The organism is Mesobacillus harenae (assembly GCF_013343715.1).
In the GTDB taxonomy this organism is placed as follows: domain Bacteria; phylum Bacillota; class Bacilli; order Bacillales; family Cytobacillaceae; genus Mesobacillus_A; species Mesobacillus_A harenae.
In genome coordinates this window covers 113,727-171,397 of the sequence record NZ_JABUNR010000002.1, presented here as the reverse complement: position 1 = coordinate 171,397, position 57,671 = coordinate 113,727, and the positions used below count along the sequence as shown (strand labels likewise).

The following is a 57,671-nucleotide window of genomic DNA, read 5'->3' as shown; positions in this document are numbered from 1 at the left end:
GGAGTTTGCCGCAACAGGGAAACCATTGCTGGGAATTTGCCTGGGCATGCAGCTTTTATTTGAAGAAAGTGAAGAAAATGGCCCAACAAAAGGGCTCGGTTTATTATCGGGAAGCTGTCATATGTTTCCTGGCCGGTCAGCTGACGGCAATACGTACAAAGTCCCCCATATGGGCTGGAACAACCTCTCATTTGTCCGTTCGTCCGATATTTTAACAAATATTGAAGAGGATTATGTTTATTTTGTTCATTCCTTTTATGTAAAAACGAACGAACAGGATGTGCTAATTGCTGCAGCCGAGTATGATGTAGTGGTGCCGGCTGTAGTTGGAAAAGGAAATATATATGGTATGCAGTTCCACCCAGAAAAAAGCGGCAGCCTTGGGATGGAACTTTTACGGAATTTTACAAGGCTGGCTGAGGAAAGGAAGGCAGTCCAATGAGTTTTACAATCTACCCGGCAATTGATATGAGGGGCGGAAACTGCGTCCGCCTCCTTCAAGGCGATTACGATAAAGAAACAGTGTATGGAGATTCTCCCTTTGATATGGCAAAAAAGTTTGCAGATGAGGGTGCAGGATGGATTCATATGGTCGATTTGGATGGCGCTAAGGATGGAAAGCGTGTTAACGATGAATATGTGATTCAGGCAGCACGCGAACTAAAAGCCAAAGTGCAAATTGGCGGCGGGATTCGCAGTGAGGAAGATATTCTCCATTATCTTAATAATGGCGTGGCCCGCGTGATTATTGGAAGTATTGCCGTATCGGATCCGGAATTTGCTGAAGAAATGGTCCGGAAGTACTCAGGCCAGATTGCCATTGGCATTGATGCGAAAGATGGCTATGTAGCAACCCATGGCTGGATGAGCACATCAGAGGTAAAAGCCGTCGAGCTTGGCAAACGATTTGCGCAAGCCGGGGCTGAGACGTTTATCTTTACCGATATTGCAACAGATGGGACGCTGGCGGGCCCGAATCTAGAGGCGGTCAAGCAAATGGCTTTGGAAACAGGCAAAAGTGTCATAGCCTCCGGAGGGGTAAGTGAGCTTGCCGATCTTACTGCTTTAAAAAATTTAAGTGCCACCGGAGTGAATGGTGCCATTATCGGTAAGGCGATTTATGAGGGCCGCTTTACTGTAAAACAGGCTTTGGAAACGGGGAAAGAATAAATGCTGACAAAACGAATTATTCCTTGTCTTGATGTAAAAGAAGGAAGAGTTGTTAAAGGAATTCAGTTTGTACAGCTTCGCGATGCAGGTGATCCAGTTGAGCTTGCGCGCTTTTATGATAAGCAAGGCGCTGATGAGCTTGTGTTCCTGGATATTTCGGCGTCCCATGAAGGCCGTAAAACAATGGTTGAAGTGGTTCAGGCTGTTGCCTCCGAGCTGGCGATACCTTTTACTGTCGGCGGCGGAATTAATTCTTTGGAAGACATGAAGCGAATTTTACGTTCTGGAGCTGATAAGGTTAGTTTGAATACAGCAGCGGTACTGAATCCGGAATTGATTTCCGAGGGCGCAGATTTCTTTGGAACACAGTGCATCGTTGTTGCGATTGATGCAAAATATGATAGTGAGCTTGGGTCATGGCGCGTTTACACACATGGCGGACGCAAGCCAACTGAGTGGGAAGTAATTGATTGGGCGAAAGAAGCAGTATTGCGCGGTGCTGGTGAAATTTTGCTGACAAGCATGGACAGTGATGGCGAAAAAAACGGCTTTGATCTTGCCCTGACAAAGGCAGTAAGCGATGCTGTCAGCGTACCGGTTATTGCATCAGGCGGAGCAGGAAATGCTTCTCATTTTGCGGAAGCTTTTACAAAAGGTAAAGCGGATGCGGCCTTAGCTGCATCAATTTTTCATTATAAAGAAACATCGATCGAGGAAGTGAAAGCAGATTTGAAGGAGAAAGGAGTGGCTGTAAGATGAGTTTGCAGGAATTAAAATATGATGCAAATGGACTGATCCCGGCGATTGTTCAGGATGCCAGTTCAAAAGAAGTTTTAACGCTTGCTTATATGAACGAGGAATCATTGCAAAAGTCGCTCGAAACTGGTGAAACCTGGTTCTACAGCCGTTCACGACAAGAGCTGTGGCATAAGGGAGTGACAAGCGGAAACACGCAAACAATTGTAGAGATCAAACTTGATTGTGACAAGGATGCGCTCGTGGTGCTAGTGAAGCCAACTGGGCCTGCCTGCCATACCGGTGCTATAAGCTGCTTCTCTGAAGAGTTGTATAAAGCAGAAGATACACAGGGGATTGCAGAAACAGGAAAAGCTGCTGATTCGGATGTTGCTATTCTGATTGAGCTTGAAAGGCTGATTGCCGACCGTGAGAAGGAACGTCCAGAAGGGGCCTACACTACATATTTATTTGAAAAAGGCGTCGATAAGATTCTGAAAAAGGTCGGGGAAGAAGCATCGGAAGTTATTATCGCTGCCAAAAACCGCGATGCAGAGGAACTTAAGTGGGAAAGTGCCGACCTCCTGTATCATTTATTGGTTTTATTGCAGGAGCAGAAGCTTCCGCTCAAAGAAGTGCTCGGCGTTCTAAGAGAAAGACACAATAAATAAGTGACCTGACCGGCCTGAAAACGAGGCCGGTTTTTATTTAAAAACAAGAAAGTATATAATTTTGAACATTGATTTTACCCATTCTGCGACAAAACTACAGCTCTGGAAATACACTACGCTTTCCGCGGGCTCGAGCTGAGCCTCCTCGTTCGTCCCTCACTGCGGGGTCTCAACTTCTTCGCTATCCCGCAGGAGTCTTCGTGTATTTCCTCCGCTAGTGTTGCATCTATAAATGAGTAGGCATCATGATTGAAGCGAAGGGCAGTCGACTCCAGCGGGAAAAGCAACAACTGAAGATCCCGCAGGAAGCGGTTTTCTTCCGAGGAAGCTGAAGTGTTGCCCGCGGAAAGCGACTGCCTGAAGCGGAAAAGGATAGTACCTGCAGTGTAGAAGTTTATGTCTGCATTCTATAATATAATTTTAATCAAGTATTTGCCTGGTTTGTCTTATCCCATGCCTCAAGCATTGTGCCCCTATTCGCATTGACAGAAAACTCCATGCTCTCCAAATTAAAACTGCCTCCTATCCAAAAGACTTTCTCACATACCCTTCCTGAACAGGCTCTACCTGTGATATACTACGTTAGTTAATAATCATTTACGGAGGGCTCAATGGGAAAAGACAATAAAGCACTAAAACCAAAGGCGCAGGTCGTTTCGTTTGTTCCAACTGGTGAATATTACTTCACAAAGGGGATCAAGGCATTTCATAGGCGGGATCTGAAAAAAGCCAGCAAGTATTTTCAACGTGCTATGCAGCTTGAGCCCGGGGAGCCGATGATTGTCTGTCAGCTGGCGATTGTTTACACGGAGCTGGGCGATTACCAGCAATCGATTCGTCTTTTGCACATGATCCTTGAGGAATTGGACCAAGAAATGACGGAATGTCATTATTTTTTAGCAAATAACTATGCCCATATGGGATTATTTAAAGATGCTTATCATCATGCCAATATGTATATCGAGCATAATACAGATGGCGAGTTTTTAGAAGAAACAGAGGACCTGATGGATCTGCTTGCTGTTGAGGCAGAGGAACTTGATGAACTCCTCTATGAAGAAGATGATTTAATTGTTAAGCAGGATCAGGCTAGAGGGCTGCTTGAAAACGGCGAATTCCCAGAAGCCATTAAAATATTTGAGCAAATCATTGAGGAATATCCAGAATACTGGTCAGCCTACAATAATCTTGCGTTAGCTTATTTTTACCTCGGCGAAACAGTTAAAGCCAAAAAAATTCTTGAAGATGTGCTGACACGAAATCAAGGCAATCTTCATGCGCTTTGTAATGGACTTGTGTTTGCTTTTTACGAGAATGAGATTAGCAGTGTAATAGAATTAAAGAATATGTTAAGCAAAGTTAATCCAATGCTGTCAGAACACCAGTTCAAGCTTGGAGCAACGTTTGCTTTAATCGGTGAGCATGATCTTGCATACAAGTGGCTGAAAAAGCTTCATAAGTCTGGTTATGATGGTGACGGTCCGTTCTATTACTGGCTGGCGCATTCAGCGTATCACACAGGAAAACAACAGACTGCAAAATGGGCTTGGAAGCAAGTGATTGATTTTAATCCTGAAAAAGCCGGACTCGAGCCGTGGTCTGATGAAATATCTGCTGGGGATTCGTTTGAGAGCGAAATTCTAACCCGCCTGAAAAGTGAGTATTCCGAAGAACGGTTATTTGCTCTGTTTCTTACTTCATTATCAGAGAAAAAAAGAGAAATTATCGAAACGATTAAGAAGGTAAAACTGACTTCCACAGAAAAGGATTATTTTGAGTTTGTCCAGACCGGTTCCAACAAGCGGGGGGCAAGCAAGCTATTGATGAACGCTCATGAAACAGCTAAGTTGCTGTATGAGTATCATTATCCGGCCGATTCAGAGGAAGCGGGCATTTACTTATTATGGTTTTCCGTTTTTGAAGAAGCGGTGGGGGCCGGCTATGATTTTAAAAATCAAAAAGCCTGGGCTGCTGCGGTTGAGTATGTTTGGGAACAGCTGCGCCACAACAAAGCCTCGAAGCAGAAGGTAGCGACTAAATATGGTCTTTCAGCTGCTACGGTCACAAAGTATGTCAAAATGGTGAATAACTGTTTAAACTAAGCATATCTTTGGACTCTTCCTCCTTTGTTTTATAGGATATGAATAGAAGGGAAATACTATTTCCGATGGAAACAGAATCCTTGATCTATTGGCATATTAAAGGAGTTGATTCACCGTGTCTGAAGAAAAAATCTATGACGTCATAATTGTCGGTGCCGGACCAGCTGGGATGACTGCGGCTGTCTATACATCGCGTGCCAACTTATCGACGCTGATGTTAGAGCGAGGCGTACCGGGCGGACAAATGGCAAATACCGAGGAAGTTGAAAACTATCCGGGCTTTGATCATATTTTAGGCCCTGACCTTTCTACTAAAATGTTCGATCATGCGAAGAAATTCGGTGCTGAATATGCATACGGCGATGTAAAAGAAATCATCGACGGCAAAGAGTATAAAACTATTGTCGCGGGTTCTAAACAATACAAAGCTCGTGCGATTATCATCTCTGCTGGTGCAGAATATAAAAAGATCGGTGTACCTGGTGAAAAAGAGCTTGGCGGACGCGGAGTTTCTTATTGCGCTGTCTGTGACGGAGCTTTCTTTAAAGGCAAGGAACTTGTCGTTGTTGGCGGCGGTGACTCAGCGGTCGAAGAGGGAGTCTATTTAACTCGCTTCGCCTCTAAAGTAACAATCGTCCATCGCCGTGATGAGCTTCGTGCCCAGAAAATCCTTCAGGACCGCGCGTTTGCTAACGAAAAAATTGATTTCATTTGGAATCATACAGTAAAAGAAATCAACGAAGACGGCGGCAAGGTTGGCAGTGTAACTCTTGTTTCAACTGAGAATGGTGAAGAGCAGGAATTTAAAACTGATGGTGTTTTCATTTACATCGGTATGCTTCCGCTGACAAAACCATTTGTAAGCCTAGGCATCACAAATGAAAATGGCTATATTGAAACAAATGAGCAAATGGAAACGAAGATCCCTGGCATTTATGCTGCTGGAGATATTCGCGAAAAGACGTTGCGCCAGATTGTCACAGCTACTGGCGACGGCAGTATTGCCGCCCAGGCTGCTCAGCATTATGTAGAGGAACTGGCTGAAGAATTAAAGGCTAACAAAGCATAATTATGAAACCGTTCGAGCTTGAAGCTTGAACGGCTTATTTTTTTCCTTATCGTGCTTAAATAGGCTGAAAATGAGATGCTTGCGGATAAGTAGTCGGTTTCCAAGCGACAGTAATGTGCCAGGGAACGACAATTCGGGCCGCCTTTAGGGCATACATTTAACTAAATCTGTTGAGGGGTTTTCCTTTAGACTTTTTATCTTAATAAACCGTCATTACGTTTTAACTTTCCTGTAACAGTAGTGAAATAAAGATGGGGTATTATAAAAGTAGAAATTGACCCCCTTTTAAAAATATAATCCTTTTACAGCGCAGGTTCGCCTGTGCTCTTTTTTTGTCCAAAAAGAGTATTACAGGCTGTCTTGGGCGAATATAACAACACATACAGGTTAAAAAAACATACCTCACAGAATTATCAATTTTGATTCATTGTGACTGGTTTGCAAAAATAGTATAATGAAAAGAATCAAATAACGGCCGGGCGAATTTTCTATTAGTCCTCTTATAGTTAATGGAAGTTCGTTAAAGATGGCTGGATGAGCCATTCTACAATTAAAAGAAGTCAACGAGGTGACTGCTATGCAGCGGGTCGCAAACTGTGTCCTGGTAAAAGATAATAAGATTTTGCTATTACAAAAGCCCCGTCGAAATTGGTGGGTAGCTCCTGGCGGAAAAATGGAACCGTCGGAAACAATCAAAGATTCCTGTGTTCGTGAATTTAGAGAAGAAACTGGTATTTATTTGCTTAATCCAAAAATTAAAGGGATTTTCTCTTTTATTATGAAGGATGGGAACCAGGTCGTAGATGAGTGGATGATGTTCACATTTTATGCGACTGAGTCGGATGGATTGCAAGTTGATGAGTGTGAAGAAGGAATACTAGCATGGCATGAATTAGATGAAATAGCTAATCTTCCTATGGCAGCGGGGGACCATCATATTCTTGAATATATGGTTCATGGCCAAGGCGTCATATATGGTACGTTCACATACACACCTGATTTTGAATTGCTTCAATATCGATTAGATCCAAATTAATTTTTTTCGGGGGGAAGAAAACATGAGTATCGGTTCGGCAAATGATACCCAAATGGTGATTATTACCGGGATGTCAGGGGCGGGAAAGACGGTTGCGATCCAAAGTTTTGAAGATCTCGGCTTTTTCTGTGTAGATAACCTTCCGCCTACACTGCTTCCCAAGTTTCTTGAGCTTATGAAAGAATCAGGTCACAAAATGAATAAGGTTGCGCTGGTCATGGATCTGCGCGGCCGAGAGTTCTTCGATTCCCTTTTCAAGGCACTGGACGATCTAGCTGAGACGTCCTGGGTGGCTCCGCAAGTTCTTTTTTTGGAAGCGAATGACTCGACGCTTGTTCGCCGCTATAAGGAGACTAGACGCTCACATCCGCTGGCACCGTCAGGGCTTCCGCTTGAGGGAATCGCGATGGAACGAGACTTGCTTGAAGAGCTGAAGGGCAGAGCCCAGCTTATTTACAATACTTCAGAGTTAAAGCCTAGGGAGCTGCGTGAAAAAATTCTGAATGAGTTTTCAGCGAATAAAAAAATCCCGTTTACTGTTAATCTTGTATCATTCGGCTTTAAACATGGCATTCCGATAGATGCTGATTTAGTATTTGATGTGAGATTTCTTCCGAACCCACACTATATTGAACATATGCGTCCAAAAACAGGTTTGGATGAGGATGTATCCAGTTATGTTTTAAAATGGAATGAAACAAACAAGTTTCTGGAAAAAGTAACCGAACTGCTGAGCTTTATGCTTCCGCATTATAAGCGTGAAGGGAAGTCCCAGCTTGTGATTGCAATTGGCTGTACAGGCGGCCAGCACCGATCTGTTGCACTTTCTGAGCATATCGCCGCACACTTTGCGAGCGATTACCGAACCGTTGTCACACATCGTGATATCGAAAAGAGGAAGGAAAAAGTTACATGAATCCAGACGAACAACCAAGAATAGTCATTATAGGAGGGGGAACCGGGCTGCCTGTCCTGCTGCGCGGGCTGAAAAATTTTCCCGTTGATATTACGGCAATAGTAACAGTAGCGGATGACGGGGGAAGTTCAGGCCGAATTAGAAATGAAATGCATATTCCGCCCCCGGGAGATATTCGAAATGTGCTGGCTGCTTTATCGGACGTGGAGCCACTTGTTGAAGAGATGTTTCAGCATCGCTTTAAAACATCCAATGAATTATCAGGGCACTCACTTGGGAATCTAATTCTGGCTGCAATGACTTCCATCACAGGAGACTTTGTGCACGCGATCCAGGAGATGAGCAAGGTGCTCAATGTCCGCGGGAAGGTGCTGCCAGCTGCCAATCAAAGTGTTGTTTTAAACGCCGAGATGGAAGACGGTACGATAGTCAGCGGAGAATCAAAGATCCCCTATTCAGGAAAACGAATAAAACGTGTCTATCTGACTCCTGATAATGTCTTGCCCCTTCAGGAAACGGTTCAGGAGATTAAGCTGGCAGACTTAATTATCATCGGACCTGGCAGCCTATACACTAGTATCCTGCCGAATTTAATGGTACCTGGGTTGGGTAATGAAGTTTGCCAGGCAAAGGCGAGGAAAGTGTATATAAGCAACCTAATGACTCAGGCTGGGGAAACACACGATTTCACGGCAAGTGATCATGTAAAAGCAATCTATGATCATATGGATTGCCCTTTTATAGATACAGTCCTTGTGAACAACGAAGCGATACCTTCAGAGGTTCGAAACCGATACAGTGAAGAACTGGCTAAGCCAGTTCATTTTGATATAGAACGCTTGGAAGAGATGGGCATTGAAGTGGTTCAAGCTCAAATTGCCAACTTAGATGGAGACGTGATCCGTCATGATACAAAAAAAGTAGCAGAAATTTTATATTCTTTACTATCAGATGAAACCAAATCGACATATAACGCGTAAATACTACAGCAAGCGTTTGTCTGAACAGGAGGTGGGAGGATGTCTTTCGCTTCGGAAACAAAAAAGGAACTAACAAACTTGGAAGTAAAAGACTGTTGCGGAAAAGCAGAACTCTCAGCCTTAATCAGGATGAATGGAGCACTTTCCTTTTCCAACAAGAAATTAATCGTAGATGTTCAAACGGAGAATGCTGCGATTGCACGGAGAATTTATATCCTGATTAAAAGAAATTATCCAATCCAAGTCGAGCTGTTAGTCCGGAAAAAGATGAGGCTGAAGAAGAATAATGTCTATATTGTCCGCTTAAAAGAATCTGCCCGTAATATATTAGAAGATCTTAAAATCCTGGGTACGGACTTTACTATTATTCATCAAATCTCAGAGGAACTTGTAAAAAAGAAATGTTGTAAGCGTTCTTACTTGAGAGGAGCATTCCTCGCTGGAGGATCGGTTAACAACCCTGAGACATCTTCCTATCATCTGGAGATTTTTTCATTATATCAGGAACATAACGACTCACTTTGTGAATTAATGAATATGTTTGGACTAAACAGCAAGGCACTGGAGCGTAAAAAGGGGTTTATTACTTACTTGAAAGAAGCAGAAAAAATTACTGAGTATTTGAATATCATTGGTGCTCATAATGCTTTGCTTCGCTTTGAGGATATCCGGATTGTCCGTGACATGCGAAATTCCGTTAACCGTCTTGTCAATTGCGAAACGGCCAATTTAAATAAAACCATCGGTGCTGCCCTTAGACAGGTGGAAAATATCCGCTATATTCAGGAAACGATTGGCCTGCAAATATTACCCGATCGGTTGCGTGAAATTGCGGAGCTTCGTGTTGAATACCAGGATGTCACGCTTAAAGAACTGGGAGAAATGGTATCTGGCAGCACGATCAGTAAGTCAGGAATAAATCATCGCCTAAGAAAAATTGATGAAATTGCCGATAAACTGCGAGCCGGAGACCCGATTAGATAAGTGAAAAAGCTAAAGTAGTGACCTTGTAAACAAAAAATACATAAAAGGAGGATTAATCGATGGTTGAAAAACAAGTAGAGATTAAATTAAAAACTGGATTACAGGCTCGGCCTGCTGCATTGTTTGTTCAAGAAGCAAACAGGTTTTCATCTGATATATTTTTGGAGAAAGACGGAAAAAAGGTAAACGCAAAAAGTATAATGGGCTTAATGAGTCTTGCACTGGGATCTGGTACGACGGTCAATTTAATTGCAGAAGGAAACGACGAAGAAGAAGCACTGCAAAAGCTGGCTGACTACATTGAGCAGGTTGGCTGAGACAAATAAAAAAACTCGCACCAGATACGGTGCGAGTTTTTTAGTTGTAATTAAGCTAAGCACCATTAGCGGGATGCTTTTGCTGTTATTCCTACTTCTTTTTGTCTTCTGAAGGGCTGCGAGTGATAATCTGATCGACAAGACCATATTCCAATGCTCGTTCAGCTGTCATGAAGTTATCACGGTCCGTATCTTTAGAGATTACTTCTAAAGGCTGGCCTGTGCGCTCTGAAAGGATGGTATTTAGCTTTTCACGAAGGAAAAGAATGCGTTTGGCTGCAATTTCAATTTCAGTTGCCTGGCCTTGCGCGCCTCCAAGTGGCTGATGGATCATTACTTCACTGTTCGGAAGAGCATAACGCTTGCCCTTTGTTCCTGCAGCAAGCAAGAAAGCGCCCATTGATGCAGCCATACCGATACAGATTGTCTGTACATCAGGTCTGATAAACTGCATTGTATCGTAGATAGCCATTCCGGCTGTAATGCTTCCACCTGGGCTGTTAATGTAGATGGATATGTCTTTTTCCGGGTTTTCTGCTTCTAGGAATAATAACTGAGCAACGATCGAATTGGAAACATGGTCATCAATCCCGCTGCCGAGCATAATGATCCGGTCCTTTAACAGGCGGGAGTATATGTCGTATGCACGCTCGCCACGATTCGTTTGTTCAATAACTGTAGGAATCAAGTTCATTTTTGTTTTCCTCCTTCAACTTCACTCGTTCATATTTATTCTATCGTTGTTTGCCCTATCTTTAAAGTAATAGGGGCGTGTTGCTATGTACTTTTTATGATACACTGAAGGTCAATAAAGGTCAAACGAATCACTCGCTCAGCGCAAATGAAATGTTCGACAATTTTCACCTGCCAATTTATCACTCCGTTTCCATCTTACCCAAGAAACATTTTTTTAAACTAAAAGATCACTTGCCAATACTGTAAACATGCCCTATAATAGTTAAACGTAGCACCTATTCAGGTGACCAATTATTATACTTGAATAATACTGCTCAGATTTGCCCTCGTGGTGCAACGGATAGCACGTAAGATTCCGGTTCTTGAGATGGGGGTTCGATTCCCTCCGAGGGCGTTATAAAAGCCTCGTATCCTTATTAAAAAGGGTACGGGGCTTTTTATATGGATAAAATATCCATGAGAAAAAGCTTCTACCCGAAAGTGGAAATATTCTATCAATAAATAACTTCAGTTATCCACATAAAGCCCTTATTCCAAAAAGAGGATTCCTTACAGGAATAAAAGGATGCTTCCTTTCACGTTCCCTTTAATATCGAACCCAATTTATTTCCATTCAATAATATTCAACTTTGCTGTAAAATGGTAAAGGGGGGGAATAGAGTATGGATCTTAAAGCAGGATTATGGCAAAAACAATCTTTAAAACTGGCCATGACGCAGGAGCTTTCGCAGGCCATTGCGCTCTTGCAGTATACTGCCCAGGAGCTAAATGCCTTTTTAGAGAGCAAGGCTATGGAAAATCCCCTGATTCAAGTTGAACCCACCCATGTTCGGGCGATGGATCCGAGAGTCGATCGGATCAAGAGTTTTAGTAAGTCTTCCCAACGGGAGCTTGAAAATTGGATCGAGAAAATTGGGGAACAAACCAGCACCCTTGAAGATCATCTATTATCTCAGTTAATTCAATATACGGATAAGCAAAAACATATTTTGAAACAGCTTATTGGAAGCATTGATGAAAACGGTTACCTTGGGATCAACTGTGAGGAGTTCGCTTCGCAGTCCGGTATTTCGCTTGAAAGTGTTGAGGAATGCCTTGAACTTCTTCATGCTTTAGAGCCTGCCGGTATTGGGGCACGAAATTTGCAGGAATGCCTCAAAATTCAGTTGGAGAAAAAGAAACCAGTCAATCAACTAGCCATTTCGATTATTTCTGATCACTTTATGCTTTTTGCGGACAAAAAGTGGAAAACAATTGCAAGCTTACTTGGAGTTAATATAAAGGAAATCCAAAAGGTATTTGATGAAATTCAAACACTCAATCCGCGGCCAGGAGCCGTTTTTAAACGTGAAACATCTGTTTACGTTATTCCTGACGTGGTGATTAGAAGAGTAGAGGATTCAGTAGAGGTGAGTGTTTTTGAAGAAACAGTCCCGAAAATTACCTTTAATGAATCTTACTACCAGGAGCTTGCCGCTCATGGTGATGGAGAAGTTGCTAAGTTTTTACATGAAAAACAGCAGGATTATCATTGGATTTTAAAAAGTCTTGAGCAGCGAAAAGAAACATTAATTAGGGTTGCCCTCAAAATTGTTGAAAAACAGCAGGAATTTTTCCGGTTGGGAACACAGTATTTGCGTCCGATGACAATGCGGGAGGTTTCCGAAGAACTAGGAATCCACGAATCAACAGTTAGCCGTGCTGTTCGCGGGAAATATGCCCAAACTCCATTCGGGACGCTGGAGCTTAGATCCTTTTTTACTAGTGCGATTCAGTCAACCGACCAGGAAAATGCCTCTTCCCAGCAGGCAAAGGACGCGATTGAGAATTTGGTGAAGTCTGAAGATAAGCGTAAGCCTCTCTCAGACCAAGGGATTGCAGAATTACTGCAAGAATCAGAGGGTATTGTGATCTCAAGAAGAACCGTAGCTAAATACCGAGATCAGCTGGGGATTGCCTCTTCTTCTAAACGGAAAAGGTTTGAATGAGTGAGTATTGCAAAGCCTTTTTGAAATAAGTGAAGTACCTGCTTAATTTCATCAATAAAAGAGAGAATGCCAACCTCAGTCGAGCAGTGAAAGAAGGAGTAGTGAGAGTGGAAAATAGGGTAAAGCTATACACGCGGAAACAGTGCCCGTTATGCGACAAAGCCAAGAATGTGCTAATCGAGCTTCAGCATGATTGGGAGTTTGTGTTGGAAGAGGTTGATATTGCAGCGGAGGACAGGTTGACTGAACTCTATGGTCTAATGATTCCGGTGGTTGAATTAAACGGTGACGAGCTTCAATATGGGCAAATTAATAAAAATTATCTAAGTGAAGCGTTTACATCGAAAAAAGTAAAGTATAAAAGTTGAATTGAGTTTCCACTCCTGTTAGAATGAAAATTGAATCAGGAGTGATTTTTTTTGGGGTTAGTGGGACATAATATGTCTAACCGGGACGAATGGCGGCCACTACTTTAAGATGAAGGAGACCATCATCATGCAGTCCTTTATTGATGTTCAAAAAAGAATATTGCCTGATCTGCTTCAGATTATGCAAAAACGTTACAGTATCCTTCAGTACATAAATTTAATGCAGCCAGTTGGGCGAAGGAGCCTGTCTGTAAGTCTTGGCCTTACAGAACGCGTTTTAAGAAGTGAAGTAGAATTCTTGAAGGACCAGAATCTTATTTTGATATCAAGTCATGGAATGAGCATGACGGATGAGGGAAAAGATATACTGGAAAGTCTTGATAGAATAATGCGTGACTTGACGGGTATAGATGTACTAGAACAACAGCTTCAAAAGCAGCTTGGCATTAAACAGGCAATTGTTGTTCCAGGAGACAGCGACGAATCCGATACTGTTAAAAGTGAGCTGGGAAGAGCAGGAGCATCTTGCATGAAAGACTTCCTAACAGGAAAAAATATCATCGCAGTAACTGGCGGCTCAACTATGGCGGCAATAGCCCAGATGCTTCCGCCTGCTTTTAAGGAAAAAGATTTGATGTTTGTACCAGCGAGAGGCGGCATTGGCCAGGATGTAAAGAACCAGGCAAATACCATATGTGCGATTATGGCAGACAAGACGGCTTCCAAGCATCAGGTTCTGTATGTCCCTGATCAGGTAAGCCCGGAGATTTATGAATCGTTCTTAAAAGAACCATTGATCCATGAGGTTTTGACCCAGATAAAATCGGCGAGCATGGTTTTACATGGAATTGGAGACGCTAAAGCGATGGCAGAGCGCCGTAATACTCGTGGTCAGGATATGGAAAAGATTATCGAAGGAAAAGCTGTTGGCGAGGCTTTCGGCTATTATTTTAATGAAGCCGGTGAAGTTGTCCATAAAGTGCTCACAATTGGGCTTCAGTTAAGTGATTTGACGGAAATTGACAATGTCATCGCGGTAGCTGGAGGTTCAACAAAGGCAAAAGCTATTAGAGCCTATATGAAATCAGCCCCAGACTCGACGGTTTTGATCACAGATGAAGGTGCAGCCAAACTATTGGTACAAGGGTAATTCCCTTTATATAAAAAAATGTCCTTATGATTAAAAGGAGGAAAAAATAATGGCAGTAAAGATTGGTATTAACGGATTTGGAAGAATTGGACGTGTAGTATTCCGCGCAGCACTAAACAACCCAAATGTTGAAGTGGTGGCTGTAAATGATTTAACAGATGCAAACATGCTTGCTCATCTTTTAAAATATGACACGGTTCATGGAAAATTAAATGAAGATGTTTCAGTTGATGGGAACTCCCTTATTGTTGGCGGCAAGAAGATAAAGGTTCTTGCTGAAAGAGATCCTGCACAGCTTGGCTGGGGCGACCTTGGTGTTGAAGTGGTCGTTGAATCTACAGGCCGTTTCACAAAGCGTGACGATGCTGCGAAGCACCTTGAAGCAGGAGCAAAGAAAGTTATCATCTCTGCACCAGCAAATGACGAAGATATCACAGTAGTAATGGGTGTTAACCATGAGAAATATGACGCTGCAAACCATCATGTCATTTCGAATGCATCTTGTACGACAAACTGTTTAGCTCCATTTGCAAAGGTGTTAAACGACAACTTTGGAATCAAGCGCGGAATGATGACGACAGTTCATTCTTATACAAATGACCAGCAAATTCTTGACCTGCCGCACAAAGATTACCGTCGTGCTCGTGCAGCAGCTGAAAACATTATCCCCACTACTACTGGAGCAGCAAAAGCAGTATCTCTAGTGCTTCCTGAGTTGAAAGGAAAACTAAATGGCGGAGCAATGCGAGTTCCAACTCCAAACGTCTCGTTAGTTGACTTAGTTGCAGAGCTTGAAAAAGACGTAACAGCAGAAGAAATTAACGCAGCATTTAAAGAAGCTTCTGAAGGAGCTTTAAAAGGCATCCTTGCATACAGTGAAGAGCCACTAGTATCTAGTGATTATAACGGCGAACCAGCTTCTTCAACTATCGATGCTTTGTCTACAATGGTAATGGAAGGCAACATGGTAAAAGTTATTTCTTGGTATGATAACGAAACAGGTTATTCAAACCGTGTTGTTGACCTATGCGAATATATTGCAAAACAGGGACTTTAAGCCCCAGTTAAAAAACCAGTCATTTTTTGTTTAGAACAAGTTCGTGATATGGCAGGCACATATTGGAAAAATCATTCGCGAACATCTATAATGAAAAGGGATGAAAAGGGGAGTGGGGACCAGTCCCCTCTCCCCTTTGTTTAAATAAGAAAAAAGCATCTGATTTCAGCAAGTTTTCTACTAAAAGGAGGTCTCAGCCTTGAATAAGAAGTCGGTTAAAGATATCGAGGTTAAAGGGAAAAGAGTTTTTTGCCGTGTTGATTTTAACGTGCCAATGAGCGATGGAAAGGTAACGGATGATACTCGGATCCGAGCGGCACTGCCTACAATTCAATTTCTCGCAGATAAAGGTGCAAAGGTGATTCTTGCCAGCCATCTCGGCCGCCCGAAAGGACAAGTTGTTGAAGAGCTTCGATTAACACCCGTCGCTGGACGGCTTTCAGAGCTGCTAGGTAAAAGTGTTAAGAAGACAGATGAGGCATACGGCGACGCTGTAAAGTCTGAGATTGACTCTATGAGTGAAGGTGATGTTCTTCTTCTTGAGAACGTTCGCTTTTATCCGGGAGAAGAAAAGAATGACAGTGATCTTGCCAAAAAGTTTGCGGCACTGGCTGATGTTTATGTAAATGATGCATTTGGAGCTGCACACCGTGCCCACGCATCGACAGAAGGAATTGCCCAGCATCTGCCTGCCGTCTCAGGTTTGTTAATGGAAAAAGAGCTTGAGGTACTTGGAAAGGCATTATCTAACCCGGAACGTCCGTTTACAGCGATCATCGGCGGGGCAAAGGTTAAGGATAAAATCGGCGTTATTGATAATCTGCTAGAAAAGGTTGACCATTTGATTATCGGCGGCGGACTCGCTTATACCTTTGTAAAAGCAAACGGGCATGAGGTAGGGAAATCCCTTTTAGAAGAAGATAAAATTGACCTTGCGAAATCTTTCATGAAAAAAGCGGAAGAAAAAGGTGTTAAGTTCCATATGCCCGTTGATGTCATTGTAGCTGATGACTTCTCAAGAGAAGCGAACACAAAGGTTGTCGCAATTGATGAAATCCCGGCCGATTGGGAAGCTCTTGATATTGGACCTAAAACAGCTGAGATGTATCAAGATGTCATTAAGAATTCAAAGCTTGTTATCTGGAATGGACCTATGGGCGTTTTTGAATTTGAGAAATTTTCTGGCGGAACGAAGGCTGTTGCAAATGCTTTAGCGGAAGCTGAAGGAACGTATTCAGTCATCGGCGGCGGCGATTCGGCTGCTGCGGTTGAGAAATTTAACCTAGCTGATAAAATGAGCCATATTTCAACTGGCGGCGGAGCTTCCCTGGAATTCATGGAAGGCAAGGCCCTGCCAGGAGTTGTGGCCCTAAACGATAAATAGGAAGCAGAGAGAGCAACATTGCTGAAAGGAAGTGTGAACATGCGCAAACCAATTATTGCAGGTAACTGGAAAATGCATAAGAAGATGGATGAAGCGAGTTCATTTGTAGAGGAGGCAGCTGGATTAGTGCCAGATTCAACTAAAATTGATTCTGTTGTCTGTGCCCCTGCCCTGTTTTTACAAAGACTTGTCGAGCTGACAGACGGAAAAGACTTGAGTGTTGGCGCTCAAAATATGCACTTTGAAGAGAGTGGAGCTTTTACAGGAGAAATCAGTCCTGAGGCTTTATCAGATCTTGGTGTAAAGTACGTTATTCTCGGTCATTCCGAGCGCAGAGAAATGTTTGGAGAAACAGATGAATCAGTAAATAAAAAAACGCTGGCGGCTTTCAAGCACAATCTGACTCCGATTGTCTGCTGCGGCGAAACGCTTGGACAGCGTGAGAACGGTGAAACAAATGAGTTTGTTGGCACGCAAATCAAAAAAGCATTAACGGGTCTGACTGGCGAGCAAGTGAAACAAACTGTAATTGCCTATGAGCCAATCTGGGCGATTGGGACTGGCAAATCTTCATCAGCAGAAGATGCAAACGAAGTGTGTGCGCATATCCGTAAAACAGTTGCCGAAGAGTTCTCACAGGAAGCAGCTGATGCTGTCCGCATCCAATATGGAGGCAGCGTAAAGCCTGCCAACATTAAGGAGTATATGGCGCAGCCTGATATAGATGGAGCTTTAGTCGGCGGAGCAAGCCTTGAGCATGAATCCTTCCTGCAATTATTGGAGGCAGGTTCACATGAGTAAAACTTCTCCAACAGCTTTAATCATCCTGGACGGCTTTGCGTTAAGAGGCGAGCGAGAAGGCAATGCAGTCGCCCAGGCGAACAAACCGAATTATGACCGATACTGGAATAAATATCCCCATGCGAAGCTGATTGCGAGCGGAGAAGCGGTTGGCCTTCCTGAAGGGCAGATGGGCAATTCTGAAGTGGGCCACCTAAACATTGGGGCTGGAAGAATTGTGTACCAAAGCTTAACAAGGGTGAACATCTCCATTCGCGAAGGTGAATTCGAGAAAAATGAAACATTCCGCAAAGCGATCGAGCATGTGAAGGAAAAAGGAACAGCTCTCCATCTCTTCGGCCTCCTTTCTGACGGTGGAGTCCACAGCCATATTGAGCACATGTTTGCTCTTTTAAAAATGGCAGCCGATGAAGGGGTGGAGAAGGTTTATGTCCACGGATTTTTAGACGGCCGTGATGTTGGTCCGAAAACAGCAGCTGGATATATCGAGCAGACCCTCGAAAAAATGAGCGAGCTGGGTACAGGTGAATTTGCGACAATTTCTGGACGCTATTATTCGATGGATCGTGACAAGCGCTGGGATAGGGTAGAAAAGTCTTACAGGTCAATGGTTTATGGTGAAGGCCCGACCTACTCTAATCCCATGGAATTGGTTGAAGATAATTATCGCAACGGGATCTTTGACGAATTTGTGATTCCGTCCGTACTTGTCCGCAAGGATGGCTCACCGGTCGCCACAGTACAGGATAACGATGCTGTCATCTTCTATAACTTCCGTCCTGACAGAGCGATTCAGATTTCTAACACGTTTACAAATAAGGATTTCCGTGCGTTTGATCGCGGTGAAAACCATCCGGAGAATCTGCATTTTGTTTGCCTAACCCATTTTAGTGAAACAGTAGATGGATATGTAGCTTTCCAATCAACGAATTTAGATAACACGATTGGCGAAGTGCTGGCTCAGAATAATATGACTCAGCTCAGAATTGCGGAAACGGAAAAGTACCCGCATGTAACCTTCTTTATGAGCGGAGGCCGGGAGAACGTTTTCCCTGGCGAAGAACGGATCTTAATTAATTCGCCCAAGGTAGCGACATATGACCTGCAGCCTGAAATGAGTGCATATGAGCTTACAGACGCTCTGTTAAAAGAGATTGAAGCTGATAAATTTGATGCCATTCTTTTAAATTTTGCTAACCCGGATATGGTTGGTCACTCAGGTATGCTGGAGCCAACTATAGAGGCGATTGAAGTTGTCGACGAGTGCTTAGGTAAAATTGTCGATCTGATTGTCCAGAAGGGCGGAACAGCGATAATTACTGCTGATCATGGGAATGCTGATGAAGTGGTAACAATCGAGGGCAATCCAATGACTGCACATACGACGAACCCTGTTCCTGTTATTGTAACAAAGGAAGGCGCTGAACTCCGCCAAGAAGGGATTCTAGGAGACCTTGCTCCGACGATGCTTGACCTTTTAGGTGTGAAAAAACCAGCCGAAATGACTGGCACTACACTAATTAAAAAATAGTTTGAAGGAGAGAAAACATATGCCATATATTATTGATGTTTATGCTCGTGAAGTATTAGATTCCCGCGGTAACCCGACTGTAGAGGTAGAAGTGCACACTGAATCCGGTGCATTCGGACGAGCGCTTGTTCCAAGCGGTGCTTCAACAGGTGAATATGAAGCAGTTGAGCTTCGCGATGGCGACAAAGATCGTTACCTTGGTAAAGGCGTTCTAAAAGCTGTTGAGAACGTAAATGATATTATTGCACCATTTTTAGTTGGTGAAGAATATAACGTATTAGATCAGGTTGCGCTTGACCGTGCATTAATCGAGCTTGACGGTACAGAAAATAAAGGCAAGCTTGGCGCTAACGCAATCCTTGGTGTTTCCATGGCAGCTGCTCATGCAGCCGCAAACTTCCTTGATGTACCTTTATACCAATACTTAGGTGGCTTTAACGCAAAGCAGCTTCCAGTTCCAATGATGAACATTGTTAACGGTGGAGAGCATGCTGATAACAATGTAGACATTCAGGAATTCATGGTTATGCCTGTAGGTGCAGAGAACTTCCGCGAAGCGCTTCGCATGGGTGCGGAAATTTTCCACAGCCTGAAGAGTGTTTTAAAAGAAAAAGGCTTAAACACTGCTGTTGGCGATGAAGGCGGATTTGCTCCGAATCTAGGATCTAATGAAGAAGCATTGCAAACAATCGTCACTGCGATTGAAAAAGCAGGATACAAGCCGGGCGAGCAAATTATGCTGGCAATGGATGCTGCATCCTCTGAGTTCTACAACAAAGAGGACGGCAAATACCATCTTGCTGGAGAAGGCGTTGTGAAAACGTCTGCTGAGATGGTTGACTGGTATGAAGAGATGTCTTCTAAATATCCAATCATTTCAATTGAAGATGGCCTTGATGAAAATGACTGGGAAGGCCATAAGCTTCTGACTGAACGCCTTGGCGGGAAAGTCCAGCTTGTTGGTGATGATTTATTTGTTACAAACACTAGAAAGCTTTCTCAAGGAATTGAGCAGGGCGTCGGCAACTCTATCCTGATCAAGGTTAACCAAATCGGTACGTTAACGGAAACATTTGATGCCATTGAAATGGCGAAGCGTGCTGGGTATACAGCAGTAATCTCTCACCGTTCTGGTGAAACAGAAGACGCGACCATTGCTGATATCGCCGTAGCAACGAATGCTGGGCAAATCAAGACAGGTGCTCCTTCTCGTACAGACCGTGTGGCTAAATACAACCAGCTTCTTCGTATCGAAGATCAGCTTGGTGAAACAGCCCTTTACAACGGAATTAAATCTTTCTACAACTTAAAGAAGTAACTAAATATCGGCCCGTCCTTGGTGCTGGCGTTCAGACTGTAGATAAACTTGTGTTTCATTGAGTTTATCTACAGTTTTTTCTTTAGAGCTGTTATTCAAACTGTGTTTCGTTTCAGGCGTTTCTCTTTCCTTGGGGCCAGGGAGACTCCTTGGCTTTCCGCCTATGGGGTCGCTCTAGAATTGATCCTAAATTAATATCTGTAAATTTGGTGACGGGTTACGATTTAATCAGCTAATATGCATCCCAAGTGCAGTCTGGTATTGTTCTATTTACAAAAATATGATAAATTTAAAATACTGTTATATGCAGGCTTTGATGGAGGTGTAGTTTTGCACGCATTTTTAGTTGTCTTATTGGTTATCGTTTGTATTTCTCTTATTGTAGTCGTATTGCTTCAGTCTAGTAAAAGCGCGGGCCTTTCGGGGGCGATTTCTGGCGGAGCTGAAACGCTTTTTGGAAAACAAAAGGCCAGGGGGATCGATTTGGTTCTTCACAGAGTCACGATCGTACTTTCCGTATTGTTCTTTGTTTTAACTATTGCCGTTTCTTACTTCAAACTATAAATTAAATTCTAAACCCGGCGAGCGAAGCCGGGTTTTTTCATGATTTTGTCTTTTGGATAAATAACCCATTATTTTAGGGGCAAAACAGGAATATGACCACTCCTGCTGTGGTAATAAATGAAGAGTTACTTTGGAATGGGAATAGCCATTTAGTTCAAACTAAGATGTGTAGTCTCGCCACTCAATCGACCTAACCTAATACAACAAGATTAAATATATGCAGAGGGAGATAGGTAAATGAAGAAGTTAGTGCCAAAACCATTTACATTCGAAGGTGGGAAGCGGGCTGTCCTGCTGTTGCACGGATTTACCGGAAACTCGGCAGATGTACGGATGCTCGGCCGGTTTCTTCAAGGAAAGGGTTATACATGCCATGCTCCCATTTATAAGGGACATGGGGTTCCACCCGAGGAATTGGTCCATACAGGTCCTGAGGACTGGTGGAAAGATGTGACAGATGCTTACCAATTTTTAAAAGAAGAGGGATATGAAGAGATTGCCGTTGCCGGTTTATCCCTTGGCGGTGTCTTTTCTTTAAAGCTTGGTTATACTGTACCATTAAAGGGTATCATTCCGATGTGTGCTCCAATGTACATAAAAAGTGAAGAAGTTATGTATCGTGGAATTCTCGATTATGCTCGGGAGTACAAAAAATGGGAAGGCAAGACAGAAGGCGAAATTGAATCCGAAATGGAAGAATTTCAAAAGACACCTATGAAAACGTTAAAAGCCTTACAGGGACTCATATCGGATGTGCGCAACTCTGTCGATTTGATCTATGCACCGACCTTTATCATTCAAGCCCGCCATGATCATATGATAAACACAGACAGTGCAAATATTATATACAATGAAGTCGAATCAGAACAAAAGGACTTAAAGTGGTATGAGGAATCAGGCCACGTCATTACCCTGGATAAAGAACGGGAACAGCTGCATGAAGATATTTATCAGTTTTTAGAAACGCTTAATTGGAAATAATAAATAAATAGGAAGAAAGAAAAAGGAGGGATTAGGATGGACGAATCAATTAAGGAGCATATCGACAGGCTCCTTCATTATATGAAGGACGAAGCATATAAACCGCTTACTGTACAAGAGCTTGAGGAAGCCTTTAAGATTGAGGGCTCTGAGTCCTTTAAGGATTTTGTAAAAGCACTAGTCGTCATGGAGGAAAAAGGGCTTGTGGTCCGCACTAGGAGCAACCGCTATGGCTTGCCAGAAAAAATGAACCTGATCAGAGGAAAATTAACTGGTCATGCGAAGGGATTCGCTTTTGTTATAACCGAGGAGCAAGGCATGGATGATATTTTCATTCCGCCAAATGAAACAGGAAATGCGATGCACGGGGATATTGTACTTGTACGCGTAGCCAATGAAAGCTCAGGATCTAGAAGAGAAGGAACGGTTGTCCGTATTATTGAAAGAGGCGTTCAGCAAGTAGTTGGAACGTACACGGAAAGCAAGCACTTTGGATTTGTGATTCCAGATGATAAAAAGCTTACCAGCGATATTTTTATCCCTAAAAGTGTTTCACTAGGTGCTGTAGAGGGACATAAGGTGGTTGCTAAACTTGTCAGCTACCCGGATGGGAAAAAGAGTGCTGAGGGGGAAATTATTCAAATCCTTGGGCATAAGAATGATCCGGGTGTTGATATCCTATCGGTTATCCACAAGCACGGGCTGCCGATGGAATTTCCTGAAGATGTCTTAAAACAGGCAAATGAAGCACCAGATTCAATTGATGAAAGCGAACTTGCGAATCGCCGTGATCTGCGCGATGAGGTAATCGTTACGATTGATGGCGCAGATGCCAAAGATTTGGACGATGCTGTCCAGGTTTCAAAGCTTGAGAATGGCAATTACAAGCTTGGAGTCCACATTGCAGACGTAACTTATTATGTTAAAGAAAATACACCGCTTGATCGCGAAGCTGAAGAACGTGCGACAAGTGTCTACTTGGTGGACCGGGTTATCCCAATGATTCCGCATCGACTTTCAAACGGGATCTGTTCATTAAATCCAAAGGTCGACAGGCTGACCCTTTCCTGCACAATGGAAATTAACCCAGAGGGAGAAGCCGTCAGTCATGAGATTTTCCAAAGTGTTATTAAAACGACCGAGCGGATGACCTACCATGACGTCAATCGTATTTTGGTCGATAAGGATGAAGAACAGAGAGCAAGATATGAAAATCTTGTCCCGATGTTTGAACTAATGGAAGAACTCGCTGCGGTTCTTAGGAAAAAGCGGATGACACGTGGAGCGATCGATTTTGATTTTAAAGAATCAAAGGTGCTCGTTGATGAAGATGGCAAACCGAATGAGGTTGTTCTTCGTGAACGTTCTGTTGCTGAGAAGCTTATTGAAGAATTTATGCTTGCTGCCAATGAAACGGTTGCTGAACATTTCCACTGGATGGAAGTACCGTTCATTTACCGAATTCACGAGGATCCGAAAGAAGATAAACTAAGACGTTTCTTTGATTTTATTACAAATTTCGGATACATCGTCAAGGGAACAGCTAATTCTATTCATCCCCGGGCTCTTCAAGAAATCGTTGAGGAAGTTCAGGGCAAACCGGAGGAAATGGTTGTTTCAACAGTCATGCTTCGCTCCATGCAGCAGGCAAAGTATTATGAGGAAAGCCTCGGCCATTTTGGGCTGTCGACGGATTACTATACACATTTCACATCGCCGATCCGCCGTTACCCGGATTTAATCGTTCATCGCTTAATTCGGACGTATCTTATTGAAGGAAAGCTGGATCAGGCTACAAGGGAAAAATGGGATGCAAGCCTGCCTGAAATTGCTGAGCATTCTTCCAATATGGAGCGCCGTGCTGTCGAAGCTGAACGTGAAACGGATGAACTGAAGAAAGCTGAATATATGGAAGATAAGATTGGCGAGGAATATGATGGCATCATCAGTTCTGTCACCAACTTTGGCTTGTTTGTAGAGCTTCCGAACACAATCGAAGGCCTAGTGCATGTCAGCTATATGACCGATGACTATTACCGCTACGATGAGCGCCACTTAGCTATGATTGGTGAACGAACTGGCAATGTATTCAGGATTGGTGATGAAATCACAATCAAGGTCGTAAAGGTCAATAAAGATGAGCGCGCCATAGACTTTGAAATTGTCGGTATGAAGGGCACTCCAAGACGAGAGCGTTCCGATTCACCAAAAGTCTTTAAAACTGGAAGTTCAGAACGCAAGCCGCGTAGAGGCAAAGCAGAAGAGAAGTCCAGTACTGGAAGCCGAAGCGGTGTAAAAAAGAAAAAATCTTATGATAATGCTTCCAAAGCAAAGCGTGAAGGCAAACGGAAGAAAAGAAGATAGAGCTTCATGGGGGCCTGTGTAAACAGGCTCTTTGTTTCCTTTAGGGAAACTGGATTTTAAAACCTTCATGTGTAAGTAGGGTTCAATTGTGGGAACAGCAAAAATTTGATAAAATAAAGAGATAGGATAGACAGGTGACTGGGTAAAGTTCGCCCAGTGATCAAAGGGGGAAGCCATATGCCTAAAGGAATGGGAAAGACCATTGCTAACAACAAAAAAGCGTACCATGACTTTTTTATAGAGGATACTTATGAGGCAGGAATTGTCTTGCAGGGAACAGAAATAAAAGCAATCCGCAGCGGCCGGGTAAACCTTAAGGATGCGTTCGCACGTATCCAAAATGGTGAGGTCTTTTTATATAATATGCACGTCAGCCATTTCGAGCAGGGAAACCGTTTCAACCATGACCCGCTCAGGACTAGAAAGCTGCTTCTGCATAACAAGGAAATCAGCAAGCTGATTGGCGAAACAAAAGAAGTGGGCTATTCACTCGTCCCAGTAAAGCTTTATTTAAAAAATGGGTATGCAAAGGTTTTAATCGGTCTCGCTAAAGGGAAAAAGAAATATGACAAGCGCGAGGATCTGAAAGAGAAAGAAGCAAAACGCGATATCCAGCGGGCATTCAAAGAACGCCAAAAAATGTAAGGCAGGCATTTCCATTGAAAATCAGCCTGTATGTGCTATAATAAGTATTGTAACTACAGCAACACTTAGCTTTAGCTCGGTTACCCGAGCCTTCCGGACGTGGCACCTAATACGTGCAGCTGGTTCCTTTTTACATGGGGACGCTACGGATTCGACAGGGATAGTTCGAGCTTAGGTTGCGAGTCGAGGGGATCGGCCTCGTTAAAACGTCAAAGCCAATAACTGGCAAACAAAACAACAACCTCGCTTTCGCTGCTTAATTAGCGCGTAGCGGTTCCTCCCTCCATCGCCCATGTGGTAGGGTAAGGGACTCACTCTAAGTGGGCTACGCCGGATTCCACCGTCTGAGGATGAAGGAAGAGAACAACCAGACTAGCTGCCCTGGCGCCTGTCGATAGGCAGATGGGTTAGCGAAACACGAATATGTCGACTACACTCGTAGAAGCCTAAGTGCCGATGTTTCTGGACGTGGGTTCGATTAGTAAATAGTCGCCTTGTATGGCAACATGCAAGTGAAAATCTGGCTTTATCGGTGAAACCTAAGTCGCAGAAAAGTGGCGATAAGGCAATGCCGAGCGGTATGTGGAGCAATCCAACAGCCGTGTATCGACTTATAGGCTGCCCAAGCGGCAGTACTAGGATGCGGGATCTGCCTGGAATCAGGCAAAAACTACATTCCGCATAATACGCCAGAGGGCCTGCCGATGCAGGTTCAAGATATAGTCAGTGCCATGTCGAAAGCATGGAATAGCACGTCCCACCGTCTCCACCATACATACTATGGTGGTTTTTATTTTTTTTTGTTACTTTAAGCATTAAAATGTCATTATTACATCATTATGCTTAAAATAGCTTGTGACAATAGTGTTTAAAACATCTTGTTGAGTCATTTTTTGAGACAATTTGAACATCTAAGTTTAAATTCAAACTCTCTTTGATACTGGTATATAAGATAGTTAGATATCTAAAATAACCTTTCTGTGAGAAGAAAAATATTTCACCAGCTGGACAATTTTTATTTTCTATATATTATCCCTTTACAAAATCATTCAAATCTCTCTTTTAAACTACCACTACGATAACCATCATCCCAAACAAATAATATCCATACCTTTACTGCATCTTTTAAATTTGTTCAATATCATCGAAATTTTTAATCTTTTTAAAGTAATCTTCGGTAAGTTAGGATCCTAATCGTAAACCTCTTGATGTTTTTTGACTGAAAGTTCTGTAATATAGTAGAAAATATAGTGAATATACGGGGATGATTTATAGTGTTGGACCATTTAAAATATATTGACGGCATTACGATAATTGATACATCAGGAACAATTTTATTTACCGTTAAATTTAATCCACGGTTTCACGAAGAAATTGATGAGAATGAGAAGATTATCGGCCTAAACCTTTTTTCTGCTTTTCCTATGCTTGATGAACGATCTAGTACTCTTTTTAAGGTAATGAACACAGGAAAGCCGATTTACCGTGCAAAACAAAATATAGTCGATTTCAGAGGGATTGAAAAAGAAACCACAAATGTTTCGTTACCTATTAAAGCCCATGGGAAAATTATCGGCTCGATAGAACTCTCAAAGGACATAAGCGATGAAGACCGTCCGCTCAATTCGGTTATAGAAATTGATTCAAGTTCATTTAATACTAAGCAATTAAAAACGAAGATTCAGCCGGAAAGAGCTGTTTATTTTTTGGAAGATATTATAACGATTGATGAAGAAATGAATCATTTAAAGGAATCTGTCAAGAAGTTTGCCAAAGGGGATTCGCCTGTTTTTATCTATGGAGAAACAGGGACAGGCAAAGAACTGTTTGCCCATGCGATACATAATGAGAGTGAACGATCCACAAAACCCTTTATTACCCAGAATTGTGCTGCACTTCCTGAGAGTTTAATTGAAAGTATTTTGTTTGGCACAAAAAGAGGCAGCTTTACAGGGGCTGAGGATAATCCTGGCTTGTTCGAATTGGCAAATGGCGGAACTCTTTTCCTTGACGAGATTAATTCGATGCCGATTCATTTACAGGCAAAACTTTTAAGAGTATTGGAAGATGACTGTGTTCGCAGGCTAGGAGACAAAATGGTAAGAGCCGTTAATGTTCGTGTCATTACTGCAACTAACCTGCATCCGGCACAGTGTGTCCGGGATGGAAAGCTGCGCCAAGATCTTTATTATCGTCTTGGGGTTATGACATTGGCAATTCCTCCTTTACGAGAGAGAAAAGAGGATATACGACTGTTGGTTGATTATTTTGTTAGTAAGTTTAATAAAAGCCATAAGAAGAACATTGTTCATATTTCAAGAGATTCACTAGGGTTTTTGCTGAGTTATGATTGGCCAGGAAATGTCAGGGAGCTCGAAAATGTGATCGAATATGCGATAAATCAGACAGATGCTTGTGATGATACATTACAATATAATCATTTAGAACAGCAAATTAAGCATTTAATGGGTATACAACAGTCTTTTTCCTCTACAAAAATCAGGCCGTTAAAAGATGAGATTGCAAATCTAGAAAAAACAAGAATTGAACAGGTAATGATTCTAACAAGAGGAAATGTATCAAAATCTGCACGGCTGCTGGAAATCCCTAGACAAACATTACAAAGAAAAATTAACCAATACGGAATAACAACAGATTTAACTAACCATCAATAGATAGGTGCCCAAAACTTAACAGCAAATTGCTCGTTTTATACCATATAAAATATACACAACCATATTATTGTAGGCAAAAATCCTTTTGCAAGGGGTTTTGCCTGCTTTTTTATTAAGTTCCCCCCTTTTTTAAAAACTGGCATGATTCTTGCGTTAAAGTATATAACTTTTAAAAAAGGAGAGAAGGACAAAGATGAAAATCGGGGTTTTAAAGGAAGTTAAGGATGGGGAATCACGTGTTATTTTAACACCAAATGAAGTAAAGGCACTGTCGCGTAAAGGCCACAAGGTATTGGTAGAAAAAGATGCAGCGCTTAAAGCGGGTTTTCCTGATCAATCTTACCTTGATGCTGGAGCGGTGATTATGCAGCAAGCGAAAGATATTTTTGATCAGTCCGATATGGTTGTGAAAGTAAAGGAAATTAGTCCGAAAGAATATTCACTTATTAAGCCGGGGCAAATCCTTTTCTCATGTCTGCACCCTGCGGCAAACAAAGAAGAGGTTGATGTGTTGTTAGATAAAGAAGTAATTGCTATTACAGCGGAAGATACTCATCGTTTCGGATCACCTAATTGTGAAGTGGCTGGCAAGCTAGGTGCATTAATGGGAATCCAGTATCTTCTCTCAACAAATGGTGGAATGGGAAAATTAGTTGGAGGAGTAGGCGGGGTTCCCGGAATCCAAGCATTGGTGCTAGGAGGAGGAATCGTCGGAAAAAGCGCAGTTGACGTTCTTGCTTCATTAAGGGCACAGGTGAGGTTACTAGACATTAATATCGGTGTCTTAAGAGAGGCTCAGTTTCTTTTTCCGAAGAATGTTACGACAGGATTTTCGAATCAAGAAACGATTAAAGAAATTTTACCGAGTGTGGACCTTATCATCAACTGTGTGAAGTGGCCCAAACAACGAACAGACCATCTGATTACAAGAGAAATGCTTGGTAAGATGCAAAAGGGATCGGTGATTGTTGATATTAGTGCAGACGTTGGAGGAGCTATTGAAACCTATCGGCCAACAACGTTTAATGATCCGGTTTATACAGTAGATGGTATTATCCATTACGGAGTTGATAATATACCTGGAGCTGTTCCAAACACGGCATCGATTGCGTATGCCGCATCTGTTTTCCCACATATACTAGCTATTGCCGAAAAAGGGGTTGAAAAAGCTTTGCTTGAAGATGAATATCTTCGAAATGGGCTTACTACTTTTAAAGGAGTGTTAACCCATGAAGAAACAGGCAATATTCAAAATCGACAATGGGTGAAATCTCAGGAGTTGTTAAAATAAATAAACTTTATTTTTAGGGAGGGAAGTACATGGATTTAGGTATTCTATCACTTGTTCCTGCAGCGGTTGCAATTATATTAGCATTTGTAACAAGAAACACCGTCTTTTCGCTTGCTGTCGCATGTTTTATCGGGGTGCTTATAGCTGGTCAAGGATTATTAGGATTTCCTAACTTGATGAAAGAAGCATTAGGTACTACGAGTTTTTCGTGGATTCTTTTACTGGAACTTTTTATAGGGGTGTTAATTGCATTTTTTCAACGTACCGGTGCGATTCAGCAATTTACACTTATCATGGAACGTAAGAAATTGAGCAGGGTCAAGACACAGCTTGTTTCCTGGTTTTTAGGTATGTTCGTGTTCTTTAGTGACTATTTTAGTCCGTTATTCGTCGGTGCGACAATGCGCAATTTGTCTGATAAAGCAAAAATTTCAAGAGAAAAGTTGTCTTATATAGCGGATTCGACCTCAGCGCCTGTAAGCGTCATGGTTCCTATCACAGGATGGGCAGTGTTTATTTCAGGGTTATTGATAGGAATGGGAGCTATAAAAAGTCCGGATATGGCGATGGGAGTTTTTGTTCAATCAATCCCTTTTAACTTTTATGCGATATTATCGGTTCTATTTGTAGGATTAATTGCCATGAAAATAATCCCTGATTTTGGTCCGATGAAGAAAGCGGAGGAACGGGCACAAAAGGAAGGAAAAGTTTTACGCGACGGGGCCGAACCGTTAATGGGAGAGGAATTAACAGATACCCCACCTTTTGATGGGATAAAACCTAATGTCTTCTTGAATTTTTTCTTGCCTGTTTTAATTGTGATCTCTATCGCAGTAGGTACGTTCATTGTTTTAGATTCAGCAAAAACAATGGAAGCGTTTTTGGCAGCTTCTGTAATTTTAGGTGTTATTATGCGAATACAAGGAATCCCTTTTAATGATATTATGAAAACGGCAACTGCTGGGATGAAGGGTGTTTTACCAGCAATTATCATTTTGGCGTTTGCCTATTCCTTGAATAAACTAACTGATGACATTGGGACAGCTGATTATGTTGTATCCGTCAGCGAAAATTGGTTGACTCCAAGCCTACTGCCAGTCATTACCTTTATAATTGCTGCGATCATTGCTTTTGCTACAGGTTCTTCTTGGGGGACTTTTGCAATCGTTATGCCTTTAGCAGTTCCTCTTGCATTTAACTATACAGGAGATGAAGTGACGACGATTGTTTTAGCTACAATAGCTGCTGTTGGAGGCGGAGGTGTTTTTGGAGATCATTGTTCGCCTTTATCAGATACAACCGTTCTAGCCTCTACTGGTGCAGCCTCTGATCATATGGATCATGTCAAAACACAGATTCCGTATGCGTTAACTGTAGCAGCAATTGCTTGTGTTTTTTATCTGATCGTTGGTATCGTTTTTGTTTAAAATTGATTGGTTGGTGGTACTCCATGCCTATCAAGCTAATACTAACGATTGCCTAGAGTAGAGCCGTTTCTGAAGACGACCGTCTATGCTATTAGACAAAAAGCAGGCCCAAATAGGCTTGAATTAGGTCATTTTTAAAAGCTATGCTTCTTTAACACCATTTTATTGAGTGAAATGGTGTTTTTTTATGGGGAATTTACACATTAATCTTGAGAGCTATTACAATCTTATTAAAAAAAACGAACCCAATTCAATTTAAGGAGAATATTTATATGGAATTTAATAAACCTGATATGCAGGTACTAGATCAATTAGATACAGCAGTTCTTTTCCAGAAAAAGGTTGTTATAAATGGAATGATCAACTATGGGAACAAACCGCAAAAGGAATACCCACAGGGGTTAAGGAACAAAGCCTAAGACCCTTCCTGTCTGTTACACCTTTTTGTTGATTTCAGCTGCCTGTGCTTGCTTCCCGCGGGCGTCTATCTTTTCCTCTTAGCAACTCGATAAACTTCCCACCTCCGACTGATCTTTTTTTAAAAAGGATACATTGTAAAAAAGTTTGACTTTGTTTTTATCATTTCTGAAAGGCACCCGAGTTCACCTTTCACCTTAAAGATGGCTGCCGGAAGCTGTCTGTAACCATTTATTTACTAGAGGTGTATTTGATATTTTTTCCGAATTTTCTGCTTATTACTTTTTATTTCAGTTGTAATTTATTATAATTACAATGTAAGAATAGATATTTTCTTTATTTGCGGTTCCGTACGTTGATAGGCATTATCGTTTGCTATTTACTCTTCTCATTACAGAAAGGGGAAAAAGTATGGACATGAAGGACAATCAGAACGTTGGAAAGTGCCCGTTTACGGGTGAAAGTGGTTCTAGTAAACCCTCTAGAGGTGTGAAAAACAAAGACTGGTGGCCCAATCAACTGGACCTGAATGTGCTTCATCAGCATGACACGAAGACAAACCCACTGGGAAAAGATTTTAATTATGCAGAAGAATTTAATAAGCTGGATTACAATGCCCTGAAGAAGGACCTTCTTAATTTAATGACAGACAGTCAGGATTGGTGGCCTGCGGATTACGGTCATTATGGCCCGTTCTTTATCCGAATGTCCTGGCATTCGGCAGGCACGTACCGTACAGTAGACGGCCGCGGTGGCGGTGGAAGTGGCTCACAGCGTTTTGCGCCTCTTAACAGCTGGCCTGACAATGGCAACCTGGACAAGGCACGTCGTCTTCTTTGGCCAATTAAAAAGAAGTACGGTAATAAAATCTCCTGGGCGGACCTTCTCCTAATCACAGGGAATGTGGCGATTGAATCAATGGGCGGAAAGACCATCGGGTTTGGCGGAGGACGCGAAGACATCTGGCATCCTGAGGAAGACGTCAACTGGGGGCCTGAAAAAGAATGGCTCGGTGATAATCGGTACTCCGGCGAGCGTGATTTGGAGCAGCCGCTTGCTGCCGTTCAAATGGGCCTGATTTATGTGAATCCGGAAGGTCCAAACGGTGAGCCTGATCCTGTCAAAAGTGCCCACGATATTCGCGATACCTTTAAACGCATGGGAATGAACGATGAGGAAACCGTGGCACTCACAGCCGGCGGCCATACTTTCGGAAAGGCACATGGTGCAGTTGACCCATCTCATGTCGGAGAAGAGCCAGAAGGAGCAGGTATTGAGCATCAGGGCTTCGGGTGGAAAAGCAAACATGAAACTGGTCATGGTGCTTTCACCATCACCAGCGGAATTGAAGGTGCATGGACACCGACTCCAACAAAGTGGGATATGAGTTATTTTGATTTGCTGTTCGGATATGAATGGGAATTGACGAAGAGTCCTGCCGGTGCGTACCAGTGGGCCCCTATAAATCCGGATAAAGAGCATCTTGCACCTGATGCAGCAGATTCATCCAAACGGGTTCCGACGATGATGACTACAGCAGACATGGCGATGCGCAGGGACTCGGAATATGAAAAAATTTCCCGTCGTTTTCACGAGAACCCAGAAGAGTTTGCCGACGCCTTTGCTCGCGCGTGGTTCAAGCTCCTCCACCGTGACATGGGTCCACGTGCAAGATACCTGGGTCCGGAAGTTCCTGAAGAAGAATTCATTTGGCAAGACCCTGTCCCATCGGTTGATTATGAATTAACAGAAGCTGAAATTGAAGAACTGAAAGTGAAAATCCTGAATTCAGGGCTTACAGTGAGTGAACTTGTCAAAACTGCCTGGGCTTCCGCCAGTACATACCGCGAATCAGATAAACGTGGTGGTGCGAATGGTGCCCGCATCCGTCTTGCTCCACAGAAAGACTGGGAAGCAAATGAGCCGGAACAGCTTGCGGAAGTTCTGACGGTTCTCGAAGACATTCAAAAAAGACTGGATAAAAAAATCAGCCTGGCTGATTTGATTGTACTGGGTGGCAGTGCAGCTGTCGAAAAAGCGGCAAGGGATGCAGGCTTTGATGTAAAAGTTCCATTTGCATATGGACGGGGCGATGCCACACAAGAGCAAACAGACTTAGAAAATTTTGAAATGATGGAGCCGGTTTCAGATGGCTTCCGCAACTATCAGCAGAAAGAGTATAGCATAAAGCCAGAAGAGTTTCTTGTAGACAAGGCGCAGCTGCTGGACCTGTCTGCCCATGAAATGACGGTACTGATTGGCGGCATGCGTGTTCTTGGGACGAACCACGGAGGTACACAGCATGGTGTCTTCACGGATCGTGTCGGCACCCTCACAAACGACTTTTTTGTGAACCTGCTTGACATGGGAATCGAATGGAAGCCTGTAGAGGGCGGTGTCTATGAAGGACGAGACCGCAATACCGGTGAATTAGTGCGTACCGCAACCAGAGTGGACTTGGTCTTCGGTTCACACTCCGTTCTCCGTGCCCTTGTCGAAGTGTACGCGCAAGACGACAGCAAGGAGAAGTTTGTTCATGACTTTATCGCAGCCTGGGTCAAGATCATGAACGCAGACCGTTTCGACCTTAAATAATCTTGTGGATACAGCTGTTAAAAGAATAAAACCTGGACACTGAGCATATCAAGATGCACAGTATAACCCGGGAAGCAAAGCACCTTACAAGGCTTCCTGATCTCAGCACATGCGTTTTAACGTAAGCTGTAGGTCGGGAGCATGAATAAGGTGCTTTTACTATACGGGAATATTTCTATTCTAGAAACACAATTAAGATATGTATCTGAAAACAAAATCATTAATATTTGCTATTGCATTTTTCTTTTCACTGCGGAAGGCAAAAAGTACTCCTTCAACTGACTAAATGACAGCAGAAGTGGATCATCAAAGGAACTATGAAAAGGATTAGCAAAATTCACCAAAAATAGATTTACCAAAATTTTAATATATTATATATTTATTCCAGGAGGTGAATGCATGATGAAAAGATTAATGGCGGTAATGATTTCATTTTCACTCATTATGGGACTGGGTCTATTTGCAGCTCCTAGTGAAAGCAGTGCAAACATGTATATTGACTATCAAAAGAAGAAGAAAGCTCCAGCAAAAAAATTGATAACTACAAATACAAGAGCATTGAGTAAATGGGATACATTGAATGCAATTGGGGCGAATGAGGCTTCAAGAAAATTGGTTGCAAAGGCTTATGACCGTGCTCTCGGACCATTTGCTCAATTTGTTCCGGACGATGTTTTCGTAAAGAACCGGGAACAAATGGTTTCCGCTTTTAAAAAAAGCAAGGGTAAAGGAATTTATATTACTACTAAAATTTATGAAGACCCAAAAGCCTGGAGAGGATATTCCTTCACGGTCAAGTTCTCACCACGCTATTAATACTAGAAATTTTATTGCGAAGGACTCCTGATGTGGAGCCCTTTTTTGTTTTATGACTAGTAAGGATTTATAAATCATTTTTGGCTTGCAAGCTCCTGTGCAAAAAAACGCAATCATCCTAACTCTTATACTTGAATTTTGGAGAAACAAGTAAGAAAGGAGTTGCGTATAAGTCATAAAGAAGCTATGCTTGCCAGTTCGACAGCGAAGGTTTACTGCTTAAATAAATCGATTCTTTTAATTTCTTCTAGGTGGATTTCTGAAAGTTTCTCAAGGATATCCAATCCTTTGGGCGTCAAATTTATTAAGACACTTCGTCCATCCTCCGGGTTACTTTCTCGGGCAACCAGCCCAGCCTCCTCACAGCGGTCAATCAATCCTACGCATGCATGATGGGTAATCTGCAGCCGTTCGGATAATTCACTGGTGGTGACAATGCTCCTTCCGGGAAACCCATGAATGGCCAGGATTAGCTGGTGCTGTTGCGGGGTTATCCCTTGCTGGCGTGCAGCTGCTTCACTGAACTTAAGAAACTTTCGTAACTGATACCTGAACTCGCCTAAATACTCATATACTTCCTTTGACAAAAGAGTGCTCATGAAAATCACCAGTCTTTTCCTTTTTCTTTTGATAATTATATCTTACCATGATATAATTTAAAAACAAACAGTATCTCAATACGATATAAAATTCGAAAGGGTGAAGTTTAATGTGGGAAGTGCTATTCCCTACTAGCTGGTTTGGTGCATTGTTATTTATAACGGGGTCGGCGTTTACGGTTTATGTGTATGTAAAATATTTTGAATATAAAAGTAATTATAATAATAACCCACCCCAGAAGCCCCGTCGGCACCGGAAAGTTGCGAGGGCCAAAGTAGATACTAGTTTTAAAACGTTTTAGTTAAGGAAAACAGCTGAGGAGGTTATCGCTTCTTGGCTGTTTGTTTTTTCAAAAAGCTCTTTTCTAAGAGATTGTGTTTTTACACATAGAGTTGCATGGTTAATCTTCCTGACGCAGGGAGAATTATTTCAACCTTGTTTGCTTTCTTTTAACTTGCCAGAATGTATAAATGAGAAAAACGATCACATCAAAAGAATAAAAGATTTTCCACATATAACTGATAATATTAATTGCCGAATTGCTGTAATAGCCTTGATGAGGATACTGAATCCATTCATTAAAGATAAACACATGATAATTTGGAAAACCGGTTAAAGAACTGTCTGTTATGTACCAGAGTATGTGGGCAAGAAAGAATGAAGCTGAGTGTGCGATAAAAAGATAGCGCCGGTAAGTATTGATTTTTTTGCGGTGCTTTATGATCGAAGCAGTGAGGATCCTTTGATTGTTATGATATTTTTGTTTTATATACGCATCCAGACGCTTGAAATCCGAACTTCCTAAAGTACTTGCATAAATAAAAAATAGAATGGTCACAATTTGAAAAAACGAAACCTTTCCTGTGAAATAATAATCAACCCCTACCAGCAGGGCCTGAAAAAGATCACAAATAATGATCCAGATTAAGAAAAGTTGACTTAACCGATCCAATAATAATTTATAGCGGCAAATTAAAAATAGACACACAAAAACCCACATAAGACCTTCTGAGGCCATAAGGAAAAACCATTCGTTCTCAAAAAGGTAAGCCACATCTTGTCTCCTCTCTCAACCTGTTAAAATATATATGCATTTCGATGGAAGATTATCATCAGAGAAAATTAAGGAGGCTAAGGGCACTCAGAATATGTGTTAACCGAAAGGTGCCAAGTGTTGAACCTACATTCAGAACGAAAAAAAAGCCGCCCATTAAGAGCAACAGATGCTACTTTGAAGTGCAAAATCCAATTGTATTTGTACGTCGCGCTAGAGTTGAAAAGCAAATTGGTAAGTAAATTAGCAAAGAAAATGCCTGGAGACATACGCTCCAAGCATTTTTTATACCAGTCTTATGAAGAGTAAGCACCCCGGTAGTTCCATTCGAATCCCCATTCTTAAATATTCTGTTTAACCCCAACCGGACTCTCACGGACCTGCATGGTTGATAAATAAGCGGAGAAATTCCTCTTAATTAGAAAAATCGCAAAAACAGAGCTTAAATAGAGGAAAAGATTCCGCCTATTTAAGTCAATAAACCTGAAAATTGACCATTTTGCTTTACTTAACGGGAAAACCTCCGCTTATTTTATAGGTCACTGATTACTGTATTAAGGATAAGAATACCAATTAGCATATGAATTCTCACGCTGACAAAAATTCATGTCATCAGGTTAAAAGGGGTGCTAATTACAGGGCTTATTCACCCGTCATTTATTAAAAACCCATATATCAACAAAAAGAAGCAGGCTAATTCAGTTGCGAATAGGTGTGCTAATTTAGTTTTTGTATTCAACCGACCCTGTTACATTTAGAGCGGCACATTTTTTAAAGTTCATAAATTAAGTGAAGGCGATGTTCAATCTGCTTTAAGCCAACCTTAGCTTCAAAACGATCCTCTTCTTTTAGACTTTCTTTTAGTGTGACGATTTCCAGTTCGAGTTCCTTATAATCCTCCAGTTCGCCTAACAATTGTAATTTCCATTTGCGGTCTTCATATAAGTTTTCGAATTCTTTAATAGTCGTCAGGGCTTTATCCCATTCCTGTTGTTCAATTTGTTTATGAACATCCGAAGCGGTTTTAAAAAGCACCTCATCTTTTTCGGTTTTTACTAAATCACAGCCAGACAGAATAATAAGAAAAACCATTGATAAACAGATAAACTGAGGTTTGAACACAGTTAGCTGATCCTCCTTACAGTTTTAACAAGTATAGTTTCTCTTAGTTTCTCCTATAATGGAAAATACTATAAAGAAAATAAGGGATGTATCGATGACTGAATTAGCGCACGTGCTGGTACGTGGACTTGTCGGCTTTTTTTTAATGCTTATATTGGCACGCATAATGGGCAAAAAGCAAATTACTCAGATTACATATTATGAATATATTGTAGGGATCTCTATAGGGAGTATTGCGGCTGAACTAACATTTAGTCCGCATATCAGAATGTCAAATTTCATTTTGGGAATGATTATTTGGTCTGTTATTCCGCTTATTCTTGCAAAGGCCGAACTGAAGTCACCTAAATTTCGTACTCTTTTGGAAGGGAAACCTACGACCCTAGTAAGCGATGGGAAGATTCTCGAGAATAATATGAGGAAGGTTAACTTAACAATTGATGAGATGATGATTCTGCTTCGCCAGCAAAGTGTCTTTAAATTATCTGATGTTCAGTCGGCGACTATGGAAAAAAATGGGCAAGTCACCGTGCTGAAAAAACGGGAATTACAGCCGCTTACCCCAAAAGATATTGGGATGAATGTTAAAAAAGAAACGCAGCCTCGTATTGTTGTAATTGATGGGAATTTGATGGAGAAATCCCTGATAGATTATGGGTTTACGAAAGAGTGGCTATTAAGTGAAATTAACAAACAAGGGGCAAAGGGTTTTTCAGATGTTTTTATGGCGCAGATCGATTCAATGGGAAATGTATATGCTGATCTTTATAACGATAATTTGAAGATGCCTCAGATGAAGGAAAAGTTATTAGTAGCTGCGAATGTTAAGCAGCTGCAAAAAAGCCTTATTAGTTTCTCATTAAAGACAGAAAATGCCGAAGCTAAAAAGGTCTATCGTGAACATGCAAAACAAATGGATAAGCTAATGGACGAAATCGCTGTCTATTTAAAGGATTGATTTTTACGTGGAAAAACCCATAAGCAGCAGGTCAGCGTGGCCGCAGGGCTGTTGCCGCCATTTGATGAGAAAAAGGTTTGTTGGATAAAATAAATTCATCAATATAATCTTGATTCGTATTTGTGATGTGGTCCTCATCTAAGATCTCTGCAATCACAAAAACAGCAGCGTCCTCCTTTGTAGCCATGTGTTTAATTGTAGAAGCAATCAATAGCGTCTTGCCATCTCCCGCGATAGGATCTCCTGTATCAGAAGCGAGAATACAAATCGTGGCTGCTTTTAAGACATTAGCCCGTTTAAGAACTTCAAACTTCGTTGCATCGCCCGATACATAATGCACCATTTCATTATTAATAGGGGAATTGGGCATTTGATCAATCAAGACAACAGTAGTAGTTTCACTTTTATCAATTACCTCCTGAATGGTTACTTTGGCTTTTTCAGACCAATTAATGATAACTACTTGATTTTCTCCTTTAAACCCCATAGACTCCTCCTCCTTTAACTCTTCGTAATTGTTCATTAAATCAATCCATTTGGCAATGATAATAGCGAAAAAACCAACCCCCACCAAGTAAACAAACATAGTATAAAGCTTTCCTGGGACCGTGACAGGGATATAATCGCCTAACCCAACTTGTGAAACAATCGTCATCACGAACCAGAAGCTGTTAAAGAGATTATTAAATTCTTTCGGTTCTAAATAGAAAAGAATTAAGGAACTAAACCCCAAAAAAATTAAACCCAGCTGAATTAACTTCCAATGTTCAATTTTAATGGTCTTCTTTAGCACTTTCATAATAAATCCAATTAACATACCCGTGCTCCTAACCTTTCGAACTGCAGCTCAAAATCCGATCTTCAACTTCATTTTTTCCTGAAAAAGGTGTTCTATTCTATTTTCTATTAAAATTGGCTGGAAGTCGGGCTGACGGGACTTTATCACCGGGCGAGCAGTTTGGTGATGGGTTTACGGCCGGATACTGGAAGAATCGGATAGTTAACCGCTAACCGGCCTTAGCCATAAACAAGTCCACCTAACACAAGTGAACCCGATCTTTTTTTTACCACTTTGTGAGTAACCTCCATAAAATTGTTTCTTGTATCGAAGCTAGTCTTTTTTGTAACAAGTTGATGCGCAACCTCCTCTTTACCTCAAAATGCCCGCTTCTACCCTGCCATCCGCATTCAATCATCAATTGTGGCCAAATTCAAAACACCAGCTAGTCTCTAACACGATTTAAGATTTTTTTAAGAATTCGTTTAGAAGGTATTTATTTTTATTGATTAAGCTGAGAACAGAAACAAGAAGAAAGGAGGAGTTAGTTTGTGGACAGCTGCCTTTATGATGCATAGAGCAGTATCGATTGTGTTTTTGATTTTAATTCCTTTGCCTTTTTTAGCGCTGAAAAAAGCCTTATATGGCGCACGTTTTTGGAAGAGGGCAATTCTAGCAGCAAATATAAGTTTACTAGTTGTCCTCGTAAGTGGGCTGCTAATCTATCCCTCTTTCCAGGAGGGGAAAACGTGGATCGTTTTAATTTTGATAGCTGCCATGGGCGGAACACTTGGAATGATGTCGAAAGGAATAAAGCAGTACTTAGCGGAAGCAGAACCTGAAGGCCGCCAGCCTTTAAAGAAAGTTACTGTGGCTGGTATCGCCTATATTATCATTTTGGTAGTGATTTTAGCTTTTATGACGAATTGGTATGCATTTTAAAAGGAGGAACTTGTGATGAAAAAGAAAGTATGGACAATTGTAGCTGCAGCAGGAATCTTGTTCACGGGGGCGGGAACATACAGCATCCTTGCCGACTCTCCGGGTTATGAGTCCTATAAAGTAGCGGTGAAAAAGACTCATACATTGGATAACGCAACAACAGAACTGCAGATGTCGATTACGGACAATGGGAAACTGCTTTTAGACACAAACACAATCATGAAGTTCGATAAGAAACAAGACTCGGCGGAGGGGGCAGTAAAGATAAAAACGCTTGATCAAGAGCTTCAGCTTAATGCCATTGTGCAGGATGGTCAGCCAATCATCCAGCGTACTGGAGAAGAAACCTATTATCTGACAGAAGAAAAACATCCTAAAATGAACACTAGTGATGGGAAGAAGTTCCACGATCCTGCCATGATGAAGCTTGGTGAGCTGGTGATGAATGCAGTCACACAGCCGATTCAGGATGATTTTAAAGTAGATAAAAATACGATCATTATTGAGATGAACAACGAAGATATTCCAGCCATTATCCACTCGATTGGCCAGCAAGTGATCAAAATGGGTTTTAAAGCTCATAGTGAAATAGAGTTAAGTACTGCTGAATATCCGTTCTTAGCTGAAAACTTTGTTTCTAAGCTCCCTATGCTTGAAAGGGATATTACTATCGAAAAAGTATTTGTACAAGCGAACCTAACTGATGAAGGCTACCTCAAAAACCAGGATGCTGCCTTCACAGTGAGAGGCAAAGATCAAAGCGGAATAGCACATGAGGTAGAAATAAACGTAAGTATTGCCGTAACAAATGTAAACAAGACTCAAATTGACAAAATAAACCTAGAAGGTAAAGTGGTTGAAAGGTTTGAAATGAAAAAAGTACATTAATTCGTAAAAATAGGGCTGAGTTACAAGGCCCTATTTTTATTATAGTAATGGTAGAAGTTTCAGCCTTTCTATCAAGAAGAAAGTAGTGAATTAGTATGTCCATCCAAAAAAAGCTGGCTTTGGCCTTCGGTGCGATGATTATTGTCCCTATTATTCTCTTCTTTGTTGCTGTTACGGCCATGTACTTTGTATTGGCGGGTGGAAGTGGCATGACGGGATCCGGGTTTGAATTAGATAGGATTGCCAAGCGAGACTCTCTATTTGGGGAACTGAAGCTGCTGACAACAGCTGATCCGGATAAGCTTATGGATGTCTCTTTTTTAGATGAAATGGATGAGAATCTAAACAAATATGATTATGGATTGGTTCTCAGGGTGGACGACAGCTTATTTTACTCGGCGGAACGATTTGGTGATTTGCCGGTTAAGGGCTATCTTCCCGCATTTGGGGAATTTGCTAACCAAATTCACGATAGTGTTGAGATAGAAGGTATTCCATATAAGTTTCGGCAGCATGATTATTATCTATCAAACCGCCAGAAAGGCAGTATTTTTATCGTCGAAGAAGCTGGTGGAATCGAACAATTTACAAATCAGTATTTGCCTGTCATCCTGATGTTGCTGTTACTGATCCTTATTTTAACAAATGGACTCCTGTCGTATCTTGTTTCAAAAAGCTTGATCAACCCTTTAAAATTGCTCCAGCAATCAACCAGGAAAATTAATGAAGGTGATTTGCAATTTCAGCTAGCCTCCAATCGAAAAGATGAAATTGGAGAACTCATCTCAGACTTCGAGGTGATGAGAGGTAAATTGAAAGAATCAGTTGAAAAACAAATTCAATATGAAAATGACCGAAAGCTGCTGTTGTCAAATATTTCTCATGATTTGAAGACCCCGATTAGTTCAATCAAAGGCTACGTGGAGGGAATCCAGGATGGTATTGCACATACAGCTGAAAAAAGAGCGAAGTACCTCGAGATCATTTCGAAGCGGGCTAATGAAATGGATGCCATGATTGATGAGCTGTTTTTGGTTTCAACCCTTGATCTGAAACAAGTGCCATTTCATTTTGAAAAGATCAACCTTGTTAGCTACTTAAAGGAACTAACAGACGAAGTGGGATTGGAGCTTCAAAAAACAGGAATTGAGCTTGAGTTGCTTACAGAAGGTCTGCCTTCCATCTATGTGCGTGCCGACCAGGAAAAATTATCAAGAGTTATGAACAATGTGATTTTTAACAGTGCTAAGTATATGGATAAACCAAATGGACTCATTCAGGTATCTCTTGCAGCCGAAGACAAACAAGCGGTCATTACCATTAAAGACAATGGACCGGGAATCCCGGAAGCTTCAATTCCTTACCTCTTCGAAGCATTTTATCGGGTCGAATCTTCACGTAATAAAAAAACTGGAGGAACAGGGCTAGGGTTGACGATTGCTAAACAAATTATCGAAGGCCATAGCGGGTCAATCCAGGCAGAAAGCGTAATCGGTCAAGGAACAACAATCTTTCTGGCTATCCCGCGTAAACACTTGGAAGGTGATGGTAATGAAAAAGATTCTTATCATTGAAGATGATCATGATATCGCAGAATTGCAGAGAGATTATCTAGAAGCGGATGGGTTTCAAGTAGAAATTGAGGAGAATGGGAAACAGGGGCTTGAGAAGGCCTTATTAAAACAATTTGATTTTTATATCCTCGACCTTATGCTTCCGGACATGAACGGTTATGAAATTTGCCGCCAAATTCGTAAGGAAAAGGACACCCCTATTCTAATGATTTCAGCCAAAAAGGAAGATGTTGATAAAATTAGGGGCCTAGGTCTGGGAGCAGATGATTATATGGTAAAACCGTTCAGTCCTGGAGAAATGGTTGCTAGAGTGAAAGCTCATTTATCACGGTATGAAAGATTGATAGGCAAAGAACAGGCTAAAAAGAATATAATTGCCTTAAGCACTCTTATGATTGATATGGATGATCGGCGTGTCTTTATCAGTAAAAAAGAGATTATTTTGACTGCGAAAGAATATGATCTTCTTCTTTATCTCGTACAACATCCAAATCGGGTCTTCAACAAGGAAATGCTTTTTGAAAAAATTTGGGGAATTGATTCGTTTGGGGATACCTCCACTGTCACCGTTCATATTCGAAAACTCCGGGAAAAAATCGAATTAGATTCGTCCAGGCCACAGTATATTGAAACAGTTTGGAGCGCGGGCTATCGGCTGAAGATATGAATTTTGGAACTGCTTTTTTTCGTCGATAGATTGCTGGTTCTTCTTTTGAAAGCCCAGTCCGTTCTGCCCATCACTTCCCAGTTTTCCATTCTTATTTGCTGTGATATTATTCTCTCGTTATTATTATTTTTTTTATGAGAGGAAGACTGGGAGAGATGTCAAAGAAACTTTTGGCAATGATTAGTTTTACAACATTATTTGGCTTCATCTTTTTAACAGCGTTTGCAGCTGCTAACGTAAATGTGCCTTTAAATGTTGACTTGAAGCAAAAGATCACCACCGATTTGCTTCCATACAGCGAGTATGATGAGGCTGTTGTGAAACAGCAGACCATCTATATTCCTGAGCGTCAAGGCAATAAAATAACAGCGGTAAATGCTTTAGATGGCAAGGTTAAATGGGAATATGCCACAAATGCGAATACGGCTTATTACTCTTTCACCGGCGCTGGCGATGTTCTGTTCTTTCAGGCGAATGGGGCATTCACGGCTCTGAAGGATAATGGTTCCGGCGCTGCTATTCTATGGACCAAAGCTTATCAGGCGTCTGGATTTGCAGTGGAGGGGTCGACACTCTATCTATTTAAAACCGGAAAAATTGCTGCTCTTGACCTGCAAACAGGAACAGAAAAGTGGGAGTACACACTTCCAAGCCGGGAAAAGCCGCATAGTAACATTGCATTCGGCAATGGGAAAGTCTTTTTTGTAACAGATAATCAGCTGGACATGGAGCGTAAAATGTATGCTATAAATGCTGAAACCGCCCAAGTTCAGTGGACGTCAACAAATGTAGACTACTATGCTACAAAACTAGCGTTTATGGATGGGAAGCTATATGTAAAAGGCTATAAGGAAATGCATGCGTTCGACTCTGTAAATGGCCTGTTCCTTTGGAAGTTTTTAGTTCAGGAAAACTTTGATTTTGAGATGAACGCCACAACCATTTTTACAAAAACGAGCAATGGAAATGTAGCAGCATATGACAGGATCACAAAGGCTTTGCGTTGGAGCTACAAAACCGGTTCATTTTCACGCGGTCCGTTAATTGTGACGCCAGCTCATATTATTGCAAACGGAGATGGTGAGATTAAATGGCTGGATAGTAACACTGGCCAGCTAGTCCGGAATATGACTGCACCAGGAGCAAGTTATCAGCCATTAAGAGCTGTGGAAGGTGCACTGGTAGCGATTGATTCTAGCAGCAATCTATATTATTATGCATCTGCAAATGACACGGTTAAACCAAGTCTCACCCTTGAAGCGATTCCGTTTCGTTATTCGCCTCTTGAGGTTGGGGACGCACGAGTTAATTTCCACCTTAGTGAAGATGCTTACGTGAAAATGTTTGTAAAAGACAGCCATGGGCTAGTCGTAAGAACAGTCGATTTTGGGTTGCTGAACCAGGGCTGGCATGGTAAATATTGGGATGGTAAAGAAGAGACTGGCCAAACTGTAACCTACGGCCACCAATATACAGTTGCTTTTCAAATGAAGGATCTCGCCGGCAATGAGGCCACTTCAGAGAATCTGACAAAGAAAATGAATATTGCTGACATTCGCGGGACTGTGGTTGAAGAAACCATTTCTAGAAAAGGCCCTGCCCTGACAAATGAAGTCCTTGTCACAGTTCCAGCAGGTACTCAATTAACCATTCTGGATGAAACCGCTGATTGGTACAAGGTTAATTTTTATGTCGACAGCAGAGGATTTGAAGGATATATTTTGAAAAACGCGGTGGCTACTCGTTCAATTCCAGACCCGAATGCTACCCCGGAGACCATTAATACAGTTAGTTATGCTGTTGAACCAGGTGATACTCTCTGGAAAATTTCACATAAGTTTGGTGTAACCATTCAGGCACTAGTTGATGCTAATCAGCTTGACCCTGCAAAGCCGTTATTAGTCGGCCAGAAATTAACAATTCCGAATGCAGCGGCACTTGTAGAACCGACACAGCCAACACAGCCAGAGCCACCTGCTAAAACAGTCACATATACTGTTCAATCCGGTGATACGCTATGGAAAATTGCCCAGTTGCATGGTGTGACGATTCAGGCAATCGTGGATACAAACCAGCTTGATCCAGCAAAAGCTTTAATGATTGGCCAGAAGCTGTTGATTCCGAAAGTATCAGAATCGCAACAGCCAACACAGCCGGCACCGCTAGCAACCATCACACATACCGTTCAATCGGGTGATACACTGTGGAAAATTGCCCAGCAGCATGGGGTGACGATCCAGGCAATCGTGGATACAAACCAGCTTGATCCAGCAAAGGCTTTAATGATTGGGCAAAAGCTGTTGATTCCGAAAGCTTCGGAACCTGCACAGCCGGCACCGCCAGCAACCATCACACATACTGTTCAATCGGGTGATACACTGTGGAAAATTGCGCAGCAGCATGGGGTGACGATCCAGGTAATCGTGGATACAAACCAGCTTGATCCAGCAAAAGCTTTGTATATTGGCCAACAGCTGACTATTCCAGTCCTATAAGGCCAATATAATAATAGAAAAAGGTAAGCGGCGTATTAATGGAAATTAATATGTTGCTTGCCTTTTGTTGTTCTTTATCGTGTTAAAAGTTATTGTTTATAGCAGATTAACAACAGTAAAGTAGCGAGACTCCTGGAGACTGCAGACGCAATGGGTTCCGGCACTTTGGAATTTCAACTGCTCACAACTTTTTAATACTGCCCTGCTTTTTAAAAAGGCTTTAGCAGATGAGCCAGCCGAATTGGGCCGAAATGCGATTCAGAAAGGAAATTAGGCAACCGCAGATGAACAAAAAAAGCTTGCTAGGATACAGCAGACCAGCTTGCCAAGCTGGTCAAAGACGGTTACGATTTGGTGGTTGCCCATGGGAACGGACTTACAGGTAGGGAATATATTGTCTGCAATGCAACATCAATTGAATCAAAGTGAAAAGCTGGGGCCAATGCTGCTCGGTACATGCGGTGTGACTAGTCAGGGTAGATTGGGATAGTGGAATCAAACATGCGCTATTGGAGTTTTGGAGAAAGAGAACATTGATAAGGATATTGTTATTGCCGTTACTCATATTCTTGTAGTTAAGAATGGCCTAGCATTTTCCAGAAAGGCTAAATTGCTCGAGGTATACTAAAGAATCGCATTCTGCGCCGGGAAGCATGCTGCCAAAAATAGAGGCTGTTTTAATGTTTGCAGAATCAAACCGGGCCGAAAAGCAATCATTACGTCACTTGAAAAGGCCTATGAAGCTCTGCAAGGAGATACCGGAACTATAAGTAAGGAGTGAAGATATTGTACCCATTCAGCGACCAGCATATGGATTGGTGGATAAAGGAGAACGAGAAATCGTTTATTGAAGATTTGAAAAAAATTGTCAGTGTGCCTAGCATTATTGGTAAGGAATCACAAGGCAAGCCTTTTGGTGAGGACATTGACCGCGCTTTGGATGAGATACTTGCGATATCAAATAGTCTAGGATTTCGTACATTCAAAAATCCGGAGGGGTATTACGGATGCGCAGAAATTGGCTCAGGAGCTGAAATGATTGGCATCCTTGGCCACGTGGATGTTGTTCCCGCTGGAGAACTTGAAGTATGGGATACCCAGCCTTTCGACCCAATGGTGAAGGATGGAAAGGTTTTTGGAAGGGGCACCCAAGACGATAAAGGGCCGACACTCGCGAGTTTATATGCAGTCAAGCTATTAATGGATGCCGGAGTTGTTTTTAACAAAAGAATTCGATTCATTTTTGGAACGGACGAGGAAACACTATGGCGCTGCATGAAGGAATACAGTCAAAGAGAAGAAATGCCATCGATGGGTTTTACACCCGACTCTAGTTTTCCGCTTGTATTTGCTGAAAAAGGGCTGCTTCAGCTCACCTTATCCGCAAAAAATAATTCAGGGATCTGCTTGAAAGCGGGAACTGCTTTTAATGCGGTGCCAGATGCAGCTGAGTACAAGGGTGACCTGGTGGCTGAAGTGAAGCAGGAGCTGGAGCAGCTGGGGTATGAATATCAGGTTATCACAGACGGGCTAAAGGTATTGGGAGAGCCGGTTCATGCCCAAGTAGCAGAGACCGGGAAAAATGCAATTGTTCGGCTTGTGCTGGCGATGCAGGCTGCTGGTATTTCTTCAAAAACCATCAGCTTTATCTGCAGTGAAATTAGAGAAGATGCATTTGCTGAATCAATTTTTGGAATTTGTGAGGATGTAGTGAGCGGCAAATTAAAGTTTAATATTGGGAAAATCGAGCTGGCTGAACGGGAAACCTTATCCATCGATATGCGGATTCCGGTGACCGCAGATAAAGAGCAGCTGGTAAAACGGTTATCTGCAAGTGCTGAAAAATTTGGTTTGAAGTACGAGGAATATGATTATTTGCGGCCTATTTATGTTCCTGAGGATCATCCGCTCATAAAGACACTTCTAAGTGTGTACAGAGAAGTAACCGGAGACCTAACATCAAAACCAATTAGTTCCGGTGGAGCAACCTATGCAAGGGCGATGGAAAACTGTGTTGCATTTGGAGCAGTTTTTCCCGGCAGAGAAAAGGTCGAGCACCAGCCGAATGAATATATAGTGATAAAGGATATCCAGCAAGCGATACGAATTTATGCAAAGTCGATTTATCAATTATCACGTTAGGAATGGGGAGATTTAGTCATGAAAAAGCTGAAAATGCCAACCGCCTATCATTGTTATTCCGTATTATTGTTGTAGTCGCTGCGTTAATAAATAAAAAATGGCAAAACAAAGACAGAACTTAAGAGCCATTCCTACACTGGAAACATACTTGAAAAAGAGGTTGATATGTAGGATGACAACGACGACAGTGATAAAAACGACAATACCATGATGACGATTAATTATCTATAGGCTTCGCAAAACGGACTCGCCAACAGCGGCAAGTCCGTTTTTGTTAATTCCAAATAAATGGATGGTGTCTGTCACCAAAGAAGGGAAATTCCGAATATTTTAGAATAATTATAATGGGACTTTGCAAAGTTGGTGTAATGATGGAGTCTGCTATCTGGGTGTTATAATATTTGGCCAGGGGTGTTTTAAAATGACAAAGAAAATTCAAAAGAATCGGAAGGCGATCTTTGGATTTTTCGCTCTTTACTTAATTTTGATGGGTGCTGGTATCTATTGGATTACTTCTTATTTCGATGATCGAAAACTTAATGACCAGCCTATTGAGATGTCAGCGAAATTCAAGCAGGAAATTGATGAAGAATTAAAAGTTTATGAAGCAAAAAGGAAGTTAGAGGAGATAAAAAATGCCGGCAAGTGGAAGCCTTCAAATACGTTTTTCATTACAGCACTTACTGCAGCTACGATCCTTGATATTGTCCTCATTTTGCTGTGGGCAAGACATGAAATCAGGACACGTGAAGTCCGCGTATCGGGGGCCACTCGCAACAGGTGGAGGGACAATAAGTGGTTCTGGAATATCGTGGGGATGGGCAACATACAGGAAAAAGGCGGCAGACTCGAAGTGGGCTGAAAAAACCTCTTGCTATTTATTCTTTCTATGGTGGTCCTAAAATTTGCAGTAGCTGAAATTCTATAAAAACAAACAAAGTGGACTTGCTGAAGTGGCAGGTCCTTTTTTTTAAAAAAAACTGGATGGCACCTGACACCATCCAGTTCTTGACATGGAATTTGTTTTGGATTAAAGTTAAGTCTGTTAATGATTAAACAGTTGAACAGTTAAGTATGAGAACAATATTTTTGTGAGGTGAGTGGCTAATAGTGACTGAGAAAAATATTAAGGAGTTAGTTGATAAGTATATACAGTTATCGTTTTCTGTTACAAAAAAGGCTGAATCGCTTATAAAGGAACAGATTGGCAGTGATCTCACCAGTGATCAGCACTACACACTAAGATATATCTACCAGGCAGAATCGTGTAATTCATCTGAACTGGCTGAAGTATTCGATGTGAAAAAAAGTGCAATTACAGCGATTATTAATCGGATGTGGGAAAAAGGGCTAATCCAAAGAACTCGTGATGAAGACGATAGGCGGATTGTGTATTTAACCCTTACCGATAAAGGAAATGAACTATATTTAAAAGCAGAACAGCGGATTCATAAGCTGGTGGAATCGCTGATCAGCCAGTTTGACCAATCCGAGATCAGTCAGTTTATAGAAACATATGAAAAGCTAAATGATATCTTAATACACAGCAAAGATAAGCAGATGGAGGAATAGGCGTGAATTTTATAATCCAAAGAAAATGGTTTGTCATCGTTGCCTGGATTGCCATTGTGGTTGGGTTGTTTATGGCGGCTCCCAATATGGCTGAGCTTGTACGTGAAAAGGGGCAGATAGATGTTCCTGAAGAATACTCTTCAAGGCTTGCCTCTGAAATTATGACAGATGTTCAGGAGCAGGAAGGCGGAGGAAATCAAACCCAGGTTGCTCTTGTGTTTCACAGCTCTGAAAAATTAACTGAAACTGAGATCAAGGAAGCTGAAAAGGCCGTCCAGCTTCTTGAAGAGAATAAAGCAGAACTAGGGATAACCGAGATTCTGAGCCACTTTAATGAAGAGAGTTTAGAGGAGCAGCTCGTCTCCGACGATGGAAAGTCGATCCTCACTTCCGTTAGCCTTAACTGGAATGACCGGGAAAACAGTGAGGTAAGTAACGCTTTATATGAAACAATTGAAGGAATAAATGTAGATTACTATTATACAAGCCAATGGTTAATCAATGATGACTTAATGAAAAGTTCAGAAGAAGGCCTGAAGAAAACAGAGGGTATTACAGTAGTGTTTATTCTTGTTGTTCTGCTGCTCGTTTTCAAGTCGGTCGTTGCACCGATTATCCCGCTTTTAACTGTAGGTTTTTCATATTTGGCTTCTCAATCGATCGTGTCGTTCATGGTTGATAAGTTGGATTTCCCAATCTCGTCTTATACGCAAATCTTTTTGGTTGCAGTCTTATTCGGGATTGGAACGGACTATTGCATCCTGCTGCTAAGCCGTTTTAAGGAAGAATTGGCAAAAACAGAAAGCGTTGCTGACGCGATTTTAGCTACTTACCGCAATGCGGGCAGAACTGTATTTTTTAGCGGTGTGGCTGTAATGATTGGATTCGCAGCAATTGGATTCTCGCAATTTATTCTTTATCAGTCAGCAGCTGCGGTTGCTGTAGGGGTTGCGGTTCTCCTTATCGCTCTCTATACGATTGTGCCGTTTTTTATGGCTGTTTTAGGACAGAAAATTTTCTGGCCGTCTAAAAGCAGTGCTGAGCATGGTGAAAGCAAGCTATGGGGAACAGTTGGAAGGTTTTCATTATCACGTCCGCTGCTGGCTTTACTTGTAGTAGCAGTCGTATGTATCCCATTCTTAGCTGTTTATGATGGGAAGCTGTCCTATGACTCACTCGAGGAGATAAGCGGTGATGTTCCTTCTATAAAAGGGTTCAATGCTATCGCCGACAGTTTCGGGCCTGGAGAAACTATGCCAACCCAAATCGTTCTGAAAAACGATGAGGAAATGGATTCTGCTGAGTACGTAGGATTGGCTGAGAAAATCAGCCGGGAAGTAGAAAAGGTTGATTTAGTTGAAACTGTTCGTTCTGTGACTAGACCGACAGGGGAACCGATTGAAGATTTCCTTGTCGCCTCACAGGCTGACACACTTGAAGAAGGTCTAGGCGAAGGCAAAGCTGGACTCAACGAAATTAGTTCAGGCTTGCATGAAGCTGGCAGTGAATTGGCGAAGTCAGAACCTGAACTCCAAGGTGCGACGGATGGTATTAATGAGTTAATCACAGGAACGAATGCCATTCAAACCGGGTTAACGGAAGTGCAAACCAACCTGGCTAAAATTGAAAATGGAATCCGTCAGGGATCTGCTGGATCAACTGAACTAAAAAATGGATTAGAACAGACAAAGGCTGGAGCAGAAGAGTTGCTGTCGGGATATCAGCAGCTGCTCGCAGGCTATCAAGAGGTATATGGAACGTTGTCATTTTTAGAGGGAAAATACACTGAGCTTGGGAGCGGACTCGCTGAATTATCTGCCGGATTGGCACAGACAAATGGAAGCTTGTTCCCTTACCTAGAAAATAAACATGCTGACTTGGCAGCCGATGAGCAATATTTAACGATGAAGGGAACTGCACTGGCTCTTCAAGAAGAGCTGGAAAAGGCAGGGCAAGGGTTAACTGAATTAAATGGAGGTCTTGCTCAATTAACTGAAGGGGTGGCTGAAGCTAATACGAACTTCGAACAGGCGGTTTCCGGACAGGATGAGCTGGCTAATGGGCTGGGACAACTGATTCAAGGAATTGAGCAGCAGCAAGAAGGGTTAAATCAGCTTGCTGATGGTCAAAGCCAGATCGTTGATAATCTTCCGCAAATGACGAACGGGTTGGAAGGAATCAGTGGAGGGCAAGAGCAGCTATTGGCTGGATTTGGTGATATTAGCGGACAGCTGAGCCAGTTAACTGATGGTCTTAACCAGAGTGCTGATGGTCTCGATCAAGTTTCTGAGGGTCTTGGATCCGCCCAGGAATATTTAACAGGTTTGTCTGGATCAAATGGCAGCGGATTTTATCTGCCAGCTGATGTGTTAGAAAATGAAGAGTTTGCACAAGTCTTTGATGTCTATCTTTCAAATGACCGTAAAGTTATGACAATGGATGTTATCTTAAGTTCAAGTCCATATGCTAATGAATCTATGGGTCAAGTGGAGGAAATCAAAGAGGCAGTAGCAAGAGCAACGAAGGACACAAAGCTGGAAAATGCTGTTGTAGCCATCGGCGGTATCACAAGTACGAATGCTGACATGGATACAATGTCTGGAAAGGATTATACAAGAACCGTTATTTTGATGCTGGCTGGTATTTCAATTATTCTAGTATTCTTATTCCGGTCTATCATCATGCCAATTTATATAATAGGATCATTGATTTTAACCTATTATACTTCTATGGCAATTAATGAAGTGATTTTTGTTAATATTCTTGGCTATACGGGAATTAGCTGGGCCGTTCCATTCTTTGCCTTTGTTATTCTCATAGCATTGGGTGTAGACTACAGTATTTTCCTTATGGATCGCTTCAATGAATATAAGGATATGTCTGTTGCAGATGCGATGCTGCTGGCCATGAAGAAAATGGGCACAGTTATAATCTCAGCGGTTATTATTCTTGGCGGAACGTTTGCTGCAATGATGCCATCTGGAATGCTTTCCTTGCTTCAGATTGCTTCGATAATTTTAGTAGGATTATTCCTTTATGCATCTATTATGCTGCCATTGTTCATTCCAGTAATGGTCAAGAACTTTGGCCAGGCTAATTGGTGGCCGTTTAAACGAGCAGAGAACTAATCTTTATGGTAAAGAGGTGCCCAAGGGTGCCTCTTTTTTCTATGCGGAATCACTTAATTTAATGAAGGTTTTTATATCAGGTTACTCGGTTGTTTTTTAAAATCTACTAATTTTATCGTTTATTCTGTTATACAAACAGACCTTCATTATAGTGTTATTCTCTAAATGAGTTTGTAAGTCTGCTTATCAAATTGAATCAGGGAATGAAAACTGGTGAGGGTGATCCGTTATAATAATGTAGGAAATTACTTTAAAACATGGAGTGGATACCGTTGGTTTTTGCAATTGTGTTGTTTTTGTTGGCAGGGCTCGCTGAAATTGGAGGGGGCTATATGGTTTGGCTCTGGCTTCGTGAGGGCAAGCCTTATTGGTATGGGATTATTGGAAGCATTGTTCTTATTTCATATGGAATTATTCCGACCCTGCAAAAATTCCCAGATTTCGGCAAGGTTTATGCCGCTTATGGTGGAGTTTTTGTTGTGCTTTCTGTTCTGTGGGGCTGGTGGATAGACAAAAAGACACCAGATTTGTATGACTGGGTCGGAGCTTTACTTTGTATTATTGGTGTAGCAGTTATTTTATGGGCACCTCGTTCTTGAAAAATCAAGATTAAACAGTAGGCAAGTAACCCTTCTTTCTAAACGCTCATAGGATACTAGCGACGAGAAAAAGGAGGTTGCAAACCTAATGTTTTATCATGTTAAAGAGTTACAATACGAATCGAAGCCTGCCAGGCCGGATCCGGTTTATGCAAAAAAGCTTCAGGAAATTCTAGGAGGACAGTTTGGCGAGATAACGGTGGCAATGCAATATCTCTTCCAAGGCTTTAACAGCCGGGCGGATGCGAAATATCGTGATCTTCTCATGGATTTGGGGACGGAGGAAATGGCTCATATTGAAATGCTTGCCACTTTGATTGCCCGCTTGCTTGATAATGCTCCTGTAAAGGACCAGCAGGTTGCCTATGACAGTAATCCTGTCGTGGCTGCTGTTATGGGTGGAATGAATCCCCAGCATGCAATTGTTACTGGATTAGGAGCCAAGGCAGCAGACAGTGTAGGCTACCCGTGGAATGCAACTTATACAATCGCTAGCGGAAACCTGCTTGCAGATTTTCGGGCAAACTTGAATGCAGAATCACAGGGACGGCTTCAGGCAGTTCGCCTTTATGAAATTGCTGAGGATCCAGGTGTTAAAGATACTCTGTCTTTCCTGATTGCCCGTGACACTGGCCACCAGAATATTTGGGCAGCAGCCATTTGTGAGCTGGAGGAAAGGGAAAGAGATATTGTTGTTCCGACAACATTCCCGCGCAAGCTTGAGAAACAAGCAGTTTCATATGATTTCTATAACTTCTCTAGAGGAGAAGCGAGTGCGGCAGGCAGGTGGGCTAATGGGCCGAGTATGGATGGAAAAGGCCAGTTCCGCTATGTCTCTCAGCCTGTGCCGTTTGGCCCGAAACCATCGTTAATTCCCGCACCTCTTTATATACATGACACTTTGCCAATGATGAAATAATTAAATATAAGGAACCGCTGGAAGGGCCAGCGGTTTTTTAAAAGTCTGAGGAAAGGAACACATTTTACGTTTCACTTAGAAAAAAATATTGAAGTTATTGGAGGTTTACAGGTGACAGGCGCAATGATTCACGGCTTGCCTTCGGGCTAATACTGCCGCTAGGTGTTCAAAATATCTTTATTTTTAATCAAGGAGCTATACATAGAAATTTAACTAAAGCACTCCCAGCTATTCTGACAGCGGCGGTTTGTGATACGGCCTTAATTACGCTCGCAGTTATAGGTGTGTCAGCGGCCGTTCTAAGTCTACCATGGCTAAATGGTGACCTAATCGGTGTTGGAATTAGTTTTATGGTTTATATGGGGTATGTGACATGGACAAGCAAAGTGAAGTCAGAGGGTGAAGAGGATAGTATTCATCTCACATGGAAAAAGCAGGTTGCATTTGCAGCGTCGGTTTCGTTACTTAACCCTCATGCCATACTCGATACAATTAAACTTTAACTAGGTAAATAGAACGATTTTTCGACGGAAATTGCATAATATTTCTTATTATTCTATGTATTTCTTAATCTTGACCGATTATGATAGAGATAGAGTTAAATTCGGTAAGGGCAAACTTGGGGAAACCTGAGGACGCAAAACTAAAGGGGCTAAGGTATTTATAACTACGCCAGCCAGTTACCGAAGATTTACGGCTGTGAGATGCTGTTCTTCGGGGGCAGCATGTTTTGGGCTCCTTTCCTTTGAATATTTAATTCTAATTATGATTGTTTGGGGGAAAAGGTATGAAAAAGTTAGTTTCAGCAGTATTTCTTTTCACAATGCTAGCATTTGGAACTGGTGTGTCAGCATCTGAAAATGAAGGAACTACGGAACCAGGTATTACTCAAGACCAATTTTTGTATACATTTGATCAGCTTTTAGAAGACTTGAAATTATTAATTACATTTGATAATGAGAAGGAAGCCGAGCTTTTATTAGATTTTGCAGAAGAGCGGCTCAGTGAAGCGAAAGAGTTAACAGAGCTGGAAAAGGAAGATTTCATCCAATTAGCAGTAACTGACTATCAGAAATTGTTAGTAGAGGCTCAAGAGAAAATTACAGAAGTTATTGTTAGGGATGATTCAACTGAGGCTGTCGCAGAGGAGTTATCCGAAACTCTAAAAGAAGTTTCAGAGGTTGCGCCTGAGGTTGCAGACGAATTAGAAGAAGAAGCACAAAAGGAGCTAGAAGAGACAACGACTGAAGCAAAGGTGGTTGCTGAGGTAGTAAAAGACCTTGATAAGGAGCAGGTACAAAAACTTCGGGATGAAGGCTTAGGATATGGCCAAATTGCCCAGGTGTTTTTGCTTGCAAGTGCTACAGAGAAGTCTGTTGAAGAAGTAGCCAGCCTGTTCGCTTCCGGAGAAGGTATCGGGTTCGGCGAAGTAGCAAAGCAATTAGGCCTTCATCCTTCAGAGATTAAAAGTGTTAGAAAAACCGGGAAGTTTAAAGCTTCGAAAGTGATCGCTGAAGCATTGCCTCAGCCGCAAGAAACAAGCGATTCAGAAGTTGTGGTGGAGGAAGCTCCGGCTGAACTTGACCAGGCCACTGAAGAGCAAATCGGGGCTGCAGAAGAGGCGGCCGAAGGAGCAACAGAACAAGGTGAGGATACGCTTGTCGCCGCCGCAGCTGCAGAAGTCACTGACGAAGAAGCATTAGAAGAGCAGGAAAATGCTGAAGCTGTATCCGTGAATAAGGCTGAAGAAAAGCAGCAAAAGGCAGTAAAGAAAGCGGAAGAAAAGCAGCAAAAGGAAGTAAAGAAAGTGGAAGAAAAGCAGCAAAAGGCTGAACAAAAGGTTCAAGAAAAGAAAAGTGAAACTGAAAAGAAAGCTACCGAGAAACAACAAGAGGGTTTGAAGAAATCAGAAGAAAAGAAAATAGACGCAGCTAAGAAAGCAGAAGAAAAGAAAAAGGAAGCTGATAAAAAGAACACAGAAAACCGTTCGCAAAAGCCACAGAAGGGCGCGGACAGTGAAGGTTCTGAAGAGGAAGCTGTAGAATAATGTTTGGAGACCAGCATTCTTTGCTGGTTTTTTTTAATTAGGATAAGGTTAGGTAAGAACAGTTTACTTTTGTTTTTTAGTCTGAAAGTGGAAATGTATGCTGATTTTTGTTTTAATAATTTCAATGAGAATGAAACTATTGTCAGGAGTGAAAGAATAAAAAATGGCGCTTGAGTCACATCCTTGCTAGCCAGCTCCGTCTCTTTTAGTACATATTACCTGGGAGGTATTAGTTTGAAACGTTTACTAGATTGTTCCGCATCCGACTTTCTCAAAATGAGTGGACAAGATTTGAGGCAGTCCATAGTGGCTTCCGAGGGAAGAGTAATTATATCAGAGGTAATCGGAAGTTTTTCACCGTTATATCCTGCAGTGACGAATGCAGAAATGGCGGCCGCCTTTGGTGCGGACATGGTTTTATTGAACTTTTTTGATGTGTTTAATCCAGAAATGCAAGGTCTTGAAGCTGAAAGTCCAGAGGAAATTGTTATTAAGCTTAAGCAAATGATTGGGCGTCCGGTTGGACTAAATCTTGAGCCAGTAGATTTATCCGCGAAAAAATTAGAAGAATTACAGCAGCTTCCCGAGGGCCGAATTGCCACTAAGGCTTCTCTGGAGAAGGCAAAAGAGCTTGGCTTTGACTTTGTCTGTTTAACGGGGAATCCTAAAACGGGTGTTTCCAATACGGAAATCACACGGGCAATCGAAAAAGCAAGAGCTGCCTTTGGTCCTGACGGGCTGATCATTGCTGGGAAAATGCACGGGGCCGGAGTCGCGGGCGAGACTGGAAGCAGCATGATGACTGCAGAAACCCTTAACTCATTTGTAGAGGCCGGTGCAGATATTATTTTAATTCCCTCACCAGGGACAGTTCCTGGGTTCACGGTTGAGAAAACTGGGAAGCTGGTCGATATGGTACATGAAAAAGGGGCGCTCGCTATTTTGACTACTGGGACTAGCCAGGAAGGTGCCGATGAAGCAACCATCAAACAAATAGCTCTAAACAGCAAGATGGCCGGTGCTGACCTGTACCACATTGGAGATGCAGGAATGCACGGAATCGCCATTCCCCAAAATATTATGTCATACTCCATTGTCGTTCGCGGCCAGAGACATACATTTGTCAGAATGGCAGGGTCAGTTTTAAGATAGTAAAAGGAACTATTTAAAAACTAAATAGCTATAAGTATAAAAGCCGGCTGCTATAGCCGGCTTTCTCACGTGATTATCCAGCCTGGTGACCAATATGCTGCCCATAGCGGGCGTTTGTGTTCCGAATTAGTCTGTTTTGTCACTTTGGTCTTTATTTCGTTTGTTTCCTTTACTGTTATCACCGCTTAGAACCTCACCAGTATGGAATGAGCGTTTATGCCCAGCCTTGGGAGAATTTTGATTTCTGCTGCCATCGTTAAATTTCTTGGTCATTAGCTGCTCTCCTTTGTTTTTACTCTTTATTATTGTGTAGTGGAGGCCTGCTAAATATAAGTAACAGGACCCATCCAGTTTTTGGATGGGTCCTGTTTTTAGCTAAAATTCTATTTATTGTTCAGTTGATTCTTCAGAACTATCTCCTGTCATATCCTCGTCAGTTAAAGTGTTATCGTCATTAAGTGATTCATCTTCAGGCATAGTATCATCAATTGTTTCATCGTCACTGAAACCATCATTTGTACCTTCAGTGTCTCCATTGTCTGTTCCATCAGTAGTTCCAGGTACTGGTACTGTTTCTTCTTGTTCTAGCACTGGATCTTCTTCTGGCGGCGGCTCCTCCGTACTTCCGCAGCCTGCAAGAAATAAACTTGATCCTAAAGAAATCGATAGCAATAGGTTTTTTTTCTTCATGTTGCCACTCCTTCCTTTTGAGACTAGTCTACTTATTGCCTTTTAAAACTTAATTAAACTATAATTAGCGGGCGAACACCCAATTTCCATGATGTAAATCTTGGAAAAAGAAATTTACCAGTTATTTGGGTGGTGCCTGTCACCAGGTAGATGTTAGCCTTTCTAGTTTTTGTGGACTGGTTACATGGTAGGGAACTAGTTTTTTTATTTGTTCTAGTTGGCTCATTGCGTCTTCGTAGAGAAGAGGATCCTGGAATGTTTCAGAATAATTCAAAGCTTGCTCTGGAGTTTTGAGT

Annotated in this window: 52 protein-coding genes, 1 tRNA gene, 1 other RNA gene, 1 pseudogene and 1 riboswitch (2 of these 56 cut by a window edge); of the genes and pseudogenes, 47 read left to right on the top strand and 8 right to left on the bottom strand. The window is 41.9% G+C overall.

The genetic code is table 11. The annotated features are described in order from the left end of the window. The 11 genes from hisH to HRJ06_RS03045 form a co-directional block, all read left to right on the top strand. Positions 1-442, top strand: the 3' portion of a protein-coding gene (gene hisH, locus HRJ06_RS03095; protein WP_174728692.1) for an imidazole glycerol phosphate synthase subunit HisH. It extends 197 nt beyond the left edge of the window; 442 of the gene's 639 nt are visible here — the last part of the coding sequence; its start codon lies off the left edge, out of view; it ends in the stop codon at positions 440-442. Then, positions 439-1,170, top strand: coding sequence for a 1-(5-phosphoribosyl)-5-[(5-phosphoribosylamino)methylideneamino]imidazole-4-carboxamide isomerase (hisA, locus tag HRJ06_RS03090; RefSeq protein WP_174728689.1), 732 nt, complete (start codon positions 439-441; stop codon positions 1,168-1,170). Before hisH ends, hisA begins: the two co-directional genes overlap by 4 nt. Beyond that, positions 1,171-1,929, top strand: a complete 759-nt coding sequence (gene hisF / locus HRJ06_RS03085; RefSeq protein ID WP_174728686.1) for an imidazole glycerol phosphate synthase subunit HisF — start codon at positions 1,171-1,173, stop codon at positions 1,927-1,929. After that, positions 1,926-2,576, top strand: a complete 651-nt coding sequence (gene hisIE, locus HRJ06_RS03080; protein ID WP_174728683.1) for a bifunctional phosphoribosyl-AMP cyclohydrolase/phosphoribosyl-ATP diphosphatase HisIE — start codon at positions 1,926-1,928, stop codon at positions 2,574-2,576. The genes hisF and hisIE overlap by 4 nt, the downstream gene beginning before the upstream one ends. 611 nt (positions 2,577-3,187) lie before the next feature. Next, positions 3,188-4,678: a tetratricopeptide repeat protein gene (locus HRJ06_RS03075; RefSeq protein WP_174728680.1), complete on the top strand. Its 1,491-nt coding sequence runs from the start codon at positions 3,188-3,190 to the stop codon at positions 4,676-4,678. 115 nt (positions 4,679-4,793) lie between these two features. Continuing rightward, positions 4,794-5,747: a thioredoxin-disulfide reductase gene (gene trxB / locus HRJ06_RS03070; protein ID WP_174728677.1), complete on the top strand. Its 954-nt coding sequence runs from the start codon at positions 4,794-4,796 to the stop codon at positions 5,745-5,747. A 577-nt stretch (positions 5,748-6,324) separates the two neighbouring features. Next, positions 6,325-6,783, top strand: a complete 459-nt coding sequence (locus tag HRJ06_RS03065; RefSeq protein ID WP_174728674.1) for an NUDIX hydrolase — start codon at positions 6,325-6,327, stop codon at positions 6,781-6,783. Between the two features lie 22 nt (positions 6,784-6,805). Beyond that, positions 6,806-7,699, top strand: coding sequence for an RNase adapter RapZ (rapZ, locus tag HRJ06_RS03060; protein ID WP_174728670.1), 894 nt, complete (start codon positions 6,806-6,808; stop codon positions 7,697-7,699). Then, positions 7,696-8,679 (top strand): gluconeogenesis factor YvcK family protein, encoded by a 984-nt coding sequence (locus HRJ06_RS03055; protein WP_174728667.1) that lies wholly within the window; start codon positions 7,696-7,698, stop codon positions 8,677-8,679. Before rapZ ends, HRJ06_RS03055 begins: the two co-directional genes overlap by 4 nt. A gap of 39 nt (positions 8,680-8,718) precedes the next feature. After that, on the top strand, positions 8,719-9,663 hold the full coding sequence (gene whiA, locus HRJ06_RS03050) for a DNA-binding protein WhiA (protein ID WP_174728664.1): 945 nt from the start codon (positions 8,719-8,721) through the stop codon (positions 9,661-9,663). A gap of 59 nt (positions 9,664-9,722) precedes the next feature. Further along, entirely contained in the window at positions 9,723-9,980 is a 258-nt protein-coding gene (locus HRJ06_RS03045) for an HPr family phosphocarrier protein (protein WP_174728661.1), read from the top strand. Between the two features lie 91 nt (positions 9,981-10,071). Here the strand turns inward: HRJ06_RS03045 and clpP are convergent, their stop codons facing one another. Further along, positions 10,072-10,674 carry an ATP-dependent Clp endopeptidase proteolytic subunit ClpP gene (gene clpP / locus HRJ06_RS03040; protein WP_174728657.1) on the bottom strand — a complete coding sequence of 201 codons (603 nt, stop codon included), beginning with the start codon at positions 10,672-10,674 and terminating at the stop codon, positions 10,072-10,074. Between the two features lie 324 nt (positions 10,675-10,998). Between clpP and HRJ06_RS03035 the strand changes: the two genes are divergently transcribed. The 20 genes from HRJ06_RS03035 (at position 10,999) to HRJ06_RS02940 (ending at position 34,048) form a co-directional block, all read left to right on the top strand. Beyond that, positions 10,999-11,070, top strand: a tRNA-Arg gene (locus tag HRJ06_RS03035). Positions 11,071-11,338: 268 nt separating this feature from the next. Next, positions 11,339-12,664 carry an RNA polymerase factor sigma-54 gene (gene rpoN, locus HRJ06_RS03030; protein WP_174728654.1) on the top strand — a complete coding sequence of 442 codons (1,326 nt, stop codon included), beginning with the start codon at positions 11,339-11,341 and terminating at the stop codon, positions 12,662-12,664. Positions 12,665-12,771: 107 nt separating this feature from the next. After that, positions 12,772-13,032, top strand: coding sequence for a glutaredoxin family protein (locus tag HRJ06_RS03025; RefSeq protein WP_174728651.1), 261 nt, complete (start codon positions 12,772-12,774; stop codon positions 13,030-13,032). Between the two features lie 127 nt (positions 13,033-13,159). Further along, a complete protein-coding gene (locus HRJ06_RS03020) occupies positions 13,160-14,182 on the top strand; it encodes a sugar-binding transcriptional regulator (RefSeq protein ID WP_174728648.1) in 1,023 nt (340 codons plus the stop codon). Positions 14,183-14,231: 49 nt separating this feature from the next. Then, positions 14,232-15,239: a type I glyceraldehyde-3-phosphate dehydrogenase gene (gene gap / locus HRJ06_RS03015; protein WP_174728646.1), complete on the top strand. Its 1,008-nt coding sequence runs from the start codon at positions 14,232-14,234 to the stop codon at positions 15,237-15,239. A 199-nt stretch (positions 15,240-15,438) separates the two neighbouring features. Further along, a complete protein-coding gene (locus HRJ06_RS03010) occupies positions 15,439-16,623 on the top strand; it encodes a phosphoglycerate kinase (protein ID WP_174728627.1) in 1,185 nt (394 codons plus the stop codon). 39 nt (positions 16,624-16,662) lie between these two features. Further along, entirely contained in the window at positions 16,663-17,424 is a 762-nt protein-coding gene (gene tpiA / locus HRJ06_RS03005; protein WP_174728624.1) for a triose-phosphate isomerase, read from the top strand. Continuing rightward, positions 17,417-18,955 (top strand): 2,3-bisphosphoglycerate-independent phosphoglycerate mutase, encoded by a 1,539-nt coding sequence (gene gpmI / locus HRJ06_RS03000; protein ID WP_174728621.1) that lies wholly within the window; start codon positions 17,417-17,419, stop codon positions 18,953-18,955. Before tpiA ends, gpmI begins: the two co-directional genes overlap by 8 nt. Positions 18,956-18,974: 19 nt before the next feature. Continuing rightward, positions 18,975-20,273 (top strand): phosphopyruvate hydratase, encoded by a 1,299-nt coding sequence (gene eno, locus HRJ06_RS02995; protein WP_174728618.1) that lies wholly within the window; start codon positions 18,975-18,977, stop codon positions 20,271-20,273. 330 nt (positions 20,274-20,603) lie between these two features. After that, positions 20,604-20,837, top strand: a complete 234-nt coding sequence (secG, locus tag HRJ06_RS02990) for a preprotein translocase subunit SecG (RefSeq protein WP_174728615.1) — start codon at positions 20,604-20,606, stop codon at positions 20,835-20,837. A 237-nt stretch (positions 20,838-21,074) separates the two neighbouring features. Next, the gene (locus HRJ06_RS02985; protein WP_174728612.1) at positions 21,075-21,818 is read left to right on the top strand and encodes an alpha/beta hydrolase; all 744 of its coding nucleotides are present in this window, start codon (positions 21,075-21,077) and stop codon (positions 21,816-21,818) included. A 36-nt stretch (positions 21,819-21,854) separates the two neighbouring features. After that, entirely contained in the window at positions 21,855-24,182 is a 2,328-nt protein-coding gene (gene rnr / locus HRJ06_RS02980; protein ID WP_174728609.1) for a ribonuclease R, read from the top strand. Between the two features lie 177 nt (positions 24,183-24,359). Further along, entirely contained in the window at positions 24,360-24,827 is a 468-nt protein-coding gene (gene smpB, locus HRJ06_RS02975) for an SsrA-binding protein SmpB (RefSeq protein WP_174728606.1), read from the top strand. Positions 24,828-24,971: 144 nt separating this feature from the next. Further along, positions 24,972-25,308, top strand: a transfer-messenger RNA (tmRNA) gene (ssrA, locus tag HRJ06_RS02970). A 793-nt stretch (positions 25,309-26,101) separates the two neighbouring features. Further along, positions 26,102-27,502, top strand: a complete 1,401-nt coding sequence (locus tag HRJ06_RS02965; protein ID WP_338421044.1) for a sigma-54 interaction domain-containing protein — start codon at positions 26,102-26,104, stop codon at positions 27,500-27,502. A gap of 193 nt (positions 27,503-27,695) precedes the next feature. Next, a complete protein-coding gene (locus HRJ06_RS02960; protein ID WP_174728588.1) occupies positions 27,696-28,793 on the top strand; it encodes an alanine dehydrogenase in 1,098 nt (365 codons plus the stop codon). A gap of 29 nt (positions 28,794-28,822) precedes the next feature. Next, on the top strand, positions 28,823-30,220 hold the full coding sequence (locus HRJ06_RS02955; protein ID WP_174728585.1) for a Na+/H+ antiporter NhaC family protein: 1,398 nt from the start codon (positions 28,823-28,825) through the stop codon (positions 30,218-30,220). Between the two features lie 272 nt (positions 30,221-30,492). Continuing rightward, on the top strand, positions 30,493-30,639 hold the full coding sequence (locus HRJ06_RS02950; RefSeq protein WP_174728582.1) for a hypothetical protein: 147 nt from the start codon (positions 30,493-30,495) through the stop codon (positions 30,637-30,639). 409 nt (positions 30,640-31,048) lie between these two features. Then, positions 31,049-33,232, top strand: a complete 2,184-nt coding sequence (gene katG / locus HRJ06_RS02945) for a catalase/peroxidase HPI (protein WP_174728579.1) — start codon at positions 31,049-31,051, stop codon at positions 33,230-33,232. A gap of 399 nt (positions 33,233-33,631) precedes the next feature. Continuing rightward, on the top strand, positions 33,632-34,048 hold the full coding sequence (locus tag HRJ06_RS02940) for a hypothetical protein (RefSeq protein ID WP_174728576.1): 417 nt from the start codon (positions 33,632-33,634) through the stop codon (positions 34,046-34,048). Positions 34,049-34,260: 212 nt separating this feature from the next. Here the strand turns inward: HRJ06_RS02940 and HRJ06_RS02935 are convergent, their stop codons facing one another. From HRJ06_RS02935 to HRJ06_RS02925, 3 genes are all read right to left on the bottom strand, one after another. Then, on the bottom strand, positions 34,261-34,647 hold the full coding sequence (locus HRJ06_RS02935; RefSeq protein WP_174728573.1) for a MarR family winged helix-turn-helix transcriptional regulator: 387 nt from the start codon (positions 34,645-34,647) through the stop codon (positions 34,261-34,263). A gap of 425 nt (positions 34,648-35,072) precedes the next feature. Beyond that, the gene (locus tag HRJ06_RS02930) at positions 35,073-35,702 is read right to left on the bottom strand and encodes a hypothetical protein (protein ID WP_174728571.1); all 630 of its coding nucleotides are present in this window, start codon (positions 35,700-35,702) and stop codon (positions 35,073-35,075) included. A 771-nt stretch (positions 35,703-36,473) separates the two neighbouring features. Further along, positions 36,474-36,824: a DUF4363 family protein gene (locus tag HRJ06_RS02925; protein ID WP_174728568.1), complete on the bottom strand. Its 351-nt coding sequence runs from the start codon at positions 36,822-36,824 to the stop codon at positions 36,474-36,476. Positions 36,825-36,918: 94 nt separating this feature from the next. On the opposite strand from HRJ06_RS02925, the gene HRJ06_RS02920 reads away from it, so the two are divergent. Continuing rightward, positions 36,919-37,782, top strand: a complete 864-nt coding sequence (locus HRJ06_RS02920; RefSeq protein ID WP_174728565.1) for a DUF421 domain-containing protein — start codon at positions 36,919-36,921, stop codon at positions 37,780-37,782. Positions 37,783-37,813: 31 nt separating this feature from the next. Here the strand turns inward: HRJ06_RS02920 and HRJ06_RS02915 are convergent, their stop codons facing one another. After that, a complete protein-coding gene (locus HRJ06_RS02915; RefSeq protein WP_174728562.1) occupies positions 37,814-38,599 on the bottom strand; it encodes a potassium channel family protein in 786 nt (261 codons plus the stop codon). A gap of 510 nt (positions 38,600-39,109) precedes the next feature. Between HRJ06_RS02915 and HRJ06_RS02910 the strand changes: the two genes are divergently transcribed. The 15 genes and pseudogenes from HRJ06_RS02910 (at position 39,110) to HRJ06_RS02845 (ending at position 56,685) form a co-directional block, all read left to right on the top strand. Further along, the gene (locus tag HRJ06_RS02910; RefSeq protein WP_174728559.1) at positions 39,110-39,502 is read left to right on the top strand and encodes a hypothetical protein; all 393 of its coding nucleotides are present in this window, start codon (positions 39,110-39,112) and stop codon (positions 39,500-39,502) included. A gap of 15 nt (positions 39,503-39,517) precedes the next feature. Further along, positions 39,518-40,390 (top strand): hypothetical protein, encoded by an 873-nt coding sequence (locus HRJ06_RS02905; RefSeq protein WP_174728556.1) that lies wholly within the window; start codon positions 39,518-39,520, stop codon positions 40,388-40,390. Between the two features lie 95 nt (positions 40,391-40,485). Further along, positions 40,486-41,964 (top strand): sensor histidine kinase, encoded by a 1,479-nt coding sequence (locus tag HRJ06_RS02900; protein ID WP_174728553.1) that lies wholly within the window; start codon positions 40,486-40,488, stop codon positions 41,962-41,964. Next, on the top strand, positions 41,942-42,631 hold the full coding sequence (locus HRJ06_RS02895) for a response regulator transcription factor (RefSeq protein WP_174728550.1): 690 nt from the start codon (positions 41,942-41,944) through the stop codon (positions 42,629-42,631). Before HRJ06_RS02900 ends, HRJ06_RS02895 begins: the two co-directional genes overlap by 23 nt. 155 nt (positions 42,632-42,786) lie before the next feature. Next, positions 42,787-45,126 carry a LysM peptidoglycan-binding domain-containing protein gene (locus HRJ06_RS02890; RefSeq protein ID WP_174728546.1) on the top strand — a complete coding sequence of 780 codons (2,340 nt, stop codon included), beginning with the start codon at positions 42,787-42,789 and terminating at the stop codon, positions 45,124-45,126. Positions 45,127-45,746: 620 nt separating this feature from the next. Beyond that, a pseudogene (locus tag HRJ06_RS23655) lies at positions 45,747-45,907 on the top strand (carbamate kinase); the annotation flags it as partial. 5 nt (positions 45,908-45,912) lie between these two features. Further along, entirely contained in the window at positions 45,913-47,268 is a 1,356-nt protein-coding gene (locus HRJ06_RS02885; protein ID WP_197969820.1) for a M20 family metallopeptidase, read from the top strand. 421 nt (positions 47,269-47,689) lie between these two features. Then, positions 47,690-48,130, top strand: coding sequence for a hypothetical protein (locus tag HRJ06_RS02880; protein WP_174728543.1), 441 nt, complete (start codon positions 47,690-47,692; stop codon positions 48,128-48,130). 248 nt (positions 48,131-48,378) lie between these two features. Continuing rightward, complete coding sequence (locus tag HRJ06_RS02875; RefSeq protein ID WP_174728540.1) at positions 48,379-48,840, top strand: MarR family transcriptional regulator; 462 nt, start codon at positions 48,379-48,381, stop codon at positions 48,838-48,840. A 2-nt stretch (positions 48,841-48,842) separates the two neighbouring features. Beyond that, complete coding sequence (locus tag HRJ06_RS02870) at positions 48,843-51,968, top strand: MMPL family transporter (protein WP_174728537.1); 3,126 nt, start codon at positions 48,843-48,845, stop codon at positions 51,966-51,968. Positions 51,969-52,240: 272 nt separating this feature from the next. After that, entirely contained in the window at positions 52,241-52,567 is a 327-nt protein-coding gene (locus tag HRJ06_RS02865; protein WP_174728533.1) for a YnfA family protein, read from the top strand. An 88-nt stretch (positions 52,568-52,655) separates the two neighbouring features. Beyond that, positions 52,656-53,486 carry a manganese catalase gene (locus HRJ06_RS02860; protein WP_174728530.1) on the top strand — a complete coding sequence of 277 codons (831 nt, stop codon included), beginning with the start codon at positions 52,656-52,658 and terminating at the stop codon, positions 53,484-53,486. A gap of 149 nt (positions 53,487-53,635) precedes the next feature. Continuing rightward, complete coding sequence (locus HRJ06_RS02855) at positions 53,636-53,989, top strand: LysE family transporter (RefSeq protein WP_174729299.1); 354 nt, start codon at positions 53,636-53,638, stop codon at positions 53,987-53,989. 99 nt (positions 53,990-54,088) lie between these two features. Beyond that, a riboswitch (cyclic di-GMP riboswitch) is annotated at positions 54,089-54,174 on the top strand. Positions 54,175-54,273: 99 nt separating this feature from the next. Then, entirely contained in the window at positions 54,274-55,533 is a 1,260-nt protein-coding gene (locus tag HRJ06_RS02850) for a DUF5667 domain-containing protein (RefSeq protein ID WP_174728527.1), read from the top strand. 234 nt (positions 55,534-55,767) lie between these two features. Further along, positions 55,768-56,685 carry a DUF7916 family protein gene (locus HRJ06_RS02845; protein ID WP_174728525.1) on the top strand — a complete coding sequence of 306 codons (918 nt, stop codon included), beginning with the start codon at positions 55,768-55,770 and terminating at the stop codon, positions 56,683-56,685. A gap of 126 nt (positions 56,686-56,811) precedes the next feature. Here the strand turns inward: HRJ06_RS02845 and HRJ06_RS02840 are convergent, their stop codons facing one another. The 3 genes from HRJ06_RS02840 to HRJ06_RS02830 form a co-directional block, all read right to left on the bottom strand. Beyond that, positions 56,812-56,958, bottom strand: a complete 147-nt coding sequence (locus HRJ06_RS02840) for a hypothetical protein (protein ID WP_174728522.1) — start codon at positions 56,956-56,958, stop codon at positions 56,812-56,814. A gap of 114 nt (positions 56,959-57,072) precedes the next feature. After that, positions 57,073-57,375: a hypothetical protein gene (locus HRJ06_RS02835; protein WP_174728519.1), complete on the bottom strand. Its 303-nt coding sequence runs from the start codon at positions 57,373-57,375 to the stop codon at positions 57,073-57,075. Between the two features lie 139 nt (positions 57,376-57,514). After that, on the bottom strand, positions 57,515-57,671 hold the end of the coding sequence (locus tag HRJ06_RS02830; RefSeq protein ID WP_174728515.1) for a hypothetical protein. It continues 164 nt past the right edge of the window; only the last 157 of its 321 coding nucleotides appear in the window; the start codon falls outside the window, past its right edge; its stop codon occupies positions 57,515-57,517.

Excerpts from the sequence above, each read along its gene's own strand:
- hisA (WP_174728689.1), top strand. The coding sequence starts at position 439 with ATGAGTTTTACAATCTACCCGGCAATTGATATGAGGGGCGGAAACTGC.
- hisF (WP_174728686.1), top strand. The coding sequence starts at position 1,171 with ATGCTGACAAAACGAATTATTCCTTGTCTTGATGTAAAAGAAGGAAGA.
- hisIE (WP_174728683.1), top strand. The coding sequence starts at position 1,926 with ATGAGTTTGCAGGAATTAAAATATGATGCAAATGGACTGATCCCGGCG.
- HRJ06_RS03075 (WP_174728680.1), top strand. The coding sequence starts at position 3,188 with ATGGGAAAAGACAATAAAGCACTAAAACCAAAGGCGCAGGTCGTTTCG.
- HRJ06_RS03065 (WP_174728674.1), top strand. The coding sequence starts at position 6,325 with ATGCAGCGGGTCGCAAACTGTGTCCTGGTAAAAGATAATAAGATTTTG.
- rapZ (WP_174728670.1), top strand. The coding sequence starts at position 6,806 with ATGAGTATCGGTTCGGCAAATGATACCCAAATGGTGATTATTACCGGG.
- HRJ06_RS03055 (WP_174728667.1), top strand. The coding sequence starts at position 7,696 with ATGAATCCAGACGAACAACCAAGAATAGTCATTATAGGAGGGGGAACC.
- whiA (WP_174728664.1), top strand. The coding sequence starts at position 8,719 with ATGTCTTTCGCTTCGGAAACAAAAAAGGAACTAACAAACTTGGAAGTA.
- HRJ06_RS03045 (WP_174728661.1), top strand. The coding sequence starts at position 9,723 with ATGGTTGAAAAACAAGTAGAGATTAAATTAAAAACTGGATTACAGGCT.
- clpP (WP_174728657.1), bottom strand. The coding sequence starts at position 10,674 with ATGAACTTGATTCCTACAGTTATTGAACAAACGAATCGTGGCGAGCGT.
- rpoN (WP_174728654.1), top strand. The coding sequence starts at position 11,339 with ATGGATCTTAAAGCAGGATTATGGCAAAAACAATCTTTAAAACTGGCC.
- HRJ06_RS03020 (WP_174728648.1), top strand. The coding sequence starts at position 13,160 with ATGCAGTCCTTTATTGATGTTCAAAAAAGAATATTGCCTGATCTGCTT.
- gap (WP_174728646.1), top strand. The coding sequence starts at position 14,232 with ATGGCAGTAAAGATTGGTATTAACGGATTTGGAAGAATTGGACGTGTA.
- tpiA (WP_174728624.1), top strand. The coding sequence starts at position 16,663 with ATGCGCAAACCAATTATTGCAGGTAACTGGAAAATGCATAAGAAGATG.
- gpmI (WP_174728621.1), top strand. The coding sequence starts at position 17,417 with ATGAGTAAAACTTCTCCAACAGCTTTAATCATCCTGGACGGCTTTGCG.
- eno (WP_174728618.1), top strand. The coding sequence starts at position 18,975 with ATGCCATATATTATTGATGTTTATGCTCGTGAAGTATTAGATTCCCGC.
- HRJ06_RS02985 (WP_174728612.1), top strand. The coding sequence starts at position 21,075 with ATGAAGAAGTTAGTGCCAAAACCATTTACATTCGAAGGTGGGAAGCGG.
- rnr (WP_174728609.1), top strand. The coding sequence starts at position 21,855 with ATGGACGAATCAATTAAGGAGCATATCGACAGGCTCCTTCATTATATG.
- smpB (WP_174728606.1), top strand. The coding sequence starts at position 24,360 with ATGCCTAAAGGAATGGGAAAGACCATTGCTAACAACAAAAAAGCGTAC.
- HRJ06_RS02960 (WP_174728588.1), top strand. The coding sequence starts at position 27,696 with ATGAAAATCGGGGTTTTAAAGGAAGTTAAGGATGGGGAATCACGTGTT.
- HRJ06_RS02955 (WP_174728585.1), top strand. The coding sequence starts at position 28,823 with ATGGATTTAGGTATTCTATCACTTGTTCCTGCAGCGGTTGCAATTATA.
- HRJ06_RS02950 (WP_174728582.1), top strand. The coding sequence starts at position 30,493 with ATGGAATTTAATAAACCTGATATGCAGGTACTAGATCAATTAGATACA.
- katG (WP_174728579.1), top strand. The coding sequence starts at position 31,049 with ATGGACATGAAGGACAATCAGAACGTTGGAAAGTGCCCGTTTACGGGT.
- HRJ06_RS02940 (WP_174728576.1), top strand. The coding sequence starts at position 33,632 with ATGATGAAAAGATTAATGGCGGTAATGATTTCATTTTCACTCATTATG.
- HRJ06_RS02935 (WP_174728573.1), bottom strand. The coding sequence starts at position 34,647 with ATGAGCACTCTTTTGTCAAAGGAAGTATATGAGTATTTAGGCGAGTTC.
- HRJ06_RS02920 (WP_174728565.1), top strand. The coding sequence starts at position 36,919 with ATGACTGAATTAGCGCACGTGCTGGTACGTGGACTTGTCGGCTTTTTT.
- HRJ06_RS02915 (WP_174728562.1), bottom strand. The coding sequence starts at position 38,599 with ATGTTAATTGGATTTATTATGAAAGTGCTAAAGAAGACCATTAAAATT.
- HRJ06_RS02905 (WP_174728556.1), top strand. The coding sequence starts at position 39,518 with ATGAAAAAGAAAGTATGGACAATTGTAGCTGCAGCAGGAATCTTGTTC.
- HRJ06_RS02900 (WP_174728553.1), top strand. The coding sequence starts at position 40,486 with ATGTCCATCCAAAAAAAGCTGGCTTTGGCCTTCGGTGCGATGATTATT.
- HRJ06_RS02895 (WP_174728550.1), top strand. The coding sequence starts at position 41,942 with ATGAAAAAGATTCTTATCATTGAAGATGATCATGATATCGCAGAATTG.
- HRJ06_RS02890 (WP_174728546.1), top strand. The coding sequence starts at position 42,787 with ATGTCAAAGAAACTTTTGGCAATGATTAGTTTTACAACATTATTTGGC.
- HRJ06_RS02880 (WP_174728543.1), top strand. The coding sequence starts at position 47,690 with ATGACAAAGAAAATTCAAAAGAATCGGAAGGCGATCTTTGGATTTTTC.
- HRJ06_RS02860 (WP_174728530.1), top strand. The coding sequence starts at position 52,656 with ATGTTTTATCATGTTAAAGAGTTACAATACGAATCGAAGCCTGCCAGG.
- HRJ06_RS02850 (WP_174728527.1), top strand. The coding sequence starts at position 54,274 with ATGAAAAAGTTAGTTTCAGCAGTATTTCTTTTCACAATGCTAGCATTT.
- HRJ06_RS02840 (WP_174728522.1), bottom strand. The coding sequence starts at position 56,958 with ATGACCAAGAAATTTAACGATGGCAGCAGAAATCAAAATTCTCCCAAG.
- HRJ06_RS02835 (WP_174728519.1), bottom strand. The coding sequence starts at position 57,375 with ATGAAGAAAAAAAACCTATTGCTATCGATTTCTTTAGGATCAAGTTTA.